Annotated in this window: 47 protein-coding genes and 1 pseudogene; 22 read left to right on the forward strand and 26 right to left on the reverse strand. The window is 57.1% G+C overall.

Going from position 1 to position 46,095, the window contains the following annotated elements; genetic code table 11:
• Positions 1-61: 61 nt before the first annotated feature.
• The 4 genes from DXY31_RS13965 to DXY31_RS13980 form a co-directional block, all read right to left on the reverse strand.
• Positions 62-865 (reverse strand): inositol monophosphatase family protein, encoded by an 804-nt coding sequence (locus tag DXY31_RS13965; RefSeq protein WP_114994351.1) that lies wholly within the window; start codon positions 863-865, stop codon positions 62-64.
• Positions 866-877: 12 nt separating this feature from the next.
• Complete coding sequence (locus tag DXY31_RS13970; protein WP_371639484.1) at positions 878-2,545, reverse strand: TolC family protein; 1,668 nt, start codon at positions 2,543-2,545, stop codon at positions 878-880.
• Positions 2,546-2,611: 66 nt separating this feature from the next.
• Positions 2,612-4,009, reverse strand: a complete 1,398-nt coding sequence (locus tag DXY31_RS13975) for a TIGR03279 family radical SAM protein (RefSeq protein ID WP_114994353.1) — start codon at positions 4,007-4,009, stop codon at positions 2,612-2,614.
• Between the two features lie 19 nt (positions 4,010-4,028).
• Positions 4,029-4,877, reverse strand: coding sequence for an undecaprenyl-diphosphate phosphatase (locus DXY31_RS13980; protein ID WP_114994354.1), 849 nt, complete (start codon positions 4,875-4,877; stop codon positions 4,029-4,031).
• A gap of 141 nt (positions 4,878-5,018) precedes the next feature.
• Between DXY31_RS13980 and DXY31_RS13985 the strand changes: the two genes are divergently transcribed.
• From DXY31_RS13985 to nadB, 3 genes are all read left to right on the forward strand, one after another.
• Positions 5,019-5,750, forward strand: coding sequence for a DUF3120 domain-containing protein (locus DXY31_RS13985; RefSeq protein WP_244279825.1), 732 nt, complete (start codon positions 5,019-5,021; stop codon positions 5,748-5,750).
• 117 nt (positions 5,751-5,867) lie between these two features.
• Positions 5,868-6,245 carry a photosystem II complex extrinsic protein PsbU gene (psbU, locus tag DXY31_RS13990; RefSeq protein ID WP_066911821.1) on the forward strand — a complete coding sequence of 126 codons (378 nt, stop codon included), beginning with the start codon at positions 5,868-5,870 and terminating at the stop codon, positions 6,243-6,245.
• Positions 6,246-6,336: 91 nt separating this feature from the next.
• Positions 6,337-8,022 (forward strand): L-aspartate oxidase, encoded by a 1,686-nt coding sequence (gene nadB / locus DXY31_RS13995; RefSeq protein WP_114994355.1) that lies wholly within the window; start codon positions 6,337-6,339, stop codon positions 8,020-8,022.
• Positions 8,023-8,055: 33 nt separating this feature from the next.
• Here nadB and DXY31_RS14000 read toward each other — a convergent pair whose 3' ends face one another.
• Entirely contained in the window at positions 8,056-8,997 is a 942-nt protein-coding gene (locus DXY31_RS14000) for a vitamin K epoxide reductase family protein (protein ID WP_114994356.1), read from the reverse strand.
• A 104-nt stretch (positions 8,998-9,101) separates the two neighbouring features.
• Here DXY31_RS14000 and rimO point away from each other — a divergent pair, with 104 nt between their 5' ends.
• Both rimO and DXY31_RS14010 read left to right on the forward strand, forming a co-directional pair.
• A complete protein-coding gene (gene rimO / locus DXY31_RS14005; RefSeq protein WP_114994388.1) occupies positions 9,102-10,472 on the forward strand; it encodes a 30S ribosomal protein S12 methylthiotransferase RimO in 1,371 nt (456 codons plus the stop codon).
• Positions 10,469-11,695, forward strand: a complete 1,227-nt coding sequence (locus DXY31_RS14010; RefSeq protein ID WP_114994357.1) for an MFS transporter — start codon at positions 10,469-10,471, stop codon at positions 11,693-11,695. Before rimO ends, DXY31_RS14010 begins: the two co-directional genes overlap by 4 nt.
• On the opposite strand, the gene DXY31_RS14015 is transcribed toward DXY31_RS14010, so the two are convergent.
• Positions 11,682-11,774, reverse strand: coding sequence for a cytochrome B6 (locus DXY31_RS14015; RefSeq protein ID WP_114994389.1), 93 nt, complete (start codon positions 11,772-11,774; stop codon positions 11,682-11,684). The genes DXY31_RS14010 and DXY31_RS14015 overlap by 14 nt on opposite strands.
• 157 nt (positions 11,775-11,931) lie before the next feature.
• On the opposite strand from DXY31_RS14015, the gene DXY31_RS14020 reads away from it, so the two are divergent.
• On the forward strand, positions 11,932-13,506 hold the full coding sequence (locus DXY31_RS14020; protein ID WP_114994358.1) for a B12-binding domain-containing radical SAM protein: 1,575 nt from the start codon (positions 11,932-11,934) through the stop codon (positions 13,504-13,506).
• 6 nt (positions 13,507-13,512) lie between these two features.
• Here the strand turns inward: DXY31_RS14020 and DXY31_RS14025 are convergent, their stop codons facing one another.
• Together DXY31_RS14025 and DXY31_RS14030 are read right to left on the reverse strand one after the other, a co-directional pair.
• Positions 13,513-13,887 carry a DUF4346 domain-containing protein gene (locus DXY31_RS14025; RefSeq protein ID WP_114994359.1) on the reverse strand — a complete coding sequence of 125 codons (375 nt, stop codon included), beginning with the start codon at positions 13,885-13,887 and terminating at the stop codon, positions 13,513-13,515.
• Positions 13,888-13,911: 24 nt separating this feature from the next.
• Positions 13,912-15,093: a GNAT family N-acetyltransferase gene (locus tag DXY31_RS14030; protein WP_114994390.1), complete on the reverse strand. Its 1,182-nt coding sequence runs from the start codon at positions 15,091-15,093 to the stop codon at positions 13,912-13,914.
• A gap of 85 nt (positions 15,094-15,178) precedes the next feature.
• On the opposite strand from DXY31_RS14030, the gene DXY31_RS14035 reads away from it, so the two are divergent.
• On the forward strand, positions 15,179-15,643 hold the full coding sequence (locus DXY31_RS14035; protein WP_244279827.1) for a hypothetical protein: 465 nt from the start codon (positions 15,179-15,181) through the stop codon (positions 15,641-15,643).
• On the opposite strand, the gene DXY31_RS14040 is transcribed toward DXY31_RS14035, so the two are convergent.
• Both DXY31_RS14040 and DXY31_RS14045 read right to left on the reverse strand, forming a co-directional pair.
• Complete coding sequence (locus tag DXY31_RS14040; RefSeq protein WP_114994360.1) at positions 15,613-16,284, reverse strand: RibD family protein; 672 nt, start codon at positions 16,282-16,284, stop codon at positions 15,613-15,615. The genes DXY31_RS14035 and DXY31_RS14040 overlap by 31 nt on opposite strands.
• A gap of 10 nt (positions 16,285-16,294) precedes the next feature.
• Complete coding sequence (locus tag DXY31_RS14045; RefSeq protein ID WP_114994361.1) at positions 16,295-17,215, reverse strand: 6-carboxytetrahydropterin synthase; 921 nt, start codon at positions 17,213-17,215, stop codon at positions 16,295-16,297.
• 27 nt (positions 17,216-17,242) lie between these two features.
• Here DXY31_RS14045 and DXY31_RS14050 point away from each other — a divergent pair, with 27 nt between their 5' ends.
• Positions 17,243-17,842 carry a shikimate kinase gene (locus DXY31_RS14050; protein WP_371639476.1) on the forward strand — a complete coding sequence of 200 codons (600 nt, stop codon included), beginning with the start codon at positions 17,243-17,245 and terminating at the stop codon, positions 17,840-17,842.
• Positions 17,843-17,849: 7 nt separating this feature from the next.
• Here DXY31_RS14050 and DXY31_RS14055 read toward each other — a convergent pair whose 3' ends face one another.
• Entirely contained in the window at positions 17,850-18,113 is a 264-nt protein-coding gene (locus DXY31_RS14055; RefSeq protein WP_114994392.1) for a chlororespiratory reduction protein 7, read from the reverse strand.
• On the opposite strand from DXY31_RS14055, the gene DXY31_RS14060 reads away from it, so the two are divergent.
• A complete protein-coding gene (locus DXY31_RS14060) occupies positions 18,112-18,822 on the forward strand; it encodes a DUF6816 family protein (protein ID WP_244279829.1) in 711 nt (236 codons plus the stop codon). The genes DXY31_RS14055 and DXY31_RS14060 overlap by 2 nt on opposite strands.
• On the opposite strand, the gene DXY31_RS14065 is transcribed toward DXY31_RS14060, so the two are convergent.
• The 3 genes from DXY31_RS14065 to DXY31_RS14075 form a co-directional block, all read right to left on the reverse strand.
• Positions 18,794-19,522 carry a glutathione S-transferase family protein gene (locus DXY31_RS14065; RefSeq protein ID WP_114994364.1) on the reverse strand — a complete coding sequence of 243 codons (729 nt, stop codon included), beginning with the start codon at positions 19,520-19,522 and terminating at the stop codon, positions 18,794-18,796. The genes DXY31_RS14060 and DXY31_RS14065 overlap by 29 nt on opposite strands.
• Positions 19,523-19,616: 94 nt before the next feature.
• Complete coding sequence (locus DXY31_RS14070; RefSeq protein ID WP_114994365.1) at positions 19,617-20,369, reverse strand: putative 2OG-Fe(II) oxygenase; 753 nt, start codon at positions 20,367-20,369, stop codon at positions 19,617-19,619.
• Between the two features lie 150 nt (positions 20,370-20,519).
• Positions 20,520-20,735 (reverse strand): hypothetical protein, encoded by a 216-nt coding sequence (locus DXY31_RS14075; protein ID WP_114994366.1) that lies wholly within the window; start codon positions 20,733-20,735, stop codon positions 20,520-20,522.
• Positions 20,736-21,182: 447 nt separating this feature from the next.
• On the opposite strand from DXY31_RS14075, the gene DXY31_RS14080 reads away from it, so the two are divergent.
• The 5 genes from DXY31_RS14080 to DXY31_RS14100 all read left to right on the forward strand — a co-directional run bounded on the left by DXY31_RS14080 (position 21,183) and on the right by DXY31_RS14100 (position 25,509).
• Positions 21,183-21,389, forward strand: a complete 207-nt coding sequence (locus tag DXY31_RS14080; protein ID WP_114994367.1) for a DUF751 family protein — start codon at positions 21,183-21,185, stop codon at positions 21,387-21,389.
• A gap of 1 nt (position 21,390) precedes the next feature.
• On the forward strand, positions 21,391-21,807 hold the full coding sequence (gene rbfA, locus DXY31_RS14085) for a 30S ribosome-binding factor RbfA (protein ID WP_114994368.1): 417 nt from the start codon (positions 21,391-21,393) through the stop codon (positions 21,805-21,807).
• Complete coding sequence (locus tag DXY31_RS14090; RefSeq protein ID WP_114994369.1) at positions 21,800-23,422, forward strand: glycoside hydrolase family 3 N-terminal domain-containing protein; 1,623 nt, start codon at positions 21,800-21,802, stop codon at positions 23,420-23,422. The genes rbfA and DXY31_RS14090 overlap by 8 nt, the downstream gene beginning before the upstream one ends.
• A gap of 69 nt (positions 23,423-23,491) precedes the next feature.
• Positions 23,492-24,703 carry a glycosyltransferase family 2 protein gene (locus DXY31_RS14095; protein ID WP_114994393.1) on the forward strand — a complete coding sequence of 404 codons (1,212 nt, stop codon included), beginning with the start codon at positions 23,492-23,494 and terminating at the stop codon, positions 24,701-24,703.
• Positions 24,700-25,509, forward strand: coding sequence for a uroporphyrinogen-III synthase (locus DXY31_RS14100; RefSeq protein WP_114994370.1), 810 nt, complete (start codon positions 24,700-24,702; stop codon positions 25,507-25,509). Before DXY31_RS14095 ends, DXY31_RS14100 begins: the two co-directional genes overlap by 4 nt.
• On the opposite strand, the gene DXY31_RS14105 is transcribed toward DXY31_RS14100, so the two are convergent.
• From DXY31_RS14105 to zds, 3 genes are read right to left on the reverse strand one after another with little or no spacing between them, the layout of a single operon-like run.
• The gene (locus DXY31_RS14105; RefSeq protein ID WP_170953721.1) at positions 25,488-26,063 is read right to left on the reverse strand and encodes a hypothetical protein; all 576 of its coding nucleotides are present in this window, start codon (positions 26,061-26,063) and stop codon (positions 25,488-25,490) included. The genes DXY31_RS14100 and DXY31_RS14105 overlap by 22 nt on opposite strands.
• Complete coding sequence (locus DXY31_RS14110; protein WP_114994372.1) at positions 26,014-26,463, reverse strand: SRPBCC family protein; 450 nt, start codon at positions 26,461-26,463, stop codon at positions 26,014-26,016. Before DXY31_RS14110 ends, DXY31_RS14105 begins: the two co-directional genes overlap by 50 nt.
• A gap of 4 nt (positions 26,464-26,467) precedes the next feature.
• A complete protein-coding gene (gene zds / locus DXY31_RS14115; protein ID WP_114994373.1) occupies positions 26,468-27,934 on the reverse strand; it encodes a 9,9'-di-cis-zeta-carotene desaturase in 1,467 nt (488 codons plus the stop codon).
• Between the two features lie 111 nt (positions 27,935-28,045).
• Here zds and DXY31_RS14120 point away from each other — a divergent pair, with 111 nt between their 5' ends.
• The 4 genes from DXY31_RS14120 to DXY31_RS14135 all read left to right on the forward strand — a co-directional run bounded on the left by DXY31_RS14120 (position 28,046) and on the right by DXY31_RS14135 (position 30,418).
• Positions 28,046-28,456 carry an iron-sulfur cluster assembly accessory protein gene (locus DXY31_RS14120; RefSeq protein WP_114994374.1) on the forward strand — a complete coding sequence of 137 codons (411 nt, stop codon included), beginning with the start codon at positions 28,046-28,048 and terminating at the stop codon, positions 28,454-28,456.
• Positions 28,457-28,519: 63 nt separating this feature from the next.
• On the forward strand, positions 28,520-28,939 hold the full coding sequence (locus DXY31_RS14125) for a M48 family metallopeptidase (RefSeq protein WP_114994375.1): 420 nt from the start codon (positions 28,520-28,522) through the stop codon (positions 28,937-28,939).
• Position 28,940: 1 nt separating this feature from the next.
• A complete protein-coding gene (locus DXY31_RS14130; RefSeq protein ID WP_114994376.1) occupies positions 28,941-30,146 on the forward strand; it encodes a lipid-A-disaccharide synthase-related protein in 1,206 nt (401 codons plus the stop codon).
• Entirely contained in the window at positions 30,143-30,418 is a 276-nt protein-coding gene (locus DXY31_RS14135; protein WP_114994377.1) for a hypothetical protein, read from the forward strand. Before DXY31_RS14130 ends, DXY31_RS14135 begins: the two co-directional genes overlap by 4 nt.
• Here DXY31_RS14135 and DXY31_RS14140 read toward each other — a convergent pair.
• Positions 30,354-31,298, reverse strand: coding sequence for a TIGR01777 family oxidoreductase (locus DXY31_RS14140; RefSeq protein WP_114994378.1), 945 nt, complete (start codon positions 31,296-31,298; stop codon positions 30,354-30,356). The two genes, DXY31_RS14135 and DXY31_RS14140, sit on opposite strands and share 65 nt — an antisense overlap.
• Positions 31,299-31,325: 27 nt before the next feature.
• A complete protein-coding gene (locus tag DXY31_RS14145) occupies positions 31,326-32,582 on the reverse strand; it encodes a cation:proton antiporter (protein WP_114994394.1) in 1,257 nt (418 codons plus the stop codon).
• 58 nt (positions 32,583-32,640) lie between these two features.
• Between DXY31_RS14145 and ndhO the strand changes: the two genes are divergently transcribed.
• The gene (ndhO, locus tag DXY31_RS14150) at positions 32,641-32,898 is read left to right on the forward strand and encodes an NAD(P)H-quinone oxidoreductase subunit O (protein WP_114994379.1); all 258 of its coding nucleotides are present in this window, start codon (positions 32,641-32,643) and stop codon (positions 32,896-32,898) included.
• On the opposite strand, the gene DXY31_RS14155 is transcribed toward ndhO, so the two are convergent.
• The 4 genes from DXY31_RS14155 to DXY31_RS14170 all read right to left on the reverse strand — a co-directional run bounded on the left by DXY31_RS14155 (position 32,877) and on the right by DXY31_RS14170 (position 38,516).
• A complete protein-coding gene (locus DXY31_RS14155; protein ID WP_114994380.1) occupies positions 32,877-34,973 on the reverse strand; it encodes a phospholipid carrier-dependent glycosyltransferase in 2,097 nt (698 codons plus the stop codon). The two genes, ndhO and DXY31_RS14155, sit on opposite strands and share 22 nt — an antisense overlap.
• A complete protein-coding gene (locus tag DXY31_RS14160) occupies positions 34,973-35,701 on the reverse strand; it encodes a J domain-containing protein (protein WP_114994381.1) in 729 nt (242 codons plus the stop codon). Before DXY31_RS14160 ends, DXY31_RS14155 begins: the two co-directional genes overlap by 1 nt.
• Positions 35,698-36,666: a cysteine synthase A gene (cysK, locus tag DXY31_RS14165; RefSeq protein WP_114994382.1), complete on the reverse strand. Its 969-nt coding sequence runs from the start codon at positions 36,664-36,666 to the stop codon at positions 35,698-35,700. Before cysK ends, DXY31_RS14160 begins: the two co-directional genes overlap by 4 nt.
• Before the next feature lie 158 nt (positions 36,667-36,824).
• Positions 36,825-38,516: an iron uptake porin gene (locus DXY31_RS14170; protein WP_114994383.1), complete on the reverse strand. Its 1,692-nt coding sequence runs from the start codon at positions 38,514-38,516 to the stop codon at positions 36,825-36,827.
• A 513-nt stretch (positions 38,517-39,029) separates the two neighbouring features.
• Between DXY31_RS14170 and DXY31_RS14175 the strand changes: the two genes are divergently transcribed.
• The 3 genes from DXY31_RS14175 (at position 39,030) to DXY31_RS14185 (ending at position 43,290) form a co-directional block, all read left to right on the forward strand.
• The gene (locus DXY31_RS14175; protein WP_114994384.1) at positions 39,030-40,607 is read left to right on the forward strand and encodes a glycosyltransferase family 39 protein; all 1,578 of its coding nucleotides are present in this window, start codon (positions 39,030-39,032) and stop codon (positions 40,605-40,607) included.
• Between the two features lie 4 nt (positions 40,608-40,611).
• A complete protein-coding gene (locus DXY31_RS14180; protein WP_256359639.1) occupies positions 40,612-41,733 on the forward strand; it encodes a glycosyltransferase family 2 protein in 1,122 nt (373 codons plus the stop codon).
• A 114-nt stretch (positions 41,734-41,847) separates the two neighbouring features.
• Positions 41,848-43,290 carry a glycosyltransferase family 39 protein gene (locus DXY31_RS14185; RefSeq protein WP_114994396.1) on the forward strand — a complete coding sequence of 481 codons (1,443 nt, stop codon included), beginning with the start codon at positions 41,848-41,850 and terminating at the stop codon, positions 43,288-43,290.
• 19 nt (positions 43,291-43,309) lie between these two features.
• On the opposite strand, the gene DXY31_RS14190 is transcribed toward DXY31_RS14185, so the two are convergent.
• The 3 genes and pseudogenes from DXY31_RS14190 to DXY31_RS17875 form a co-directional block, all read right to left on the reverse strand.
• The gene (locus DXY31_RS14190) at positions 43,310-44,938 is read right to left on the reverse strand and encodes a DUF2079 domain-containing protein (protein WP_114994385.1); all 1,629 of its coding nucleotides are present in this window, start codon (positions 44,936-44,938) and stop codon (positions 43,310-43,312) included.
• Between the two features lie 27 nt (positions 44,939-44,965).
• Positions 44,966-45,934 (reverse strand): pectate lyase, encoded by a 969-nt coding sequence (locus DXY31_RS14195; RefSeq protein ID WP_137025004.1) that lies wholly within the window; start codon positions 45,932-45,934, stop codon positions 44,966-44,968.
• A gap of 87 nt (positions 45,935-46,021) precedes the next feature.
• Positions 46,022-46,095: pseudogene (locus tag DXY31_RS17875) on the reverse strand (photosystem II protein D2); the annotation flags it as partial.

The following is a 46,095-nucleotide window of genomic DNA, read 5'->3' on the forward strand; positions in this document are numbered from 1 at the left end:
GCCTCTCGCGCAGTCCAAAAACATAACTCACTATCAACCCCTTTCGCAACTGATCAGCCGATCAAGGAAGCAGCAGCGACTCTCCCCAGGGTCTGAGGCGCTCAAGTTCAGCCTGAGAGCTCGCTGCGAGTACAGGAAAACTGACATCAGCAAGATCTTGTCCAGGCGTCAGCGCCGCAGGATCTTGATCAAGCCATTGCAAGGGACAATCCAATTCGCTCAAAACCAGCCAGGCTGCTGCGAGATCCCAGATCTTGGGTGTGGCCTCCAAGGCTGCCACTGTCTGTCCCATCGCCACGCTGACCAGGTTGAGGCTGGCAACACCAAGCAAGCGGATTTTGCCTGGGAAAGGGTCCTCATGGCGGCGCTGCAGCACCCGGATCGCACGACTGCACAGCGACACGCAGGCACTACCAGCCTGCAGGCGGGTCTCGGGCGTAAGAGGTTTACCATTGCGCCAGGCACCTCGACCACGGATCGCCACAATCCGCTGACGCAGAGATGGAATCTCCAAAAAAGCCTCGCTAGGACGCCCGTCTACAAAACGAGCCACAGAAATCGCCCAATAAGGGATTCCAGCTGCGTAATTGGTGGTGCCGTCGAGAGGATCCACAACCCAGAAGGCTGAAGAAGAAGGACAAGCCTTCTCTCCCTCCTCGCTAAGGGTGAATTCACCGGGAGCCAGCTCGGACAGCCCATCAACAAGGGCCTCATCGCTCCAGCGATCACAAGCGGTGATCAAGGATCCATCAGCCTTGACATCCGAAGCGATATGTCCAAAATCTTGTCTTTGCCGATCTGCGACCCTGTCGAGCAGCTGATGGACTGCGAGCAACTGCTGAGGGTTAAGGAGTCTTGAGGTCAACGCGCGTCATCATCAAGAACCGAGCAGGGAAGCTTGACAGGCTGGGATGTTGGGTGAGGGCTTGATTTGGATCTGTTCAGACTCGGGTGTTTGTGCTTTGTCAGAAGGTAAGTCTTGAGGAGGACAAGCGCCGACCTGGTCGAGTCCGGTATAGCGCCTCAACTCGGCAATCGTGATGTTGTAATCAGACAAAGCTTGGACATGGCGAGTCTGTGCTCTTGTGAGGTCTCTTTGGTTATCAACCACTTCACGCTGAGTGGTCACACCTGCAGCAAAACGAAGACGTGCAAGTCGCAAGGCTTCTCGTTGCGATAGGACCTCTCGAGAGGTTGTGCGAATGGTCTGCTGATTCGCCCTTAAATCGTAAAAGCTCTGCTCTACTTGTAAGCGAATCTCACCACGTTCATTCGCGAATTGATAAGCGCTCGCTTCAGCAGCCTGCTTTTTGCGCCGATAATCAGCTCGGGCTTTACCACCATCAAAAATATTCCAGCTTGCCGAAAGGCCAACGGTATTATCCATATTCCATCCATAATAACTAGTGCTTAAAGAACCTTCAGATTGCTTTCCATCAAGCCGCTGTGTCGAGAAATTGTTGAAGATACTTAGGACGGGTTGCACTGCTGCCAGAGCAGCATTAGCACTGCTGTTGTTAATCGAGATATCCAGAATGAATTGATCGAGCTCTTCACGGAAGGCATAAGCCGCAATGATGCTCTCTTGCAAAGACGGCTCCCAAACGCCTACAACTTTTGATGGCGAAGCGGCCGTTGGAGTGACGTCTTGTGGCAGATCGATAATCCTGGCCAAATTGCGACGCGCTCGGACTTGCGAATTAAGAGCTGAGATTAAGCCGTCTTGATCTCGGGCAAGTTGAGTTTCAGCTTCGAGCACTTCCAGCTTCGTTGCAACACCTGCCTGAAAACGTGATCTTGCATAACGCAAACTCAACAAAGAAGCAGCCACAGACTGCTTACTAACATCGACTTGCGAGTCATATTGCTGAAGTCTGTAATAGGCCGTGGCCACAGATAAGCGAAGATCTCTCAAAGCAATCAGATAGGCGTCACGCGCTCTCTCAAAGCTGTCACGCGCTGCTGAAATTTCGGGAACACGTGCCGGATCAATCAAGTTCCAATTCAGCGTTGCCTGGAAATTGGCTGTAGAAACTTCCGAAAAAGTGATATCCCCTTGCTCCTCCTCCAAACCAGTTGTGGGGCTCTCAACATCGGAAACGGTGTTATCAAAAAACTGCTCTTGACTGGAGAGGTATTGAGGAAGACCGTTAGCTGTGAGATTAAGAGTTGGATACCAGCTGGAGATCGCCGCTCTCAAGCTCGACTTGGCTTGCTGTACCTCGAGAGCAACAGCCTTTAGGCTTGGACTGTTGACTTCAGCGAGCTGTTCAACTTCAGCGAGGGTAAGCGGCCTGAGCTCTCGAATCCGAACCTGATCAGGCTGATCCGGAAGCGCGAGACTTGGCGGCGAATTCAACGAATCGAGTGTCTCAGGCAGTGTTGTCGCCGCCGGAGGGAGCACCGAAGGGTCTGCCTGGGGCCGGGATCCCTTCTGTTCAATGGCCGTCGGCAGGGTGCTCTGATCGATCAGCGCAGCGCCATTGTCTGTGGTGACTTCAGAAGACTCTTGGGCGGAGGCAACCCCTGCGATGTGGGAGGGCACGATGCCTGCAATCAGAAGAAGGCTTGCAGCTGTCCGACGCACATCAAAACCTGAGCTTGGCGGAGCTTAGGTGGTTTTTTCTGGATCTCCGAGCACTGCAGCCACGATGTCAGCTGCTCCATGCACGATCCGAATCGGGACAGGAAGTTGCGCCTGAACCTGATCCAGAGTCATGTCATCAAGGAAGACAGGCTGCCCCTGCCGCAACATCACCGATGGCAGCAGCAACTGATCCCCCAGGTCCTGATCCTTAAGGCCATCCAACAGATCCTGACCAGTCAGAAGACCAGTGACCACCTGATCCTGTCCCCAGTAGGGACTGGGAAGACCATGCATCTGCAGGGTGACGCCATCAATTCTGTTGAGACGCTCTGTGACTGTCTCCAGAGCTTTGTCCACAAGACGACCTACCACCCAACTGGTGCGTCGTGGCTCAGCCACACGCTCTGGCAGTGATTCCGTGGCCTTATCCAACGACTCGAGAAACGCCCGGATCGTTCCTACACCATTTTCCTGCTGCGGAAGATCCTCATAGCTGACGCGCGGAGGAAGTTGACGGCCTGCAATCAGATACCACTCATCCGACAACCAAACAAATCGACTGCCGAATCGCCCTTGGAACTCAGACTGGAGCGGTTCCACTGCGTCAATCACCCGCCTGGCATCTTCAGGGGTGACAGCCCGTAACCCATCACCAGGGGGGCGGAAACGAGTCAGCCCAACAGGTACCACTGCCGCTGAAAGCACGGCAGGCCACTCAACACCAGTAAAACGCGCGAGATCGCGAAGGGTCTTAAGGAGTGCCTCACCATCATTAAGACCGGGGCACACCACCACCTGAGCGTGAATCTGCAACTTGCGCTGCGCAAACCACTCCAGCTGCTTCAGCAGCTTTCCTGCTCTTGGATTCTCCAGAAGTGTGGATCGCAGATCGGGATCTGTTGCATGCACAGACACGAAAAGCGGTGTCAGCCGTTGCTGCTCAATCCGCTCCCAATCGGCATCAGCCAGGTTGGTGAGAGTGAGATAGGAGCCGTAAAGAAAGCTGAGTCGATAATCGTCATCCTTGAGATAAAGACTGTCCCGATGGCCCGGCGGCTGCTGATCGATGAAGCAGAAGGAGCAACGATTGGTGCATTGACGAAGGCCGTCGAAGAGAGCTTCGGTGAAAGCCAGCCCCAAACCATCGTCCGCATCCTTCTCCAACTCGACGCTATGCAGCGCACCTGCGCTGTCACGAACCTCGAGCGTCAGCTCCTCCTCAACAATGAGATAGCGGTAATCAATGAGATCGCGGGGGCGCACACCATTGATGCTCAGTAGCTGATCCCCTGGCTCAAATCCCAGTTCCTCTCCAATCGACCCTGACTCAACTGAGGCAACGACCGCAGGTTCAGGTTGTCGTGAGGGGCTTGCAGGATCCAGAGCCGTGACAGCAACCCCTGCGGAAGGCTCATTCCACACATCAAGGAGGCAACTGTTATCAGTTTGGGACGGCGGCCGACCACCACACCAGCAGCAACACTCCGAAAAGGAGTCTGTAGATCACGAAAATCCAGGTGCTGTGACGTTGCAGATACTTCAACAGCCAGTCGATGGCCAACCAGGAGACCACAGCTGCAGAAAAAATACCGATTAAAAGGGGGAGCGCACCGCCAGCGCTGGGCTCACTGAAAGCATCCTTTAACTGCACTAAACCAGCCAGGGTGATGGCTGGAATTCCCAGCAGAAACGAAAATCGGGCCGCATCCGGACGCTTCCAGCTGTCAAACAGCGAGGCGGTGAGGGTGCTTCCCGATCGGGAAACCCCAGGGATCAGGGCAAGCACCTGAGCGAGTCCCACCACCAGGCCATCACGCCCTTGCACCTGGTCGAGTCGCTTGAGGCGCGGGCCAAGCTTCTCTGCCAGAGCCAGCAGCAAAGCCATCACAATCGACACAACGGCGATAACCGGTTCGCTGCGCAGTGGAGACGTCTCATAACCGGGCCAGAACACTTTGATGCCAAGCCCCACCACCAGGATCGGCACGGTGCCAATGGCCATCGCAATCCCCAGGCGAGCTTCGGGCTCCCGCCACTGCCCTCTGCGTAGGGCATCACTAATTCCCTTCCAAACCCCAGCGAGATCCTCTCGGAAGTAACCGATGACCGCCACGATGCTGCCCAGCTGGATGACGGCAGTGGCCGACACGCCGGGATCCTGCCAACCGGCCAGGGCAGGCACCACCTTCAGATGTGCCGTACTGCTGATTGGCAAAAACTCAGTCAGGCCCTGAACGACACCCAGAACAACATTTCTCCAAATGGCCTCGAGTAGTCCGGGTTCTGACACCTCTGCGTCCTGAACACAAGTTTGAGGACGCTATCGCCAGCCCCAACACCGGATGACATCAGACACCTCACAAAAACGCTCAATCAGGCGCAAATCTTCTAAGGTCACAGTCCTTTCTTCACATACAGCGGGGGTGGATCGTTGTTCAGTGGGCTGATACGCAACCAAGCCCTTGCTGAGCCGGTCCAGCCGATTGCTCTTGGGATAGCCGGACTGCCTTTTTGGGCATCCATGCTGGTGGTGTTGCCTGTCTTTGTGCAGGCTCCTTGGGTACGACAACAACCCTTCAGCTCCTGCCTGTTCGGCCTAGTCCTCCTTTCAGCGGGCGTGATTACCAATGCGATTGCACCCAACAAATGGAAGGAGCTAGGTGCACTTTTGGTTGGCTTCAGTGGAAGCTGGCTGGCTGGCAGCCTGTTCTGGGGGTGGTTAGCGAGTCATCCACTGCTGCACCTTCCTATTGAAGCTTTTGCATTGCCTCTGGCGATCACCGGTCTGCAAACGCGATGGCGACTTGGCTGCGCCTTTTATCTGGCCTCGCTTCTGGGCACAGCTTTCACCGATCTGGCCATGGCACTCACAGGTGTCATGGCCCTTTGGCCTGCGGTGATTGGAGCTTCCGCGTCAGAAGCGACTTTGCTGCTTCAGGACGCTGCTGCATTCGTGTTGAGGCCAAGTTCTCTGCTGACGGTGGTTACAGCAGGAGCAATCATCCTCCAGCTCGTTCAGCACTGCAGACATCGCAGCAGCCTGTCAGCCGCGACTGACAAGTCCTGGTCTGTAGCGGCTGCAGTGCTGTTCACAACTCTCGTGATTGACGGATTGTTTCTGTCGCTGTCTCTGCTTGCACCAGAACTCAGCGGCTTGGTCTGAAACGAACTGCAAAAAACTGCGACCCCTTGCATCGGATCAAGGCAATGGCACTTGTATGGTTTGCAAGCCGGCCACGCCGGTAATCATCCCGTTCCGATCTTCTAAACGGAGAGTTCCATGAAGCGTCTGCTGTCCTGGCTGACAGGCATTCTTGTGATGGCAGGCCTGCTGATGGGCCTGCTGCTACCCGCGAGCGTTCAGGCTGCTGACATCCGCAACGTGGCTGACGACAAGATCGCAGAGCGTGGCGAAAAGGTGGATCTGAACAATTCCTCCGTGCGTCGTTTCCAGCAGTTCCCTGGCATGTATCCGACCCTCGCCGGCAAGATCGTGCTGGGTGGGCCCTACGAGAGCGTTAACGATGTTCTTTCCCTTGATCTCACAGATCGGCAGAAAGAGCTGTTCGAGAAATATCGCGACAATTTCACCGTCACAGAACCATCGATTGCTCTCAACGAGGGTTTCGATCGGATCAATGATGGCCAGTACCGCTGAGGCAGCTCTCTGAAAACGCCGATCGCCACTGATTGGATTGCTTGGATTGCGCTAAAACCGCCGGACAACCCGGCGGTTTTTTGGTGCTGAAATGAAACCCTCTAGCCCTGGCAGCGAAACCATCCCCTCAGGTCCCTGGGATGTGGTGGTGGTTGGCGCCGGGGCCGCAGGCCTGATGACCTGTCTTGAACTGCCGGTCGGATTGCGAGTGCTGCTGGTCAATCGCAACACCAGCCGGCGCTCATCAAGCCGATGGGCCCAGGGCGGAATCGCGTCCGTCACCCGTCGCGATGACAACAGCGGCAGCCACGCGACAGACACAATCCACGCCGGAGCGGGTCTTTGCGACGGCGATTCCGTCCGCCTTCTCGTTGAACAGGCTCCGCAGTGTGTCGACAGGCTGCTCGAGCTGGGGATGGATTTTGATCGAAACAACGACGGGAGCCTGGCCACCACCCTCGAAGCTGCGCACAGTCATCATCGAGTGCTGCATGTCCAGGACCGAACCGGCCATGCGCTGGTGGATGTGCTTCGGCAGCACGCGGAGCAGAGGCCTGGATTGCTGCATCGCAGAGGTGTTCGCGTTAGCCAGCTCTGGGTGGAGAACGGGCGCTGCTGCGGCGTGCAGGTTTTGGACGGGTTCAGGCTGCAATGGATTCGATCCAGAGCAGTGGTTCTGGCCACCGGAGGCGGAGGTCACCTCTATACCAACACCACCAATCCCGCTCAAGCCGCAGGAGAGGGAATCGCCCTGGCCTGGGCTGCCGGGGCCGCGGTTGAAGATCTCGAGTTCGTTCAGTTTCATCCGACTGCTCTGAAGCTTCCTGGAGCTCCCTGCTTTCTGATCTCCGAGGCAGTGCGTGGAGAAGGAGGACGACTCGTGGACGCAGCAGGCAACAGTCCGGTCACTGACCTGCCAGGGGCTGATCTTGCCCCCAGAGACCAGGTCAGCCGTGCACTGTTGAAAAGCATGCGCCTCCAGGACATCGACCACGTCGGCCTGGACCTTTCAGGGATCCCCCGCGACCAAGCTGAGCGCCGCTTTCCAACAATTCTTGAGCAGTGCCGCAACCACAATCTCAATCCTCTTGAGCAACCAATCCCCGTCGCGCCTGCAGCCCATTACTGGATGGGAGGCGTAGCAACCGACCTCAATGCCGCCACATCGCTGCCAGGCCTCTACGCCGTAGGTGAGGTGGCCTGCACCGGGCTGCACGGTGCCAATCGTCTGGCCAGTAACTCACTGATGGAATGCCTAGTCTTCGCACGCCAACTGGGAGCGATCGACCTACCTGCAGTTTCAAAAGACGACAAAGAACAATGGAGGGATCAGAGGGACGCAACCAGCACCAGCCAAACCAATGCCCGCAGCAGTATCAGCATCGGGGAGCTCACACGCAGCATCGAACAGCTAAGTGATCAGTGCTGGGATGTGGCCGGAGTTAATCGCTCTAGAGCGGGGATGCAGACACTGCTGAGGTTGACCAGGAGGGCCATGAGCCCGCTGGAACATGAAGTGCTGCTGTGTATGGTCAACCGCCAATCCCATCAGCAACAGATCGAGCTGGAGGAGCCAAGCCGCCAGGAACTCAACCTGCTGCTTGATCTGATCCATCGCCAGCGCACCACTGCTTTGCTCCTGGAGGCCTGTCTATTCAGAACTGAAAGTCGGGGAGGGCATTTCCGCAGCGATGCACCCTGTTCCCTACCCCAGTGGCGCCGTCACAGTCGACAGCTCAGAGGAGAAGGGATCAAAACCCGCAGCGTCACTGAATAACTGACTTGCCGTCTCAACGGTGGGCCAGGAAGCTCAGAAGTTGGTGTCTCCCTTAAAGCCTGATAGGCCTGCCAGCGTTTTCAGATCTTTGACACCTGAATCAAGTTTGCCGTTGATCTCCCAGGTGGGGAAACCCTCGATCTTCTTGCTCTGGCAGAGGGCGCGTTGACTGTTCTGACCATCCGGGGCACATTCAACGACGGTGAGCTTTTTGGCAGCTTCCAGACCGAAGTCCTCCTTCTGCTCATGGCAGTGAGGACACCAGTAAGCGCTGTACATAACAGCTCCTGTGGCGGTGAGATGTTCAGCCAGCGCCACCTTGGCAGGAGTGCTTTCGGTGGTCACAAGAGGAGGCGCACCAGGGCCAGTCACAGCAGCCTCCGGCCGGTCAGGGTCCAAAACCGAGGCCCAAATCAAACTGCCGAGCAACACAGCCAGAGCTAGGAGAATGCCGCGGAAGAACAGCTGAGAGGGGTCGTCCCATCCACCGCCGATCACGCAAAGGATCAGCAGCAAAATCGACAAGGTCGCTGAGAGCACGCAGAAGAAACAGAAGGCCTGAATCTTGAAGACCATCAAGCCCAGCAGCACCAAGCTGAAGACAGCCATCCCAAGAGAAACAGCGAACAGTCCCCACCAGGTGCGCCGGGACAGATCACTGCGGTTCTCCATCAATCCTGGGAGTAAAGGCACAAGGGCCATCACCAGAACGGCGAGGTAAGCCAGCAGACCGGCAAAGGACAAAGGGATGACGACGGCATCCGTCTGGGCAAGGGTTCCCCAGGGACTGTTCAGGACCTTGTCGCAACCACCACCGCCCATCGGGCAAATGAGGTCACCGAGCATCCCCCAACGCTTCAGCGTGATCGAACCGGTATCGATCACCCCGACGGTTGCCAGCACCGCCATGCTGATGCGTGCCCATTTGAAGCCCTGGTCCTGACGACGTCGGCTGGTGAGTCGGGTGGTGCCCATGCGCACTGAACTGTTTTTTGAATTTTGGCAGGAATCAGCGCGAGATTTATGGTGAAAGTTGATGCGCAGTTCCCTTGTCACCGGACCAAGCTCCCGGCCGCGACATGGTCAGCACACGACCGACTGTGGCTTTCACCCATCTGGGATGCGAAAAGAACCGGGTCGACACCGAACACATGCTCGGCCTGCTGACGCGAGCAGGGTATGGCGTCAGCAGTGACGAAAGTGATGCCAACGTTGTTGTGGTCAATACCTGCAGCTTCATCCAGGAAGCTCGGGAGGAGTCCGTCCGCACGCTGGTGGGACTCGCTGAACAAGGCAAGGAACTAATCATCGCCGGCTGCCTGGCACAGCATTTTCAGGAAGAGCTGCTCGACTCTTTACCGGAAGCCAAAGCTATCGTCGGCACTGGCGATTATCAGCACATTGTGGAGGTGCTGGAGCGAGTCGAGGCTGGGGAACGCGTCAATCGGGTCAGCAAGAACCCGACATTCGTTGGCGATGAAACACTTCCCAGGTATCGCACCACCGGAGAAGCGGTTGCTTATCTCAAAGTGGCCGAAGGTTGCGACTATCGCTGCGCGTTTTGCATCATTCCGCATCTGCGTGGCAATCAGCGCTCAAGAACGATCGAATCGATCGTTTCAGAAGCCCATCAACTGGCAGAACAAGGCGTTCAGGAACTGATTCTGATCAGCCAGATCACCACTAATTACGGGTTGGATATCTACGGACGGCCTCGCCTTGCGGACCTTCTTAGGGCCCTCGGTGAGGTGGAGATTCCCTGGATCAGGGTTCATTACGCCTACCCCACAGGCCTGACCCCTGAAGTGATCGCCGCATACAAGGATGTCCCCAATGTTCTCCCCTATCTCGACCTGCCTCTCCAGCACAGCCACCCCAAGGTGCTGAGAGCCATGAACCGTCCGTGGCAGGCGGATGTCAACGACCGTCTGATGAATCAATTGCGGGAACAACTGCCGGATGCCGTGATGCGCACCACGCTGATCGTGGGCTTTCCCGGTGAAACGGAAGAGCAATTCGAGCACCTGGCTGGTTTTCTTGAAAGCCAGCGGTTCGATCACGTTGGCGTGTTCACCTTCTCAGCAGAAGAAGGAACAGCCGCAGCCAAGCTCCCCAATCGCGTGCCAGCCGAGATTGCCACCGCCAGAAAAGATCGGCTGATGACCCTGCAACAACCGATCTCGGCCGAAGCCAACACCCGCTGGGTGGGACGCACCGTGGATGTGCTGATCGAGCAGCACAATCCGATCACAGGAGACATGATTGGCCGATGTGCCCGCTTCGCACCTGAAGTGGATGGCGAAGTGCAGGTGCAGCCACGCGCAGACGGGATGCAAGCAGGACCAGGCACCATGGTTCCGGTGCGAATCAACAGTGCCGACATTTACGACCTGAGCGGAGAGATCGTGGGGGCAAGCGAAATGGTGGCCTCAGCTCGTAGCAGCACTTGAGCCATCCTTCACCGCATGCACGCCAACGCGTCATCTTCCTGATCGCATCAGGCTTGAGCACTGCCGGTTCGTTCGCAGGGCTCACTGCCAAGGGCTGGATCCTGATGGATGAAACCAAGGCACCCATGGTGCTGGCACTGAATTTCGCAGCACTCTCCTTACCCACGATGCTGGTGAGCGGCCCCGCCGGCGTGCGCACCGATCGGGTTGGCTGTGAGCGGGTCTTGATCCAGGCACAGTGGGCACTGCTCGGCGCAGGTCTGCTGGGAGCCCTTTCCATCCCAATGTTCGAAGGGCATGCGCAAGTGTTGATGTTGCTGGCCAGCACCTTGCTGGTGGGCATTGCCGGTGCCTATGAACTCACAGCTCGCAATAAATACTGCGCTCTGCTGTTAGACGACAACTCTGAGCTGGCACCCTTCCTGACAAGCTTCTCGGTGGTCTTCAACGTCGGAAAGTTGGTAGGCCCCCTTCTGGGGGGCGTGCTCATCACTCTGGCGGGTCCGGCCACAGCCCTCACGCTTGATGCAGCGACCTACCTGATACCGATCGCCAGTGTGATCTGGCTGCTGCATCCGAAAACGGAATTAGAGGAGCGCAGTGCTCCTGGAGACAAAGCCTCACTGCGCGTGGCCTGGAGGGAATGCGGGAGCACGCTGAGACACGTGCTGATGTTCACCGGATTGATGTGCGTGGTGGGATTCTTCCACCCTGGACTTGGGCCCTTGATCGCCGCTAGCGAGCTAGGGAATGCACCGATGGATCTTGCTGTATTCACCAGCGTTCTGGCCCTAGGAAGCATTGCAGGTGGACTGCTGCTGCAACGCAACAGTCATCGTTTTTGCCGAAGACCCTCTCGGACTTTGGCCGGTTTTGCACTGATCACCGCCGTGGCTCAACTGGGCATGGCCTATGGAGGTGACGTGCCCTTCTTGCTCGCAATGACGCTGATGATCGGAGCAGGAACTGCGGGACTGCTGAGCAGCAGCAACCTGATTACCCAGGTGGGTTCCACACAGATCCTGCGCGGGCGTATGGCTGGCCTCGGTCAGATTGCCTTTCTGGGAGGCGGTGGACTCAGTGGGCTGATTGCCGCACAACTCACCGTCATGATGGGACTTAAGGCGACCTTCGCCATCAGCGGCAGTCTCGGAGTCTTTTTTGCGCTGCTTGAGATCTGGCGCCGAGGCGACTCTGTGCTGACCGAAGTCAGATCAGTTTGATTCGACGCAGAACGAAACTGATCGTCACAGCGGTGGTGAGTCCTGCCCCGACCAGACCCACATAAATGAGGATGCCCATGCCTGTCACAGATTGCAGCACCTATTAGATCAGAAATCAGGTCTCGATTCAGCAGATCCCCCTTAAGATCCTGCACAACGAAATCAAATGGAAACGGAAGGTTCTGTCCGCAGGGTCTACCGCAGGTAACAGACAGACCACCTTCACGCTCCGGCTCATGCGCACCTTATTCATTTATCCCCTCTTCCCTAAGACCTTCTGGAGTTACGAGAAGATTCTGGAGCTGGTGAATCGCAAGGTGCTGCTCCCTCCCCTGGGATTGGTGACCGTGGCGGCATTGCTGCCCCAGAAATGGGATATGAAGCTCGTCGACCGCAACGTGCGAGAGATCACTGAAGACGAATGGAACTGGGCCGAGCTTGTGGTTATCTCGGGAATGATCGTCCAGAAAGACGATATGCAGATTCAGATCGCCGAAGCCAAACGCCGAGGATTGCCAGTCGCCGTAGGAGGCCCTTATGCGAGTTCTACTCCGGATGCCCCGGAGATCGCAGAGGCCGACTTCAAGGTGCTTGATGAGGGTGAAATAACGCTTCCGATGTTCATCGAAGCGATCGAGCGAGGTGACAGTGGTGGACGTTTCAGCGCTGAGGGTGACAAACCTGATGTGACAGCAACACCGATTCCCCGGTTCGACTTGTTGCAGCTCGAAGCCTATGACTCGATGAGCGTGCAGTTTTCAAGGGGGTGTCCGTTTAATTGCGAATTCTGCGACATCATTGTTCTCTATGGACGCAAGCCGCGTACTAAGAACCCTGAGCAGCTAATTGCTGAGCTTCAGAGTCTCTATGACCTCGGCTGGAGGCGATCGATCTTTCTTGTGGATGACAACTTCATCGGCAACAAGCGCAACGCCAAGCAATTGCTGCCGCAGATCAGAAGCTGGCAGGAAGAGCGTGGCTATCCCTTCAGCTTTGCAACTGAAGCCTCAGTGGACCTCGCCGATGACGAAGAAATGATGCGCATGATGCACGAAGCGCGCTTCGAGAGTGTGTTTCTCGGCATCGAAACTCCAGATGAAGCGAGTCTGGAAACCTCCCGAAAACTTCAGAACACACGCAACCCACTCGATGCAGCCGTTGACAGGATCACCGCGAACGGTATCCGTGTGATGGCAGGCTTCATCATCGGTTTCGACGGTGAAAAAGACGGCGCCGGCCGACGCATTGTTGAGTTCGTAACTAGAACCGGAATTCCGGCAGCCATGATGGGCATGTTGCAAGCGCTCCCGAACACAGCGCTCTGGCATCGCCTTGAGAAAGAGGGGCGTCTGATTCAGGACAAGTCAGCGGCCAAAGGCGTGAACCAAACCAACCTGCTCAATTTCAAACCCACGCGTCCGATTCGGGACATCGCCAACGAATACGTAGATGCCTTCTGCGCGCTCTACGAACCGAACGCTTACATGGACCGCGTCTATTCCTACTACCTGAAAATGGGAGCGCCACGCTGGAAGGGCACGTCAAAACTGCCTACCTGGACTGATATCAGGGCTCTCTCCATTGTGGTCTGGAGGCAGGGCATCAAACGCGATACCCGCAGTCGTTTCTGGCGTTACATGCTCAGCATGGCTCGACGCAACCCAGCCATGCTGGAGCAGTTCCTGGTGGTGCTTGCCCACAACGAACACTTCCTTGAGTATCGCGCGATCGTTCAACGCGAAATCCGCGAACAGCTGGAATCGCTGCCACCAGAAGAACCCAGCACGTCCCGCGAACTGCTGACAGCCTGACCTGTCTTAGTCCTGCCTGTAGGGCAGTCCGGCTTTCAGGCAGGCTTCTGCTTTTTGCAATTCCCGGCCTAAGTACAGGGCATGGTCAAGACGGCTAAGCGGGAGTGGGGGATCTGATTCGGTCAGAGCCATGCCAAGTTCCTTGGCGGTTCTGCCACGAAAGCTTGTGCTTGGCAGACGCGGGCCACCACCACGGCAGGCCAGAACTTCGCCGGTTTCCGGATCAGTGGCACGACCTCGTTCATCCACATCATTGCTGTAGTGCTCAGCAACGAGTTCATGGGCATCAGCGTCCAGCTTGATCAGGAAGTAACCAGAGGGGTCAAGCTCGATGAATCGCTGTGAAAGCTGGTCGTCAATCGAGGAAGTGCCTTCTGCCATCGTCACACCCTACAAATGATCGTCTCAGGCCATCAATTCAGGCGGCTTGGTGCGGAAGGGAAGCTCGGCGTTGATGGCCTCAATCTCCTCCTCCATCAGTCCATTCGCTCTTGGCAGCCAGGAACGGATCAGGGCGTCCATAGTTGGGTCATACCAGCGATGCAGACTGGTCCGAGCTTGGGCAACAAAGCCACGTCGGCGCTTGTGACTGCCACCAGCTCCTGGATCAAAGCTATGAAGGCCCTGATGCAAGGCCCACTCGATCGGCGCGTAGTAACAGACCTCAAAATGAAGACAATCGATAGCTTCATCACTGCCCCAGTAGCGCCCCCAGAGATGGGACTCATCCTGAATGCAAAGGGACATCGCCACGGGGTCAAAGGGATCCCCGCGATGGGCACTAAATAGCACCACATGCTGTGCCAGTTCGGGGGCAACCAGTCGATCAAAGAATGAGCCCTGAAGATATTTGCTTCCCCAGGGCCCCCATCGGGCGCAGTGCTGCTCATAGAAGCAATGCATCCGCTCCAGCAGCTCCGGAGTGAGCTCTGAGCCGGTCAGTGGTGTCACGGCCAATCCTGCCTGGCTGACCGCTTTGCGTTCCCGCTTGATATTGCGCCTCTGATTGGCATTGAAGCCGGCGAGATAGTCGGAGAAATCTTTTTGGCCTTCCGCAGACCAAAGGCTCTGATGATTCAGCCAACCCGCACAGCCCGCAGCCTCCGCCAACGGCTGCCATACAGGATCCACGTATAGAAAGTTGCAGCTGAGAATGTTATTGCGAGCAGCAAACTCATCAATCAGCCGAAGCAACATGACCGTGATGTCCTGCGCATCTTCATCTGGATGAATATGAAAGCGATAGCCCTGAATAGGGCTGACGGGACTCATCCCGATCAGTTTGGGGTAATAGCGCAGTCCAAGATCACCTGCCAGACGTGCGAAAGATTGGTCAAAGATGAATTCGCCGTAGCTGTGACCCTTGAGATAAAGAGGAGCTATTGCAATCAGGCTGTCCTCGCCCCTCCAAAGCGACAGATGCAGCGGCTGCCAGCCCTGATCGGGAGCCACACTGCCTGAAGTTTCCAACGCCTCCAGCCAAGACCAGCGATAGAAGGGGCTCGCATGCTTTACGAGCAACTCCTCCCATTGCGGCTGAGGGATCTCATGGATGCTGCGGTGCCAACGAGCCGTGAGCGATGCCATCCAGGGCCAATTGAAACGACTCAGCAACGACACTAACGAGTGAAACTAGAAGGGGAGAAAATGAAGATGCCTTTGGGCCGGGGTCATGCCCAGATCATCTCGGCACAGCCAAATATGGATCACAGCTCTGTTGATCTCTCCTCTTTCTCTGGAGGTGAGCTCCGTACATCAAACCGCCAATGCGGGGCTGTTCAAACCATTGATTCAGCTGTTACAACCACGCATCGAACGCCAGCTGGTGAGCGAATGCCGTCAGCTGGCTGAACAGGCTCTGGATGGCGTTGCAGACGAGATCGCTCCAAAAAGCTGGTTGAACTCGGCCGTTGAGCAGCCTTGCCGAACACTGGCCCGACCTGTGAGTGAGTGTCTGATCAGAGAAACCAGCCGCAGTGGCAGAGAGCTGGGAGTGCTCACGGAACTGCTGAGAGGCAAGGTCGGCGACGATGCGCAAGTGGTGATTCGTCGTTGCCTTGCATCCCTGACTGGCCTGTCCCAATCCAGCCTGAAGCAGATTCCCGTTCAGCAACTGCTAGAGCGATTACGGCAGTAATGCACCAGCAGTTCGTTGGCTCCTAGCGAACGGGCATCCACCAGACTCCAAGCCTGCGATGACATGAGCGACGCTGGCAGCGGTGTTTCCGTCTGCAGCAACCATGTAAAGGATCCGCCCAGGATCCTGGGAGAGAGAGTCAACTGAAGCTCGTCGACCGCATCCTGGGCCAGCAACGAGTGAGTTAGGACAGCTCCACCAAGCAGGACCAGCCTGAACCAGCCCTTGGAGCACAGATTCTGCAGCGTTTCGCTCCATCGGGACGACAGCCGACAACATGACTGGAAGCCAGGGGCGGACCCATCGCTCACAGACAACAGATGGCGTTCAAACGGTTGGTGAAAAAAGGGCCACTCCAGAGGAAATCCAGCCTGACGACTGACGACCAGCGCTGCCGGCTGAGGCGAGCGCCCCTGAAGTCGTCGTTCGTTCAACAGATCCTGATCACGGATCAGACAACTGGCTTGATGAGCCCTGAGTGTGCCCGCTCCGATCAGCGCCGCATCACTCCAGGCGAGCGCCTGTTCAAGAACACGACGATCACCCGAACCACCCAACTGAGCTGCTCCACCGGTCGGTGGAGCAAGACGACCATCAAGACTGACGGCAAGCACCAGACGAAGCGTGGGTTGCTCAGTCAATGCAAGGGATTCAGACAGGAACGGCCGCCTCTAGCGTTGAAGGCGTCATCTCCAACTGAGGGACTTCGGCGTAGACCTCAGCCGCGTTGTTAGGGCTTTCCTGCAGGCGCACTTTATGGAGATGGGCACCGATCGCCTTGATCGGAGACGACAAGCGGTCAGCGATATGGAGCGCGATGTTCTCTGCAGTGGGTACACATTCGGCGAAGAAGGGCACATCCTTATTGAGGAATGTGTGATCAAACGGATCAACCACGAGGTCATCGACGAGGCGTTGTAGCGCGGACAGGTCGCAGACCATGCCTGAGCGGGGATCAATAGGGCCTCGCACCGTGACATCCACCAGGTAGTTGTGGCCATGACCATGGGGACGTGCGCACTTGCCATAAATACGCTCGTTCTCTTCCTGGCTGAGCTCAGGTCTTGCCAGACGATGGGCAGCAGCGAAATGGGTGCGAATCGTGAGGAAGGCGTCCATGGGATGTCCGAGATAGTCGGCCCAGAGGCCTGGTTGTTCGTAGAGGCGTAATGCCGTGATGGGCAGATGGGGACTGAGACGAGCCCAAATCTGCCTGACGATGGCCTCAGTGGTGGGAAGGCAACCCTCCGGCTTCGACACATCGAATTCGGGCCAGGCGTCGTTGAGAAAGCGAAAGTCGAGCTGACCAGTCACCTCACTGCGAATGGCGTGCTTCACCTCGGAGAGGTTGAGCACCATTCCATGAGCATCAAGGCCACCGGCCATCGAAACGATCAACTCGTAGTTGTGACCGTGACCAGGAGCCAGCGCACAGGGCCCGAAGCGCGCGGCATTGTCATCAGCGGACAATTCAGGCAACCAATAGCGGTGGCTTGCACTGAAGCAGGCACGTCGGGTGATGACGCAGCCACGTCCACGACCATGACGTGCAATTGACTTCATTTCAGTCATGTGACGGTCCGGTCAACAGGCATCCTAATGAGCTACGGGCAATTCCGAGTCATGGCGGAGACCACTCCAACTCTGCGGCAGCGTCTGGGAGGTCGCAGTCTTTACCTGGTGGGAATGATGGGCAGCGGCAAAACCAGCACCGGCAGACCTCTGGCGGAAAGGCTGGGATATGGATTCGTGGACGCGGATGCGGTGATCGAGCAAGTAGCCGGCTGCACCATCTCCGAAATCTTTGAACGTGACGGTGAAGAGGAATTCCGCACCCTTGAAACGCAGGTGCTGAGGTCCATCAGTGAACGTCATTCTCTTGTCGTGGCCACCGGGGGCGGCGTTGTCACGCGTTCCGAAAACTGGGGAATGATGCACCAGGGCATTGTGATTTGGCTCGATGTCGAACGCGGTCAACTGCTGCAACGCTTGCACGACGACTCCAACCAGCGTCCGCTACTGATGACGGAAGATCCTGCCAAAACACTTGACGCGATCCTCAAGCAGCGACGCCCCCTCTACGACGAGGCGGATCTGACAGTGGTGATCGAATCAGAAACACCAGACGTCGTTGCCAACGGGATCATTCAGCTGCTGCCTGAGCTGATCCAAGATCCACCCAAAGAACGACCTGACTAAGCAAGACTCAAGCATTGGGTGGATCGAGACGCACCGCGTACCACTGCAGAGCAATCCCAGGCGAAATCTCTAGTTCACAGGCTGTATCCATCAAGCGAAGTGCCGCTTGCTCCGGGCTTTCGCAACTGCTGAGATCCGCGGGCCAGGGGTCAAGATCCTGCAGCCGACCGGCCAGCCATGTCATCGTGTCGGCCGCTGTCAGCAGCTGTTCAGGTTCGCCTGGCACCAGCACCACATAGTGATCAAGGGATCGAATCAGAGGGTCGGACATGGCAAAACCTTTGTTGACACTGCTGATCACCATGCTGCTGCAGTTTCTGTCAGTCCAGTCCGCCACTGCGGCTAGCGATCGCGGGATCGACTTTCTTGAGCAGCGTTTCGAAAGCTGGCCGCAATGGTCACTGCCGGCACCTCTGCCCCGTCCACGCGCCAAACAGGACCTGATTTATCCCGACTGGTTTTCAGGGACATGGCAGGTGACCAGCGAGGCACTGGATGATTCAGGCCAACCCATTCCCAACGATCAGCCCCTTGTGCATGAGGTCCGTTTCCTGCGAAACCGTCGCAGCGAACTCATCGGTGACCGCCCTTACAACGCGGCCTCCGTCGGGAAAGCTCTGCTTGGGGAGCAATTGCTTTCGGTCGAACAGGATCCCAATCAGGTGAATCGTCAGCTGGCGAGGTTTCGAGACGATGTGCTACTCGAAACAACAGTGATCGGGCGTCGAGAGACGAGTCCGAAGGCGGCCTCTGATTTCTTCAGCGATGAACTTGTTCTGCAAATCCTGCACGGACCGGGTGCTCCACGATTGAGCAGGATTGAGACCCTCACCCACTATGAGCGCTGTGGACAGGACATCTGCGCCGACCAGCGTCAGGTGAGTCATGCAGGACCTGGTCTAAAGACCGATCAGACACTGGAGGGGCGCAGCAGCCGTTTCAGGCTGACGCTTAGACCGCTGAGGCTGGATGAAGTTTGATCAGTCGGGTCTCCAAGTGATCTCTCCATCGAAACAGATCCTGGAGATGGGGATGATCACTGATGCCTGGGACCCCTCGCCCGGCAAGTGAATCTCCTGCAGAAGCAGGGAAACGCAGCAGCGACAACTGGGCAGCAACAGCAAGATCCGCAAGGCTGATGACATCTCCAACCAAACAGCTGTTGAGATCCAGGCCATCGGCAACGGCGCACAAACTGCTGAGCATCGAAGCTCTCTGCTCTTGACCGAGCAATTCTCCAAGACTGCTGAGCCAACCACCTGGCAGACCTGACATCACCTGGCGCACCGGCGAGGGGACATCATCCGGGAGCAGCACGTCCCGAAGCTGAGCATCATCAGCAGCCGCCTGAAGAAGCGCAGCCCTGACTGCAGCAGCAAGTGTGGTGTCAGCCCAATCTTCAATCAATTGCACCTGAGCACGCTCGCGGGGATCAGCAGGAATCAACGCCGGCTCATGCCTGAGTTCCTCCAAATATCGGCAGATCGCACTGGAATCAGACACAACCTCATCCCCATCCACAAGGACAGGGACCTGACGCTGACCGGAAAGCCGAAACAGGGAAATCTGGCCAATGCCAGGCGTGACCTCAACCTCGCGAAAACTCAATCCCTTGGCTTGCAATGCCATCCGCACCTTGAGACAAAAAGCCGAGTGACGAAACTGATGAAGCTCCAGCATGTCCGAGCCGGTTCAGGCGCTGGAACGGTAGCCATTGGGATCAGCACCTCGCCATCAGCAAGGGAGCGGCCCACGCAACTGGTCCGGGCCTTGCTCAGAAGCCCCTCGGCATTATTCGACCACTTGAAAGAGAGACATTCTTTGACGTTGGTTCAGACCTTCGAGGCGATTCGGCCCCGATGCGTTGCTTCGTGACGACTCCAGCGGATTGGACAGGCTTAGAAGCCTGTAGCGGGACAGCAAGCACATTGAAGGCAATTGACCAACGTTCTCCGTCGCCCCGAAAGGGAGCAACGGAGTGGGGTTGCCAGGCGGGGAAGACATAGAACTCCCCTGGCACGGGCAACACGTAGTGAGCCATGCCCGTACGAAACGACTGCAGGTGCCAATCCTCAGGACCGTGGAAGCAGAGCTGACCGTCAAAGCATTGGCCGTTGATCTGTGGTGGCGCTTTCAGAAAGATCACCCCAGAGAAACTGCCCCCATGGGTATGGGTGGGGTTGTAGTCCCCAGCTCGCTGACAGTTGAGCCACAGATCAACCATCTGCAGCTGATAACGACCAGGAACCCAAGGCCCGCGGCCCTGTGGAGGCTGACGCCCCATCACATGAGCGATCCAGCGGTCACAGGCAGGGAGCACATGGGTGGAACACAACTGCTGGATCGCGGGATGGCCCCCACTGAGCTCTCTTTGCTGGCTGAGCTGACCAGCCAGCTTTGCTGAAGCGTCAAGACTGGCGCCAGGATGAGCCAGCACATCGGCGCTGATGCTGAGCAGCTGATTCAACAGCGGCTCAGGCAGGTGGCCCTTGAAAATAGATCTCGGGAAAAGATCGAGGATCTCCAAGGTTCAAGCAAAAACTGCCTCTCATCGTGCCAGCAACAACTTGAGCTAACTGTCCACAGCGATGAAAACTGCCTGATTGCTGATTCAGCGCCTGATGTCGCTCATCACCCAGCTCAGAGCAGCAATGGAAAGACTGAAGCGGATGTCGCTTCACTCCCAAATCACAGTGCAGCGATATCTCGGATCCAAACGGACCTCAATGGTGGTGCACGAGGTTTCGGTCACCTTTTTGCCTTCGGGCACTTTGCTCTGCGCCTGATTAATGGTGATCTCTCGATCCACACCCTCAACCGTGACTGATCCGGCGTAGGCGCCACCGCAGAACCCGAGCAGAAGCAACGCCTTGAAAAGAAGTAAACCTTTCATTCCCAAGCTCAACAACATTCAATCCCTCCTTAGCAATCACGTCGCCTACTGAGGCTGAAGCTGTTCAAGCCAATACCAAAAGGCCTCATCAAACAGAACTGCTCAAAGCATGAAAGGTCAAAAAAAGGAGACTCGCTACCGACTCCCCCAGTCTTGGTGTGATTAAGAGGTGGTTAACCTCTGGTTAATTGGACCAACAAAGATCACTAGCTGCTGTATCAAATGATTCATTTACCTCTGAGGTGTTCCGGAGCCCCTTTCAACTAGGTGAAAAGCCCCTAAGTCAGAAGTTCGTTCTTCTTCTGTATTTACTCCAGATAGACTGAAATGTGTCAGTAAGCCCCTCTTATTGAGAACATGCTTGTCGTTGAGCACGCTCTCCTCTGCAGCAAGTCTCAGCCATTGCGGAAGCACCCGAATCAACAAGAAACCCTGCGATAACTGGCCATGAAAGAATTTTTCATCAATGTGACGCGCTATCCGCGCTACCTAATCGCTTTCAGCCTGGGCGTGATTAATTCAGTGGCAGAACCACTCGCCCGTCGTCGCAGCAACCCGGTGACCGCTATTGCCCTGATCGGGGCTTTGATCAGTGGCTTCCTCAGTCTGAGCTTTGTCCTGCGTGCCATGGTGTCTTCAGCACCGCAGAGCTGACATGGCCCCGGGACGTCGGGTTGAACGCGTGGCAGCCCTCATCCGGCGAGAGATCAGTGAACTGCTGATCAGTGGCATTCGTGATGAGCGCGTGCATCAGGGCTTGGTAAGCATCACGAATGTTGAGGTCAGCGGCGACCTTCAACACTGCAAGATTTTTGTCAGCGTCCTGGCAGACAACGATGGTCGCAACGAGGTCATGGACGGTCTGCAGGCAGCAAGTGGCTACCTGAGGGGAGAATTGGGTCGACGTCTGCAGATGAGACGAGCCCCTGAAGTGGTTTTCCACCTCGACCTCGGGCTGGAGAAGGGAACCAACGTTCTACACCTGCTCGGAGAACTTGAGCGGGAGCGAGAGGTGAAGGGCAGCCCCTCTTCCGGCAGCAACGAGCCCGAGTCTCCCAACTTCAATGACTGAAGCTGAGCGTCGCAGGGCCGTTGCCCAGCTTCTAGTGATTCGTGCCAGCGGCCATGCCGAAGACCGGCAACGTCAGTACCCGTGCTGGGAACATTCCAATGGTGAGCTGCAGAGGCTGCTCAAATCAGGTGTTGGCGGGGTGATCCTGCTGGGCGGCACAGCCATGGAACTGCAGCAACGATGCCGCATGCTCCGCAGCTGGAGCGACAGCGAAGACCTGCTTCTCTGCGCCGACGTGGAGGAAGGAATTGGACAGAGATTCTCAGGTGCCACCTGGTTGGCGCCACCGATGGCACTGGGCAGGCTCCATCAAACAAACCCGGAACAGGCTCTGAAACTGGCAGAGCGTTACGGCCGCACAACCGGGGATCAGGCACAACGATGCGGCCTCAACTGGGTGTTGGCTCCGGTCTGCGATGTGAACAGCAATCCGGACAACCCGGTGATCAACGTGCGGGCATGGGGCGATCAGCCTGAGTCTGTTTCGGATCTGGTGGCAGCGTTTCAACGAGGCCTCAACGCCGCTGGCGTGCTGGGCTGCGCCAAGCATTTTCCCGGTCACGGCGATACAGACCAGGATTCCCACCTGGAACTGCCTCTGATCAACCACGAACGCAGCCGGCTCGACCAGGTGGAACTGGTGCCGTTCCGGCGACTGATTGACTCGGGGGTCGCCAGTGTGATGACAGCACATTTGCTGGTTCCGGCACTGGACGACGCGCAGCCAGCGACCTTGTCGCGAGCGGTGCTGACAGATCTGCTGCGAACAGAGCTTGGTTTTACTGGCCTCGTTGTGACCGACGCACTGGTGATGGAGGCCATCAGCAGCAGAGCAGGTCCTGGAGAAGCTGCGGTTCTGGCCTTCGCCGCTGGAGCAGATCTGATCCTGATGCCCGCGGATGCCGATGCAGCGATTGATGCAATCTGCGCAGCACTGGCCGACGGCAGGATCCCTGAACCCCGCCTTCACGAGTCGCTGAAGAGACGAACAGAAGCCCTGCAAGGCATTAAGAAGCCCTCCTCTGCTGCCAACGCCAACGAAGTCGACCTGGAAACAGCAACGGACCGTGCGTTGTGCATGGAGCTCATCAACAACTCGCTGGAGCTGCAAGGCCCTCAACTTCCAACCCAACTTGAGCAGAACGGGGTGAGCTTGATCCGGGTGGATGGCGTTCTGCCCTGCCCATTTCTGCACGCCAATGCCGCAGCAATTACGACACCCGAACGGCATGGGTACAAGGCTCTGATCTGCCATGACAGGGGCCTTGAGCCCTGGAGCAATCACCAGGACCCCACAGCGCCACTTGATCTGGAGCGACTGGGAGAGGGTCCCGTTTTTCTGCAGTTGTTTTTACGCGGCAATCCATTCCGCGCCGGCCAGCAGCGCCAAGAATCTTGGGCTGAAGCCATCCAGCAGTTGCTACGAGTTGAGCGCCTCTCGGGTTTGGCGGTCTATGGATGTCCCTACCGCTGGGACACTCTGCGCAGGCTCATCCCGGACAGCATTGCTGCGGGGTATAGCCCGGGGCAGATGCCTGAAGCGCAGCAGCAACTGTTGAATCAGATGTTGGGGTTGAAGGAGGAGGCGCACGAACGCCAAGACTTCACCGACTAAACAAACGAAGCCTGTCGAAACCGCACCGTTGGAACCGCCTTAGCCTCTGCGGCAGTGCTCCTCACCAACATGCTCAGCCTCTCGATGATCGTGCGCGATGAGGAAGCGCGGATCGAGGACTGCCTCGGCTCTGTGAAGGGCTTCGCGGATGAGATGGTTCTCCTCGATACCGGCTCAGTGGATCGCACCATCGCCATCGCAGAAGCCTGCGGCGCTCGGGTGGAAAGGATGGACTGGCCCGGAGACTTTGCGCCGGCACGCAATGCAGCCCTTGAGCTCGTGAAGGGTGACTGGGTCCTGGTGCTCGATGCCGACGAACAGCTCCGCTCAGATGCAATCCCGCAGCTCAAAGCCTTGATGGCCCAACCGGATGTGCTGGTGATCAATCTGCTGCGCCACGAACTGGGCGCAGCAATGGCTCCCTACTCCAATGTGAGCCGCCTATTTCGCCGACACCCACGCATCCGATGGAGCAAGCCTTATCACTCGATGATCGATGAGAGCGTTGATGCGCTGCTCAAGAAAGAACCCGGCTGGCGGATTGCCAACTGCACCGAACCAGCCCTGCTACACGAGGGTTATCGACCGGATCTGCTGGCTGGATCCGACAAAGCGGCAAGGCTGCGGCAATCGATGGAAAGCTGGCTGAACGATCAACCCAATGATCCCTATGCCTGCGCCAAGCTCGGTGCTCTGGAGGTTAGAGACGGCAACCGAGACAGGGGGCTGAGCCTTCTTCGCCACGGGCTTGAGCAGTTGCCCGCAGGCGATGACAGCAGTGCTGAACGCTATGAACTGCTGCTCAATCTCGGAATCGCGCTGGCTACCGAGGACAGCGATGCTGCCGTGAAGTGTTACCGACAAGCACTTGAACAACCGCTGGAGACTCGTTTGAGCCTTGGTGCACGCCTCAACCTGGCGGCCTTGCTGATGCAGCGCAATGAACTCGAGGAAGCCATTCAGCTCACCACAACCGCCTGCCAACGGGCACCCGAGGTGGCGCTCGCCTGGTACAACCTGGGCCTGATGGAACGCCGTCGAGGCGACCTACTGGCGGCGATCAACGCATACGAACGATCCCTGAGCGTGAATCCGTCCCACCCCGAAAGCCATCAGAACCTTGCAGTGGCAAGGCTGATGGGCGGAGATATCGATGGAGCACGTGCAGGCTTCCGCCAGGCCATCGCGCTACTCCGCAAGCAGGAGCGACTGGGAGAAGCCACCGCCCTGCAGGCCCAGGTGCATGGACTGGTGAAGCTGGACGATGAGGCCAGCGCATGAGCAGCGATCAACGCCTGCCGTTGCAGGGACACACGGTGGTGATCACACGTGCCCGCGAACAGCAGAGCGAAGGCCGCAGGCTGCTGGAGTCTCTTGGTGCAAGGGTTCTCGACCTGCCGGCTCTGGAAATCGGCCCGCCTGACAGCTGGGCTCCCCTTGATGATGCCCTCGCCGAGCTGGAGAACTTTCACTGGTTGATTGTTTCCAGTGCCAACGGTGTTGACGCGGTAGAGGCTCGACTGCAGCTCAGAGGCAAGGGACTGATGCAACGCCCTGAAAGCCTCAAAATCGCGGCCGTGGGGCGGAAAACCGCTCGGCGGCTGGAAGAACTCGGGGCACCGGCTGATTTCGTGCCACCCACATTCGTGGCCGACAGCCTGATCGACCATTTTCCTGTCTCTGGCTGGGGGTTAAGAATCCTGCTGCCGAGGGTGCAGAGCGGCGGACGCACACTGCTGGCAGAAGCCTTCGGAGAGGCGGGCTCACGGGTGGTGGAAGTGGCAGCCTATGAATCCCGCTGCCCAACATCCATTCCGCCAGACACCCTTAAAGCTCTGGAAAATGGAGACGTCGACGTCATCAGCTTCAGCAGCGGTAAAACCGTGACCCACACCGTGCAGCTACTGGAGAACGCGCTCGGAAGTTCAGGCACTGAGCAGCTGTTCAGTAAGCCTGCTGTCGTCTCGATCGGTCCACAGACCAGCCAACGCTGCAGGGAACTGCTCGGCAAAGTGGATCAGGAGGCCACCCCTCACGACCTGGAAGGACTGGTACAGGCCTGCGTTCAGGCAATGCAGAGTCGCTGAGACTCTTTGGAGATTGAAAGACTCAAACAACCTCGATCCAAATCGATGCTGTTCACGGTCCAGCCCTTCGGCAGAAGGGCCACTGCATCACCGGGGCAACGACCACGGGGACCGACGCAGACCGTCCCTGACAGTTCAGAGACGCTGACAAGCGCTCGCAGTTCAGCACCGACTGCCACCACACCCTTCACCTTGAAATCCGGACCGGTTGCCGTGTCCGGAGCAATAGCCTGCGACGACTCGCCAACGATGGGTGAGAAAGGGTCTTCTCGCCCCTCCGGCACCGATGACAAGACCTGTTCACGAGTAGGCAGGGGGATCAGTCCAGTCGCAGCTGTGGAAGGTTGGGGCGGAGACAACTCAGCAACGGGCGCATCAGGCGAAATCGCATCGGATGATGACTGGGCGTTCTCTGCCTCTCCACATCCGCTGAGGCCTACCAAAGCGAACGTCAGAAGCCAAGCGGCAAAAGAAACTGAGGCTGGACTGCGAGGACTAGTCACCTCAGCTCTGGGCTGCGTATCCGCTTTCCACCAGGTCTCGGAATCGGTCAAGGTTCGCCTGAAGTTCCTTCGTCACGATTCCACCGAGGATGCTGGGTTCCATCAAGGGAGCAAGGACACCTGGGAGTTCGTAGGTAACGCTGAGTTTCACCGCCGTGACCTGAGGCTGTTCGGCGTAGAAGCGCACCCCTCCTTTGGTGGGGAGACCTCCCACCGATTCCCAATGGAGTTGCTGAGCTTCAACTCTCTGGGTGATTCGGGCTTTCCAATGAAAACGGAAACCCTGAGCGGCCAATGTCCAGTCAGTGAGGTCAGGATCGTCGAGGGTTTTAACGGATTCAATCCAGCGCATCCACTTGGGCATAGCCTCAAGATCGCTCCAGACATGCCAAACCCGATCAACGGGAGCCTTAACTTCAGTGGTTACGGAATGTTCAAGCCAACGTCCCATCGGTTCAGGCCACTGCGGAGTTAACGGCAAGTCGAGCCGGTTGCCCCAGGATGGCGGCAGCGGCCAGATGTCCGCTCATGGTGGCTCCTTCCATCGAGTCGATGTAATCCTGGCGCGTGTAGCTCCCGGCTAAATAAAAATTGCTGACCGGTGTGCTCTGGTCAGGACGGTAAGGCTCCATCCCTGGCGCTTCCCTGTAGAGGGACTGTGCCAGCTTCACCACGTTGCTCCAAGTGAGTGTGAGATTTGCGGCGGATGGAAATAGCTCTCGAACCTGACGATCAGTGTGTTCAACAATGTCTTTAACAGACTTACGCATCCAAGGATCGCCAGGCGTCAGGACGCACTGCAGCAACGACCCCTCACCTTGCTTGCGGTAATCCTCGGGGCTGGCCAAGGCAAGATCCGCAAAACAGCTGAAGTCGGCATCTGCGGTGTAGAGCAAATTGTTCAGACCTGCCGGGTGACTGAGGTCGCCACGACTCTCACCATTACTATCACCCAATTCAGTCACCCAACCGTCGTAGCGCAACTGAACAGTGGCCACGGGCACCGCTTCGAGATGATGAATGGCCTCAAATTGCGGAAAACGACGCCATTCCTCTGGAAGCAAACGCTGGATGCCAGGCACGTCACAAGCGGCCAAATAGGCATCAGCAATAACATTTCGTTCGCCATCAGGGGTGCTCAACTTCAAGCCCGTGACTTCGGGTTGATCTCCCTGACTGAACTCGACTTGCTTCACCGGATGGCGTAGATGCAGCTTGCCTCCACGCTGTTGGATGTAATCAAGAATGGGACCGGTCAACCAACGATGGGGTGAACCCTTGAGCAGGTTGAGTTTGGAGGCTTCGGTTTTGGCCGCAAACATCATGAAAATGGTCAACATGCAGCGGGCGGAAATCGTTTCACAGTCGATGAAACCAAGCGCGTAGGCGATCGGGTTCCACATCCTGCGGATGCTCTCTGGACTGCCGCCATGCCCCACGAACCAGTCCTTGAAGCTGACTGAATCCAGAGCTCGGATCGTGCGCATCGCGCCTTCGTAATCCACCAGGCCTCTGACAATCGGACTTGTACCAAGGGCGAGAGCGTTGCGCAGTTTGTCGATCCAACCCAGCTGAGGGGTGGTGAAGAACGCTTTGAGACCGTTGAAAGGCGCACCGACAGGGAATCGGAAATCCAGTTCCCGCAAGTCTCCACCTTGGTTCACAAACAAATGAGTGTGATCCTTGGGCAAGAGATTGTCGAAAGCGCCCACCTTGCGCATCAGTGCGAACAGGTTGGCGTAATTGAAAAAGAAGACATGCAACCCCATTTCGATGTGGTTGCCATCCGGATCCACCCAGCTGCCCACCTTCCCGCCCATGAAAGGACGAGCCTCATAGAGATTCACCTCATGGCCTGCATCCACCAGATCCACAGCAGCGGAGAGGCCAGCCAGCCCAGAACCCACAATCGCGACCCGCACCGTTATGAGTGCAACTGCGAGGACTCTATGAATTGATCAGGCTGAACTGCTTTAGGCAGAACAACTGAAAGGTTCATAAAGTGAAGATAGGTCCTCGTGCCACTGCCTCCAATGTCCAGCAGCGAAATCACAGCTGAGACCGCAACCTCCAGTGAGTCTCACACCGCCAGAGACGGCAAGGGCATCCTGATTACAGGGCCTGCCATGCAGCAGCTGGCCAGACTGTGCACCGACCAAGGAAGCCAACAGGTTCTGAGAGTGGGCGTGCGCTCGGGAGGCTGCAGCGGCATGAGTTACACGATGGATTTCGTGCCTTCATCAGACATTGATAAAGATGATGAGCGCTATCAATACGAAGCACCTGATGGCGCCTGCTTTGAAGTGATCTGTGATCCCAAAAGCCTGCTTTACATCTACGGCATGCAATTGGACTTCAGCACAGCGTTGATTGGCGGCGGTTTCAATTTCACCAACCCCAACGCCACCCAAACCTGCGGCTGCGGAAGTTCCTTCGCCGTTTGACCGATCAGTGAGCATCTGGCTGCTGTGGGAATCTGAAGGCATTGCCCGACCGATCAGCACTCCATGGAGTCCAGCCAGGAAAGTCTCTTCCAGCAGGCGATGAACCGTTACCAGCAAGGAGCTCCGGCTCAGGAGTTACTCGCTGATTTTGAAACCATCACCTCAGCTGCCCCTCGCCAGTCGGCAGGCTGGACTTGTCTGGCGTGGCTTCAGTTGCTGAGCGATCAGTCCGAAGAGGCCCTTCGGTCTGCGCGGATGGCGGTGAAGCTCAACAATCAGGATCCTCAGGCCCGGATCAATTTGTGTCTGGCGATGCTGGAAACAAAAGCCAAAGGCGTGAGAGATCAGATTGAAGTGGTTCAGAAGGTGGTGGCTCTTGCACCGGAAGTGGGGGCTGAGCTGAAAGAATCCATCGAAGATGGTCTTAAACGCCGACCGGACTGGTCGGCGCTGCTCAAGGTGAAGGCCTGGCTGGAGCTCTGAAGTGGGCCGACTGCTGCTGCTCAGCAACGGCCATGGAGAAGATCTTTCCGGTGCTCTGCTGGGACAGGCACTCCAGTACGAAGGCCATGCAGTGGACGCTCTTCCCTTGGTTGGCAAGGGACAGCCTTATCGGGACGCTGGCATTGCACTGATCGGAGGCACTCAGGAATTCAGCACGGGTGGCCTTGGTTACACCAGCTTGCGCGGACGTCTGACCGAGCTGTTGCAGGGACAGGTGGTCTATCTACTGCGCCGCCTGCTGAGGTTGCTGCGCATCGCCCACCGTTACGACCAGGTTGTGGTGATTGGAGATGTGATTCCGGTGATGGCCGCCTGGCTCTGCAGAAGGCCTGTGGCCACCTATCTGGTGGCGTACTCAAGTCACTATGAGGGAAAGTTGCGCTTGCCATGGCCATGCGCTGAGTGCTTGCGCAGCCCTCGCTTTCAGGCGGTATTTAGCCGGGACCAGCTCAGTGCGGACGATCTAAGCGCACAGCTGCGAAAGCCAGTCAGGTTTCTGGGCAACCCGTTCATGGATCCGATCCTGAGAGACGATCGACGCCTGCCAAACGCAAGCCGGCGACTGGGACTACTGCCGGGAAGCCGCCGGCCTGAGCTAGAGGAGAATCTGGTCCTTTTGCTGGGAGTGGTTGAACATCTGCCGGCAGCATTGCTGAGCAATGGTGAGCTGCAGCTCGAGCTGGCACTGGTGTCCTCCCTGGCCGACGCTGCACTTTCAGAGCTGGTTGCACCGATCGGCTGGAGCCTCAAAACTGCCGATAGCGGGGCGACAACTCTCGTGCGTGAAGATGCTCATCGGGTGCAGATCCGCAGGGGAGGGTTTGGAGCTGTCCTGCACAGTTCCGATCTTCTGCTGTGCATGGCAGGAACAGCAGCCGAACAAGCCGTGGGGCTGGCCAGACCGGTCCTGCAGCTGGTGGGTGAAGGGCCTCAGTTCACAGCAGGATTCGCGGAGGCTCAGCGCCGTTTGCTGGGCCCGACGGTGTTTTGTGTGGATGGCGAGGCGGGCACGGCAACGACCCTCCAACGCACTGCGGCATTAGCCCTCGAACTTCTGGAGCGCAGCCACCTTGATCAGCAGCTGCAGCGCCTGTGCCAGGACGTCGCGCTGAACCGCCTCGGTGAGGCCGGCGGCGGGGCCAGGATGGCGGCATCGATCTCGCAACTACTGCGGGCGTCCGAATGAGCAAACCGAACAACGAACCCATCTGGAAGCGCTGGCTGGACCGCGTCCTTGTTCTGAATGTCTTCCTGGTGATCGCCGGTGCTGGTTGGTTCGCAGTCGCGATTATCGGCAGCAGTCAAGGTTTAGAAGCGCCGATGCGAGTGTTCATGCGCCTGTGGGAACCTTTGTTCACGCCCGCCATCGGCCTGCTCATGGGCGCTGCTGTGCTCAGCGGTTGCTGGAGCTGGTGGCAACGTCGAGTGCAACGGGCAGGGTCGGACAGCGGAAGTTGAATCCCAGTTGGCCGAGCCGACTCGAACTCACGAACTGACCCTCCAGAACCACCTTTGAACCATCACCCAGCAGCAGCTGCAGCATGGGTCCTGGCACCGGCAGAAGACTTGGTCTGCCGAGACAACGGCCAAGACTTCCAGCAAAGACTGCCATGGTCACAGGGTCGGGAGCCACGGCATTGATTACTCCAGACCAGGAGTCTTGTTCCAGAGCACTCTGAATGATCCGGCATAAATCGCCACGTTCAATCCAGCTCATCCACTGCTGACCAGAACCGATCGGGCCACCAAAGCCTGCGCGGAAAACGGGCAGCATTTTGGCAAGAGCCCCACCATCTGCTGACAAAACGATGCCGATTCGCAGCACCACGAGCCGAGTTGCTGCTGGCTTTTCAGCAGCAGCCTGCTCCCACTTCTGACAAAGACGTGCAAGAAAATCCTGACCGGTCGGGCTGCTCTCCTCGAAGCGGCCATCAAGACTGCTGCCGAAATAGCCAACAGCAGAGGCATTCACCAGCACAGATGGAGGCTTAGCCAGGGTGGCCAGGGCACTCACCAGATGACGCGTTGTGCCCAGACGACTGGATTCCAATGTCTCTAGGTGCTGGACAGTCCAGCGCTGCTCTGCGATCGGTTCACCGGCGAGATTCACAACGCCGTCACTAACAGTCAGCGCATCATGCAGAGGCGTGGACGCAGCCCAGCTGGACTCCACAGCTGGATCCACCTCAATCCACTGAAGGTCTCTTGCAACTTCAGCTGAGAAGCCAGCCGGCGAAGCTCGGCGGCTAACGATGGTGAGTTGATGACCGGCGGCCTGCAGAACGGGAATCAGACCACGGCCGACCAAGCCCGTGCATCCGATCAGCAGAAGGCGCATGGCAATGGCGACGTCAAGTCGTCGAGGTTAGGAAGCGATGGAGGGATCGGTGTCCTCGAGAGGCAAGGTGAGATTCATCTTGCGCGCCATGGGCACCAGGGCAAAGCCCTGGATGAAGAGGCCATACAGAACCACAGCCAGAGCGAGCGGAGGCATGGCCAAACCCCAGCTCACACCTGGCGTCGACCAGGCCTGGATAGCCATGGCAATGGGCACGGCACCGCGCAGGCCCGCCCAACACACAAAGATCCTTTCGCCAGAACTGAATGGCGTACGCCAGAGGAGTATCTGCACCATCAGCAGACGCACCAGCTGCATCACCAGAAACAGCACGAACGCGAGAGCGGCGGATTTAACGACATCCTGAGGATTCACCACGAGCCCCATGCAGAGAAACAGCAGGAGCTCGGCCATTTTTGCGTAGCTGGAATGCGCTTCCTCCAAGCAATTCTGGTCTAGGTCGGCACTGTTTCCAAGAACCAGACCTGCCACATAAGCCGCAAGCAAAGAGCTGCCGCCTAGCAGTGAAGTACCACCACTCAGCACCATCAGCAAGGCGAGGCTGACCACCGGCAACATTTGGGTCTGGTTCAGCCCCATGCGTGTTCCCAGCAACTGCACCGTGAGGCTGCCGCCGAGGAAGCCAATCAGAATCCCAAGCAGGAACTGACGGACCAAATCGGTTACGAGCACTCCAGCTCCGACACCCTCACCACCGGCCAGTGCTAGAGCCAGTCCGGCGAGAACGACAGCAATGGGATCGTTGAACCCCGACTCGCACTCGATCAGATCCGTTAGCGGCTTCGGCAGACGGCCTTGGAGAGGACGCAGCAAAGCCAGAACAGCCGAGGCGTCGGTGCTCGCGACCATGGCGCCAACGAAAAGGCTGCGAGGGAGCAGGACGGAGATCGACTCCGTGCCTTGCGACAGACCGAAGCCGAGGACCACCAGCGTGATCAGAGCGGCCGTGATCAAGACGCCGATGGTGGCCAGACGAGCCGCTGAAGGAATCACGCCACGCACTTGCTGCCAGTTCGTGGTGAGACCTCCGAAAAACAGCACAAGCACCAGAGCCGCCTGAGTGATCTGCTTGGCCTGATCAATGCTCAGCAGTGTGATTTCGTGGCTGCCTGCCACATCCACGTGATTTTCAATCAGCAGACCGAGCAGCAGCACCATGAGGATTCCAGGAACCCTCACCCTTGCCGCCAAGTCATCCAGCAGCACAGCAACCAGCAGCAAACCACCGAATGCGACCAGATAGAGAGAGAGGCCGTTGTCCAAACCAACGATGGAAGTGGTCTTGAAGGGTTCTAGCCTGGCCAACGAATAACGACCCGTGATGGCAGAGACAGAGTCGAGCCCTGCAGCAGCTGCCAAACCCCCCGCACCCCTGAAGAAAGGTGCGCTGGTAAGGGTGAATCGGGCGGCCTATGCCGGCAGTGTGGAGGCTGGAGCCAGCGATCCTTATCCACCGGCCTACATCTTCGAGGGTCCGGGAGAACTGTTAGTGGTGAAAGGCGACTACGGCCAGGTGCGCTGGCGCCGGCCGGTCCCGGATGTTTGGTTGCGCATCGATCAGCTCGAGCCTTTTTCCTGAGAATTCAGCGACTCCTCAACTGTGGAGACTGCTGCGGGCAAGGATTGAACAGCTTCAGGAAGTCGCCAGATGGCGCCACCAAGAACAGCAGAGAGCGATTCAAGACTTACCAGAATTGGGTGCCGCCCATGTCGCCCAAGTGCCGCTGAGGCCACCGAAGAAGCAGACCAGGGATTCCAGCCCGCAAGCAGCACCACACTGCGATATGCGCTGGGCCAGGGACTGTCAGGATGCGAGTTCTCCAACCGCTCGAAATGGTGAGCGGCCTCAGCGGGCCTATTGGTCAAGACCGCCAGCAGGGCCAGAGTCCAGCGAGCAGAATCATCGGATGGATCCTGATTCAGGCGTTCAATAGCCGCCCGCCGCAGCGGTGCTCGATAACTGAAATGACCGTCAAGCATGTGTTCGATCGCCACACTGCTGAAGACGGGATCGAGCCCTGCAGGTCCTTGGGACAGTCCTGCAGCGAGCTGGGGAAAACGCTGTTCGAATCCAACAGGAGACTCTGAATCAATGCGTCGCTTCCAGAGCGAGTAACTGCCTCCCTTTGGACGCGGAAACACCTCCACCTCCTCAAAGACCCCGCTCTCACGCACAGCCTGATCCAGAGAACTCGCAGGCCTGCGCACCGAGCCCTGGTCACCTTCGGCAAGCAGGACCCAGTTGGCATGGGCGAGCACAGGCTGAATGTGATCGATGCTGCCGCCGAGCTGGCGACCCACCAACCGTCCCCCGTTGCGGCGACCGTAGTAACTCACATTGTGCTGATTGAGATCAGGAGTGCTGGGAACAACGATCAACGTGTTGGGCTCCGCGACGGGATCCGCTCCACCAGCTCTCTCAACGATCGATTGAAGAGGATGACGGTTGCGGGGGCGCAGACGTGCGGACTGGGCAGTCCATGCCGGTGCGATCGCGACCAGTGCTCCCGCAGTGAGAGCCAATCCAGGCAGCCAGGCTGATCGAGAAGGCCAGCGTTGCTGGATCCACACCCCCCACTGCCACCAGCCGCGGCTCAGCACAATCAGCAACGGCGGCAACAAAGGGGCGAGGTAACGGGCGTCCTTGTTGGGGCTGAGATTGGTGACCAACCAGCCAAGAAAGAGCGTTCCCACCAACCAGCTCCAGGCATCGCCTCGATCCTGTTGATGGCTCATCGTTGCCATTCGAGGCCTGAAGTGCATCACGACCAGCAACACAAGGCCTGCCAAACCGATCCACAGCAGTGCCGAGCCGATCTGAAGAGGCACCTGACGCAAATACCAGAGCCAGCCCGACAAGCTGAAGACCCCGGGATCACCTTCACGAGCCGCAGACTCAATCACAGCTCGATTGGTGCCACCGAGGGTCGTAATCCAGTTGTGCCGAAGCCAGGGGAACACTGAGATCAGAACCAGAATCAGTCCTGCCAGCGCCTGCCGTCGACGGCCTCGCCCGATGCGTTGAGCGGCAACCAGTGACCAAGCCAGAGCGGGAAGCAGCACCAGCAGAGCGCTCTGTTTCACCAGCAGTGACAACGCCACCGCAAGGGCAGCGAGCCATGCCTGCCACCATTGGCCGCCGCCACGAGGACTCCACCAGGCACCCAGACGCCAGAGCGCTAATGTGACCATGGCGGTCAAAGGCAGCTCAAGCACGTAGTCGGTCCTGAGTTCCAGCAGCATCGGTGCCAAGGCCACAGCCGCGGCAGCCAGCAAAGCGAATCCCCTGGCTGATTCTCTTGGGCGCAGGAGCTGAAGTGCCCAACCGGCACTTGAGAACAGCAGCAAAGCATTCCAGAGGCTCAACGTCCATGCCGCCTGGGCGGGAGCATCGCCAGCCGCGGCCATCACCGTGCCGTTCACCAACGATGCCAACGGGGGAATCTTGGGCGAGAGGTCGAGGAGAGCATTCCACCCTTGCCAACCGCCTCCGGCCAAAACACCGAGAGCACGGCCATGGTCAAGCGCGCTATTGAGGTAATCCGCCTGATCCCAGGAGGGCAAGCCAGCGTGATGGCCCCACCACAAACGATCAGCAACGGTGGACAGCAGCCAGACCAGGATCAGGAAAACACGGAACGGCCCGGCACTCATCAACCGATCTCCAACCTGCGCCTTTCTTGCTGAAGACGCTGGCGCCGTTGACGTGCCTCCCGCAGCATCTCCCGACCGTCATGGAGATAGCTATCGACATAACCCATCGTGTAACGCTCCAGCTCCGCAACGGCATCCTCCACCTGAGAGAGGCAGTGATAAACGCTCAAACCAAAGCCACGGGCCGACGGCGGAGTGGGCAAGGACTGAAACAGGTTCTTGACCTTGTCCAAACGGTTTCGGCTCTGCTCCAGATAAGTGCAAAACGCCTCCATCAGATCATCGTCATAGGGATCGGCTGAAAGAGCTTTCAATTCCGCAGCGAAAGGATTAATCACCTGCCCGAGCAGACGATCAATCGGGGCGTAAACCTTCTGCAGCCACGTGGACAATGCCTGGTCTTCGCTAGCTCCCTGGCCTGATGCATGCCGTGCCGCCTGACTGGCTCTGGCATTGCGGGCCCCACGGGCTCGTGCTTCCTCGCGGACGGACTGCGGGGATCCCTGCTCACGATCAAAGCAACGCCTGGCCTCCGGATCACCGAGCTGTTCCCAGGCGGCGTTGAGCGCCAGGATTCGCTCTTCATCGCCTCCTGCGTCGGGGTGGTGCTGCTTCACCAGGCGGCGATAGGCCGCTTTGAGTTCGGCCTGGGTGGCGTTGGATGTCACCTCAAGAACCTCATAGGGATCCTGGGGGTGATCCGAGCGATTGGAGAACGCAGGGCTCAAAGCTGACCATCCCGGCGCGCCGGCAGAACAGATGCAGCACTGAACATCGGCGTGGAGAGATAACGCTCGCCGAAGCTGGCAAGAATCACCACGATTCGTCGTCCGGCCATCGCTGGACGCTGTCCCACCTTCAACGCTGCTGCAACAGCTGCTCCGCTGCTCACTCCGCAGAGCAGTCCTTCTTCCCGGGCAAGACGCCGGCCCAGTTCCATGGCCTGCTCATCGGTCACTGCGATGACCTCATCGATCCATTCCTTCTCCAGAACCGGAGGGACAAAGCCAGCCCCGATGCCTTGAATGCGGTGCGGACCTGCTGCCCCGCCCGATAGCACTGGGCTGGCAGCAGGCTCCACTGCAATCACTTGAAGATCCTGCTGCCGGCTGCGTAGCACTCGGGCACAACCGGTGATGGTTCCTCCCGTCCCCACACCGGCCACCAGAGCATCCAGTCGGCCTTCTGTGTCCTGCCAGATTTCCTCTGCGGTGGACTTCGCATGCACGGAGGGATTGGCAGGGTTATCGAATTGCTGAAGCAGATAGGCCCCTGGAATCTCTTGCACCAGCTCCCTGGCGAGAGCGATGGCGCCCTGCATTCCTTCATTGCCTGGGGTGAGCTGCAATTCCGCGCCGTAGGCACGCAGCATCGATCTCCGCTCCGTGCTCATGGTGTCAGGCATCGTGAGAATCAATCGATAACCTCGCGCTGCCGCGACCATCGCCAGAGCAATGCCGGTATTACCGCTGGTGGGCTCCACCAGCACAGTGCTGCCCGGCACGATGGTGCCGCTTTGTTCCGCCGCTTCGACCATGGCCCCCGCGATGCGGTCTTTCACTGAGGCCGTGGGATTGAAACTCTCAAGCTTCGCAACAATCTCGGCTTTGCAGTCGAAGGCCTGAGGAAGACGATTGAGCCGCACCAAGGGCGTACGACCCACCAACGCTGTGATGTCGGGAGCGATCGGCATGCGGGTCGAGTGACTGATGCTGCGTCAAATCCATCCAATCATCACAAGCGCAGATCAGGCACTGCGATTCCGCACGGGTCGACTCCCCAATCATTCAAACGAATAAAAAAAGCCCCCCTTCAGGAAGGGAGGCTAAATACACCGAAACCGGTTCTGAATCAGAAGCGGAAGGTTGTCTTGACGAGACCACCAAAGTTATTGAAGGTCTCATCACTACTGTCAGCCAAACCAGTGGTGTTGGCGCCCAGAGGACGGCTCAAGTAGAAGATGGCGGGAGTGACAGAGATGTTGTCAGTCACTTGGAACATGTACCACCATTCCCAGGCGTAGTTGCCATCAGCGACAAAATCGCTTCCGTTGTTGTAATCGGAGTCATTTTCCCAGCTGGTCACGAAGGTCGGCTGGCCAACAGCCATACCAGCTGCATTGCCTTTCAGGAAGACATCAGCCCACTGAAGGCCCACATACCAGGACTGGGATGTTGCTCCGCCAATGGAGCCGGTGGCACCATCTTCATCACGGAAATTGGCGTTTTTAGCGTCAACTGAGTTGTAACCCCAGCCTGTGCTGATACTGGGGAACCAACCTGCATTTTCAGGAGTCCACCAGGCACTTACACCCACGGAGTTGGTCGTACCCAAGCCACTCATGAAGTTGGCAAGGGGTGTTCCGTTACCGGAATAAATACCAGCTCCGTTGTCGCCCGATGCATAGTTGTATGCAGCAGCAATACCCCAGTTGTCGGGGGCATAGGCGATCTGAATGGTTCCGCTGCTTGAGGCGCAATCGGTTCCAATACCGCCGCAATCTTCCGTATCTCGATCAAAAGCGTTGTTTGAGTCGATTACAGAGGGGTTGCCGTTTTTACCGTTGCCACTCACGTAGTTAACGCTGATGCTGAAGTCGTTGTCAGACCACCAGAGACCAGCACCTGCACCGAGTTGCAGGTTGTAGGTCTGAGGAGCACCGGCGTAGGTGAAGAAGTCGAGGACAGTGTCAGATGGATAAGCACTTGGCCATACAGCCAGCATGTCGTCCTGACGGACACGGCCACCCACTGTGGCGGTGAAGTTGGATCCGATGGGGAATTGATACCAGATTCTGTTGACATTGATCTGGTCGGGACTGCCTTCTTCGTAGGCGGTCTCCATCGTGGTCAGACCCGAATAATCGCTGTTACCGCCGAAAGCAGAGTTAGCGAAGTTGCCCGCACGCAGCATGGTGCGCAGAAGGTCCTTACCAGTGAAACTGGTGTCAAGGAAGAGACGGGTGTCGTAGTTAAAGGTGGTTGCGCCGGATGCAGCCGCCGCGAGATCCGCAACCTTTTCACCACCGACTTCAGCACTTCCGCCGTAGCTGTTGGCGCCGATCACGAAGGTGGTCTGGCCTGTCAATTTGGTCGTGGTGGAGAACTGGGTTGCTTCCAGTTCGCCAACGCGAGCTTCCAGACCGTCAACACGACCCTTAACGATGGCGAGTTCCTTTTCGAACTCCTTCATCAGGCGCTTGAGCTCGTCGGTCACCTCGGTGACGCGGTCGAGACAGGCGTTCAACAGTGCAGCCGCTTCGAAGCGGGTCATTGCACGGTTGCCGCGGTAGGTGCCGTTGGGATAGCCGGCAACGCAGCCGTAGCGCTCAATCAGGTTGCTGAGAGCCTGATAAGCCCAGTCGGTCGGGTAGACGTCAGAGAACTGGGTGATGCTGGTGACCTGATCGACAGACACCGCGCCTTCGGAAACGGAGGCGTAGTCGGAAACACCTGCAAAATTGACTTCAGTTGCACCGACTGCCACAGGAGCCAGAAGGCCCAGGGCAGCAGGAGCAACTAATAGTTGCTTGAACAATTTCATGGGGAAGGGTCCTCACACACAGAACCGGCGAATGTATAAAACGCCACAGTGAATCTGGCCGATCGCCAAGGTCAAACACCTATGTGGTGTGACAGCGCGAATCCTGACATGTATCGATTAGCACCAAAATCAGCGATTTGTGTAAGAACGGTGACCAAACATGCCTGTCGTGAATGCATCTCAGCAAAAGAGCGCGAGAGAGGGTATTACTTCAAAACGATGCCCCCGACCGGAAACCGATCGGGGGCTCTCGCCGGGACCACTCTGGCGCGGAACCGATTGATCACTTGAGGGAAGGTGCCGTCAGCCGGCGTTCTCCGCGATCAGCAGACCCTGAATTAAAGAACTGGAACTCATGGACACCTCCTCCTGAAGGATTGTGAATGCCGGTGACGCGTTCGAAATCAAGGATCGCTCCGGGGAGCGAAACCTGAATTCACGACACTGCATCCTGTACCTCAGGACCATACTCAGATTCGTCAGCCCTGTGGAGTACACCTGGGCTCCAACCCCATGTCATCCAAGCTTCCCTGGCGGATCCTCTTCACTCTCTGGGCTGTCGCAGCTGTTCTATCGCTAGTGGGCCTGGGGAATGTGCCACTGAGGGACTTTGATGAAGCCACCGTGGCGAGAGTGGCCCTCGAACTTCACCAGGGTCAAGGCGAAGCGGCATGGCTGCCAACACTCTGGGGGAATCCTTACCTCAATAAAGCGCCAGGCCTGCATTTGATCATCGCAGCGTTGATTGGCATCAACCCATCCTCAGGACTTCCTGATGAATGGACGATCCGAATTGCACCGGCCCTTCTTTCCACACTGGTTGTCCCGTTGGGCGGACTGATGCAGTGGACGCTTCGACCCGGTGACCGATCAAGCACGCTTGCCATAAGCGCCATTCTGATGACGCTTCTGCCGGTCGCTCGCCATGGGCGAATGGCCATGCTCGATGGCACTCAGCTCTCCGTCATGGCGGCGCTTTGGTTGGGACTGATGCATCTAACTTCAACGCATCAGCCGCGGCGTGTAGGACTGCTGACCGGATTAGCAGCAAGCGCGATGCTTCTGCTGAAAGCCCCCCTACTGGTGCCCGCCGCCGCCGCCGGAGCGCTGGCTATTACCTGGGGGAAGGAATGGCGGCATTGGCAACTGCCACAGACATGCTTAGGAATTGCAGCAGGGGTGGCGCCAGGCCTTGCCTGGCATGGATGGCATGCCCTTGTGCGCGGTCAATCTGCACTGTGGCTCTGGGGGGGTGATGGCGCAGGACGCGTTCTTCTGGATGCCGGCGAGGGAAGTGACCTCGGCTGGCGAGTGCCTTTCATCGAAATGCTCGAAGGAGGCTGGCCTTGGCTCGCCCTCTTCCCGATTGCGGTGCTGTGGGCCTGGCAGCTCAGAACCACACGCTGGGGACGATGGAGCCTGAGCCTTCTGGTCGTATTGAGTGCATCGATCCTGCCTTTACGCACTCAGCTGCCCTGGTACAGCCACCCTCTCTGGCTCCCAGTGGCCCTGCTCTGCGCACCGCTGTTTGCCTGGATCGTGAACCAGAAGGCCTCACCTGAAACACCACTACAGCTGCGAGGTCTTCTGAGCAGAGTTCCACGGCTCTGGACTCTGATGGGCCTGCTGCTGCTGATTCTCCTGGGGGCCAGCATGACACCGCTCGCATCTGCTCTCAGCGACTATCGGGGGCCGGCCGCAGCTCTGGGGCTGGGCTGGAGCGCTGGGGGGTACTTGCTCATGACCAGAAGCATCCGTCAAAGACGACTGGGCGCCTTAAGCCTTGTATGTGGAAACCTGGGGGCTCTAGCACTGATCTTCAGCTCACCGCTCTGGCACTGGGAACTCAATGAAACATGGCCCGTTAAACCTGTTGCCGATCTGACAACACATGGGCAGGGACAACAGATCACCATCGTGGGGCATAACGAAAGGCCCAGCCTGAATTGGTACGCAAAGCAGAGAATTGCCCGAAATCGTTCAGACAAGAGACTGCGCTTGAGCGACAAGCAGCAACATCAGTGTGAAGTCTTGGCCAGATACCAAAAGTGGACTTTGACTAATTGCGATAACATGCTCCTAGAAGATTAAAGTCGTGTCCTTCACAACTGGATCAGAAAATATCGAAATTCTAGGATTATCGATCATCCTGCCGACATACAACGAGGCTGGATCCATCGAGACAATGGTGTCCTCACTTCTGGAACTCACCAATCAATATCAAGTCGAAATTTTAGTTGTTGATGATGATTCCCAGGATGGAACTGCAAATATTGTACGAAAACTGGCAAGACAGGATTCCCGGATCAAGTTAATTCAGCGCGTAGGGCGCTCCGGACTAGCAAGCGCCATCAAGGAAGGGTTAATCGCTGCCATTTATCCGTTTGCGATTGCCATGGACAGTGACGGACAACACGAACCCTCCTCAGTCTTATCAGCCATTCAGCATCTTCAGGACGGCGCTGAACTAGTGATTGGAAGTCGCTTTCTTGTTAACTCTAAAATCCATGGGCTGAGTGAACGCCGAACCGAAGGTTCCAATCTGGCTAATCGCCTAGCGAGATGGAGTCTTCCCAACAACTATTGCCACCTGACCGATTACATGAGTGGCTTTATCGCCATGGACCTCAATCGCTGCATTCAGTTGATCAGAAAAGTTGATGTCAACGGCTTCAAATTCTTGTACGAACTTCTTGCGATCAGCAAAGGAAAGCTGAAAATCACTGAAATACCACTGAATTTTCAACCACGACTCCATGGAAGTTCAAAACTGGACTACGCCATACTTTGGGATTTTGTTGTATCACTGATTCACACTGCCCTGTTCAGGCTCCTTCCGCGAAGAGCAATCAGCTTTGGCCTAGTTGGAGTCTCTGGGGTCGTTGTACAACTGATCATCACGTCGCTGGTCATGGCTCTTGGATTGAGCTTTCAAAAAGCGCTGCCTGTTGCTGTGATTTCAGCCGCGAGCTCAAATTATCTAATCAATAACAGCTTGACATTCAAAGACCGACGCCAGCATGGCCGACGATTACTCAAAGGTCTTCTCAAATTCTTACTCGTCGCCTCTCTTCCTTCACTGGCCAATATTGGGCTGGCAACTGTTTTCTACAATCTAGTTCAGGCCAATGCTGTTATTGCACAACTATCAGGAATCATCGTGGTTTACATCTGGAATTATGCGGCATCATCGCGATTTGTCTGGAACACCCCCTGAACCGCTAATTCAATGACAGCGAGTTGCCTGGGAAGCCGAAAGCAAAATCTGCTTGCTGATGCGACCTGGATTCCAGTAAGTCTGGGAGTCATCTTACGCAGCATTCAAGTCTGGATGCCCATCACCGGTATCCACAGCTGGCGGCAAGCTGATACTGCAGCGATGGCTCGACATTTCCATCTGTCAAAGACGCCGATTTGGTTGCCACAGATTGACTGGGGAGGTGAATCTACTGGCTATGTGGAATCAGAGTTCCCACTATTCCCATACCTAACGAGTCAGCTCTATCAATTCTTTGGCATTCACGAGTGGCTGGGACGCTGTGTCTCGATCCTCTGCAGCGGATTAACCATTTGGCTCATCATTCGGCTTGGACGACGCTGGTTTGATCCGACAGCTGGCTGGTGGGGCGGAATGGCCATGGCTGTCGCTCCCTTAGGCGTTTATTACGGCCGGAGCTTTCAAGCAGAAGCACTGATGTTGCTTTGCGCTGCTGCGGCACTCGAGTGCCACAGCTTTTGGAGCAGTCAGAAATCAAAATGGGGACTGGTTCTGAGTTGGCTGTTTTTTACTACTGCGGCATTGATCAAAGTAATTCCTCTGCTTTGGCTAGGACTTCCATTACTACTGGTGCATCTGACCCCGGCTCCACGGGAGCAAGCAATAACGCTCCAAGTGACTGCTCAGCAGTTGCTAAGGCTATTTCGATCCCCAGGTTTCTGGATCTATGGCGGAACATCGATTGCGATTATTTCAGCCTGGTATTTCCATGCTTACCACCTTGGTGAAGCCAGCGGGTTGAGCTTCGGATTCTGGGGGGAAGACAGCGATCGCAGCAACATCGGACTCATTCTGAATCTTTCCAGCTGGCTGAATCTGACCATTCGCATTGGCACCAGGTTGTTGTGTGTGATCGGCATCCCATTCCTGATTCTTGGAGGAATTCGCAGCTGGTCAACAGGCGGAGGGCGCATCGCGATCGGAGGGTTGATCGGGCTGTTGATTTGCACAGTCGCCACCATGCGTTCCAGCACTGTTCATGAGTACTACCAGTTCCCGCTGCTGTTGTTCACATCACCGCTCATTGGATTGGGCTGGAACTCTTGGCAGAGGCAGCGAAACGGACGATTGATCTGGACGTTTCTGGGGCTTTGGATGATGGTCAGCGTCGTTGTACTTTCACTTGATTACTGGGCTATCGAGGCTCGCCAGAGCAGAATCTGGATGCCACTGGCGAAGACCATCCGCAATGAGCTCCCGGCAGATGCTCGACTGATCACAGTGACTGGCCCTGACCCGACACTTCTCAATCTCTCTCGTCGTCAGGGTTGGCTCATCTCCAGCGGGAAAATCACCCCATCGAAAATGACTGAATTGAAGCAAGCTGGGGCAAGTCATCTGGCAGGAAGCTTTCTCTGGGAGGAGACCTATCAGGCCATGCCAGAAGATCATCAAAAAACACTTCGTCGTATCGCATCCTCTAGCGATAACGGCTGGATCGACGAAAGACATCAGACGTTTCTTATCCCACTCAAGGATCTACCGACAGACTTTTAAGTCATCACTGCAGACATCATCATTGAATCCACGGACAATCTCTAGCAGATCCTGCTCTATTTGACACTGATCCAGCCAAATTCTGCTGTCGCTGCAACACAACGGCTCCCTGATGACAGTGCACCAACTGATAATCACCCGATTCAGTGAGCTTGTTCAACTCACGCCGAATCGAACGCTGCTGATTGTGCTCAAGATCGAACACTGGAGCGAGCGGTGAATAAAACCCTGGGAATGCCACAACCCAATCAACATTTTGCGGATCTCCATCGCGATCGCGGTAACGAATGTGTTTCGGGAAGCGGATGACCACATCCCGTTGAGCTAAGAGAGGCAGAAGGGGCGTATCGGCCGAAACGGAAGCCTGCTCCGGGATCATGGCCACGGCCTCAAGCGCAGCGGCCCTTCGATCGAGCATCTCGGTTGGAGGTACATGCACCCAGGGAGAAAAACTGTCCGGGACCAGTGCTGAAAGGCTGCGATGTGGATTACCAACCAGAGTGAGCAGAAGCCCGAGGGCGAGGGCTCCTGTCCAGCATCGACGAATCCATCGTCTGGACCAGATGGCGGGGTGGGTCTGCCACCACAGGACCGCTCCCAGGTACAGGCCGGGAACCAGGGCAAGCACATAACGCAGCGTGACAGACAGTGCTGAACGTCCCTGGGAGACCAAAGCGATGAACAGAGGAACGGCCACAAGCAGCAACGAATCAACGGAAAGCAGCGGGATAAACAGCAACGGCAGACTCAAAGCAAGCAGGAACCCGAGCGTGCTGCCTGGCGGTGACACGATTGCCTGAAGCAGCGCCAGAGGCTGGCGGAGCATGCCGAGCATCACCGCAAACGTGCCACCTGAAACGTCCTCAACGAGATGTCCAAACTTCTCCTGAAGAAAGCGATCCGAAAGTGAGGAATCAACCGCCGGCTGAATCCAACCCGTCACTAGTAGCACCCAGAAAAATGCCATCAGCATCAAGCCGACAGACATCCAGCGCATACCTGGCCGCCTAACAAGACCCCATAGTCCAAGCGAAAACAACACCAGACCGCTGTCCTCACGCACCAGCAACAGCAGCAGCGCGGTCAGGATCAGCTGACCACGACGGTCCTCTAGAAGTGCCTCTACAACAAGAAATCCAAGGAGTGGCAACCAGATGAGATCGTGAAAATTTTCAAGTGCAGGTCCGATCACCGCGCCACTCAGGTAATAAGCGGCGGTAATCCTGAGGGCGAGAGATTCGGGCAGACGCCTAGAAGCGATCCGCCATAACACAAGACCTGCCGCCGTCAGCACGGACACCTGCGCTATCGGTAATGCCCAGCTGCCGAGGAAGACAAGCAGAGGAGCAACGAACAGCGTGAGTGCATTGGCATGCTGACCAAGGTGCAGATAACCGATGCGGGGCAGCTCCCCACCCACCTTCACAGGACCCGATAAAACAGATGAAAGGCTGCTTTCAAAAGGCCTCCCCTGAGCAGTCGACCAGAGCTCCTGCAAAAACAAAGCCTGGTCGTAGGTGGCGCTCAAACTTTCTAGCCGCCAGATCTGAATGGTCAGACACAGCAGAAAAAACCCTCCTGCCAAGAGGATCACAGGACGAGGACATGACCAGCGGGCTGAAACACCCGTTGCGAAGGGGTCGCGCATGCAGCCCTGACTTGATGTCTGAGCAGGCTACGGATTGCTTGAATCAAGTACTCCGGGTTGCTGCTCGGCGGCTCCCAGCAAGACATACGTCCTGAGAAGCAGCAATAAGCCCGATCCATAGAGAACAAGCTCACCCCATTCCTGGTCGCGGTTGTGGATGACATCAGACCATGACTCTGTAGCCACGCAGTAGGCAAGACCCACTACCAGCAGAAAGAGTGGCCAGCTGTATTGAGCAGGCATCAATGCCTGCACAAGTGTTTTCCGCTGTGCTGACGATCGACGCAGGGCTCTTCTGCAGATCCAAGGAAGCAGAAGAACCGCTGTTAACAGAGCCACTGTTGCCAGGAACGTGAAGAGATCAAGACGATCCTGAAACCATCCGATGTTGTGAAGAGTGGTCTCCTGCTGAGCGTTGATGGAGCGAATCGATTCCGGCGTCTGCCAGCCAAAAATCACCTGACCCCAGGCCAGCTCCTCCAGCAGCAGTAAGGCAAGAAGCACTGCAAAACCTCTGGCCAGCAGGCATGGGGCTGGGTGCTTCAACTGTCGCCTGAGATCAACCCCGATCAGCCAGGCCACCCGACAGGCTGCAGCCAGAACAAGCACCTGACTCCATTCCACCAAGCCACCTTCGCCGAAGACAAGCCGTTTGTAGGCATCCATGTCTGCAGAGCTGATCTTCAAAACGGCAATCAACAGAATCACTGCTGCGACCAGCAGCCAAACTGTCAGGCGACGGGCACGATGGGCAGGCAGATCTGCATCGGCCAGCATTCGCTTCATCCATGGGGAAATTCGCCCCCATGCCACCACAACCGCCAGAACCAAAGCGAGCAGGAACCACCCTGAATCAGCCGTATTTCCAGCGCCGAACCAAGCGAGCACAAGCTGGATGAAACCGATCATGAATGCCAAAACTGCCGCGGATCCCAGAGCGACAATCAACCAATGCGTTAAACGCACACCCCTGGCATAGCGCATTGAAAATGGCATGTCCCAGACGTTAGGAGCACGGGGTCTTCGATTTGGCCATAAAAAAAGGGCTCCTTGTGGAGCCCCGAGACGGATGGTTTGAAAGGATCAAAGCGCGTTACCGCGTGGCAGAACCTCTTCAGGGAAGACGAAGTTTTCGTGCGGCTGGTCAGCCGGTGCCA

Source organism: Synechococcus sp. UW179A (genome assembly GCF_900473965.1).
GTDB lineage: Bacteria > Cyanobacteriota > Cyanobacteriia > PCC-6307 > Cyanobiaceae > Synechococcus_C.

Excerpts from the sequence above, each read along its gene's own strand:
- ndhO (WP_114994379.1), top strand. The coding sequence starts at position 32,641 with ATGGCAGAGACAGAGTCGAGCCCTGCAGCAGCTGCCAAACCCCCCGCA.
- DXY31_RS14110 (WP_114994372.1), bottom strand. The coding sequence starts at position 26,463 with ATGGGACGTTGGCTTGAACATTCCGTAACCACTGAAGTTAAGGCTCCC.
- DXY31_RS14170 (WP_114994383.1), bottom strand. The coding sequence starts at position 38,516 with ATGAAATTGTTCAAGCAACTATTAGTTGCTCCTGCTGCCCTGGGCCTT.
- rbfA (WP_114994368.1), top strand. The coding sequence starts at position 21,391 with ATGGCCCCGGGACGTCGGGTTGAACGCGTGGCAGCCCTCATCCGGCGA.
- DXY31_RS14060 (WP_244279829.1), top strand. The coding sequence starts at position 18,112 with ATGGCAAAACCTTTGTTGACACTGCTGATCACCATGCTGCTGCAGTTT.
- DXY31_RS14120 (WP_114994374.1), top strand. The coding sequence starts at position 28,046 with ATGTCCAGCAGCGAAATCACAGCTGAGACCGCAACCTCCAGTGAGTCT.
- DXY31_RS14050 (WP_371639476.1), top strand. The coding sequence starts at position 17,243 with ATGAGCTACGGGCAATTCCGAGTCATGGCGGAGACCACTCCAACTCTG.
- DXY31_RS14000 (WP_114994356.1), bottom strand. The coding sequence starts at position 8,997 with ATGGGCACCACCCGACTCACCAGCCGACGTCGTCAGGACCAGGGCTTC.
- DXY31_RS14035 (WP_244279827.1), top strand. The coding sequence starts at position 15,179 with ATGCCCAGATCATCTCGGCACAGCCAAATATGGATCACAGCTCTGTTG.
- DXY31_RS14055 (WP_114994392.1), bottom strand. The coding sequence starts at position 18,113 with ATGTCCGACCCTCTGATTCGATCCCTTGATCACTATGTGGTGCTGGTG.
- DXY31_RS14030 (WP_114994390.1), bottom strand. The coding sequence starts at position 15,093 with ATGGCATCGCTCACGGCTCGTTGGCACCGCAGCATCCATGAGATCCCT.
- DXY31_RS14065 (WP_114994364.1), bottom strand. The coding sequence starts at position 19,522 with ATGCTGGAGCTTCATCAGTTTCGTCACTCGGCTTTTTGTCTCAAGGTG.
- DXY31_RS14100 (WP_114994370.1), top strand. The coding sequence starts at position 24,700 with ATGAGCAGCGATCAACGCCTGCCGTTGCAGGGACACACGGTGGTGATC.
- DXY31_RS14020 (WP_114994358.1), top strand. The coding sequence starts at position 11,932 with ATGCGCACCTTATTCATTTATCCCCTCTTCCCTAAGACCTTCTGGAGT.
- DXY31_RS14015 (WP_114994389.1), bottom strand. The coding sequence starts at position 11,774 with ATGGGCATCCTCATTTATGTGGGTCTGGTCGGGGCAGGACTCACCACC.
- DXY31_RS14140 (WP_114994378.1), bottom strand. The coding sequence starts at position 31,298 with ATGCGCCTTCTGCTGATCGGATGCACGGGCTTGGTCGGCCGTGGTCTG.
- rimO (WP_114994388.1), top strand. The coding sequence starts at position 9,102 with ATGGTCAGCACACGACCGACTGTGGCTTTCACCCATCTGGGATGCGAA.
- DXY31_RS14190 (WP_114994385.1), bottom strand. The coding sequence starts at position 44,938 with ATGCGCGACCCCTTCGCAACGGGTGTTTCAGCCCGCTGGTCATGTCCT.
- cysK (WP_114994382.1), bottom strand. The coding sequence starts at position 36,666 with ATGCCGATCGCTCCCGACATCACAGCGTTGGTGGGTCGTACGCCCTTG.
- DXY31_RS14185 (WP_114994396.1), top strand. The coding sequence starts at position 41,848 with ATGCCCATCACCGGTATCCACAGCTGGCGGCAAGCTGATACTGCAGCG.
- DXY31_RS14095 (WP_114994393.1), top strand. The coding sequence starts at position 23,492 with ATGCTCAGCCTCTCGATGATCGTGCGCGATGAGGAAGCGCGGATCGAG.
- DXY31_RS14125 (WP_114994375.1), top strand. The coding sequence starts at position 28,520 with ATGGAGTCCAGCCAGGAAAGTCTCTTCCAGCAGGCGATGAACCGTTAC.
- DXY31_RS14045 (WP_114994361.1), bottom strand. The coding sequence starts at position 17,215 with ATGACTGAAATGAAGTCAATTGCACGTCATGGTCGTGGACGTGGCTGC.
- nadB (WP_114994355.1), top strand. The coding sequence starts at position 6,337 with ATGAAACCCTCTAGCCCTGGCAGCGAAACCATCCCCTCAGGTCCCTGG.
- DXY31_RS14075 (WP_114994366.1), bottom strand. The coding sequence starts at position 20,735 with ATGAAAGGTTTACTTCTTTTCAAGGCGTTGCTTCTGCTCGGGTTCTGC.
- psbU (WP_066911821.1), top strand. The coding sequence starts at position 5,868 with ATGAAGCGTCTGCTGTCCTGGCTGACAGGCATTCTTGTGATGGCAGGC.
- DXY31_RS14175 (WP_114994384.1), top strand. The coding sequence starts at position 39,030 with ATGTCATCCAAGCTTCCCTGGCGGATCCTCTTCACTCTCTGGGCTGTC.
- DXY31_RS14025 (WP_114994359.1), bottom strand. The coding sequence starts at position 13,887 with ATGGCAGAAGGCACTTCCTCGATTGACGACCAGCTTTCACAGCGATTC.
- DXY31_RS14195 (WP_137025004.1), bottom strand. The coding sequence starts at position 45,934 with ATGCCATTTTCAATGCGCTATGCCAGGGGTGTGCGTTTAACGCATTGG.
- DXY31_RS14155 (WP_114994380.1), bottom strand. The coding sequence starts at position 34,973 with ATGAGTGCCGGGCCGTTCCGTGTTTTCCTGATCCTGGTCTGGCTGCTG.
- DXY31_RS14090 (WP_114994369.1), top strand. The coding sequence starts at position 21,800 with ATGACTGAAGCTGAGCGTCGCAGGGCCGTTGCCCAGCTTCTAGTGATT.
- DXY31_RS14135 (WP_114994377.1), top strand. The coding sequence starts at position 30,143 with ATGAGCAAACCGAACAACGAACCCATCTGGAAGCGCTGGCTGGACCGC.
- DXY31_RS14080 (WP_114994367.1), top strand. The coding sequence starts at position 21,183 with ATGAAAGAATTTTTCATCAATGTGACGCGCTATCCGCGCTACCTAATC.